50 protein-coding genes, 1 pseudogene and 1 riboswitch (1 of these 52 only partly in view) are annotated in these 56,190 nt (G+C 60.2%); of the genes and pseudogenes, 23 read left to right on the top strand and 28 right to left on the bottom strand.

The features are described 5' to 3' along the window. Positions 1-386, top strand: partial view of a hemolysin III family protein gene (locus tag E1K68_RS25850; RefSeq protein ID WP_003195019.1) — the 3' portion only. It extends 232 nt beyond the left edge of the window; 386 of the gene's 618 nt are visible here — the last part of the coding sequence; its start codon lies beyond the left edge, outside the window; the stop codon is at positions 384-386. Here the strand turns inward: E1K68_RS25850 and E1K68_RS25845 are convergent. Continuing rightward, positions 367-1,290, bottom strand: a complete 924-nt coding sequence (locus E1K68_RS25845; protein ID WP_034133974.1) for a LysR substrate-binding domain-containing protein — start codon at positions 1,288-1,290, stop codon at positions 367-369. The genes E1K68_RS25850 and E1K68_RS25845 overlap by 20 nt on opposite strands. A 106-nt stretch (positions 1,291-1,396) precedes the next feature. Between E1K68_RS25845 and E1K68_RS25840 the strand changes: the two genes are divergently transcribed. Then, on the top strand, positions 1,397-2,638 hold the full coding sequence (locus E1K68_RS25840; RefSeq protein WP_003195011.1) for a D-amino acid dehydrogenase: 1,242 nt from the start codon (positions 1,397-1,399) through the stop codon (positions 2,636-2,638). A gap of 99 nt (positions 2,639-2,737) precedes the next feature. Further along, on the top strand, positions 2,738-3,655 hold the full coding sequence (locus E1K68_RS25835; protein ID WP_003195009.1) for a transporter substrate-binding domain-containing protein: 918 nt from the start codon (positions 2,738-2,740) through the stop codon (positions 3,653-3,655). 73 nt (positions 3,656-3,728) lie between these two features. Here the strand turns inward: E1K68_RS25835 and E1K68_RS25830 are convergent, their stop codons facing one another. Continuing rightward, on the bottom strand, positions 3,729-4,448 hold the full coding sequence (locus E1K68_RS25830; protein ID WP_003195008.1) for a 16S rRNA (uracil(1498)-N(3))-methyltransferase: 720 nt from the start codon (positions 4,446-4,448) through the stop codon (positions 3,729-3,731). Positions 4,449-4,585: 137 nt separating this feature from the next. After that, complete coding sequence (locus tag E1K68_RS25825) at positions 4,586-5,992, bottom strand: adenosylmethionine--8-amino-7-oxononanoate transaminase (protein WP_003195006.1); 1,407 nt, start codon at positions 5,990-5,992, stop codon at positions 4,586-4,588. A gap of 272 nt (positions 5,993-6,264) precedes the next feature. On the opposite strand from E1K68_RS25825, the gene E1K68_RS25820 reads away from it, so the two are divergent. Together E1K68_RS25820 and E1K68_RS25815 are read left to right on the top strand one after the other, a co-directional pair. Then, positions 6,265-6,816 carry a cytochrome b gene (locus tag E1K68_RS25820; protein ID WP_034116206.1) on the top strand — a complete coding sequence of 184 codons (552 nt, stop codon included), beginning with the start codon at positions 6,265-6,267 and terminating at the stop codon, positions 6,814-6,816. A gap of 32 nt (positions 6,817-6,848) precedes the next feature. After that, positions 6,849-7,448, top strand: a complete 600-nt coding sequence (locus E1K68_RS25815) for a YceI family protein (protein ID WP_094773907.1) — start codon at positions 6,849-6,851, stop codon at positions 7,446-7,448. A 146-nt stretch (positions 7,449-7,594) separates the two neighbouring features. On the opposite strand, the gene E1K68_RS25810 is transcribed toward E1K68_RS25815, so the two are convergent. The 5 genes from E1K68_RS25810 to ahcY all read right to left on the bottom strand — a co-directional run bounded on the left by E1K68_RS25810 (position 7,595) and on the right by ahcY (position 14,163). Next, positions 7,595-9,478: a DEAD/DEAH box helicase gene (locus tag E1K68_RS25810; protein ID WP_003194998.1), complete on the bottom strand. Its 1,884-nt coding sequence runs from the start codon at positions 9,476-9,478 to the stop codon at positions 7,595-7,597. A gap of 222 nt (positions 9,479-9,700) precedes the next feature. Continuing rightward, on the bottom strand, positions 9,701-10,504 hold the full coding sequence (locus E1K68_RS25805; RefSeq protein ID WP_212614818.1) for a transporter substrate-binding domain-containing protein: 804 nt from the start codon (positions 10,502-10,504) through the stop codon (positions 9,701-9,703). Positions 10,505-10,567: 63 nt separating this feature from the next. Then, positions 10,568-11,650 carry a hypothetical protein gene (locus tag E1K68_RS25800; RefSeq protein ID WP_003194994.1) on the bottom strand — a complete coding sequence of 361 codons (1,083 nt, stop codon included), beginning with the start codon at positions 11,648-11,650 and terminating at the stop codon, positions 10,568-10,570. A gap of 79 nt (positions 11,651-11,729) precedes the next feature. Next, positions 11,730-12,575 carry a methylenetetrahydrofolate reductase [NAD(P)H] gene (metF, locus tag E1K68_RS25795; protein ID WP_003194992.1) on the bottom strand — a complete coding sequence of 282 codons (846 nt, stop codon included), beginning with the start codon at positions 12,573-12,575 and terminating at the stop codon, positions 11,730-11,732. A 178-nt stretch (positions 12,576-12,753) separates the two neighbouring features. Then, positions 12,754-14,163, bottom strand: a complete 1,410-nt coding sequence (ahcY, locus tag E1K68_RS25790) for an adenosylhomocysteinase (RefSeq protein ID WP_003194990.1) — start codon at positions 14,161-14,163, stop codon at positions 12,754-12,756. Between the two features lie 21 nt (positions 14,164-14,184). After that, positions 14,185-14,291: riboswitch (S-adenosyl-L-homocysteine riboswitch) on the bottom strand. Between the two features lie 199 nt (positions 14,292-14,490). Between ahcY and E1K68_RS25785 the strand changes: the two genes are divergently transcribed. The 3 genes from E1K68_RS25785 to E1K68_RS25775 all read left to right on the top strand — a co-directional run bounded on the left by E1K68_RS25785 (position 14,491) and on the right by E1K68_RS25775 (position 17,874). After that, positions 14,491-14,895 carry a hotdog domain-containing protein gene (locus E1K68_RS25785; RefSeq protein ID WP_003194988.1) on the top strand — a complete coding sequence of 135 codons (405 nt, stop codon included), beginning with the start codon at positions 14,491-14,493 and terminating at the stop codon, positions 14,893-14,895. Positions 14,896-14,995: 100 nt separating this feature from the next. Continuing rightward, entirely contained in the window at positions 14,996-16,915 is a 1,920-nt protein-coding gene (locus E1K68_RS25780; RefSeq protein WP_212614817.1) for a patatin-like phospholipase family protein, read from the top strand. Between the two features lie 71 nt (positions 16,916-16,986). Beyond that, entirely contained in the window at positions 16,987-17,874 is an 888-nt protein-coding gene (locus tag E1K68_RS25775; RefSeq protein ID WP_003194983.1) for a formate/nitrite transporter family protein, read from the top strand. On the opposite strand, the gene E1K68_RS25770 is transcribed toward E1K68_RS25775, so the two are convergent. Continuing rightward, the gene (locus E1K68_RS25770) at positions 17,868-19,127 is read right to left on the bottom strand and encodes a sodium:proton antiporter (RefSeq protein ID WP_003194982.1); all 1,260 of its coding nucleotides are present in this window, start codon (positions 19,125-19,127) and stop codon (positions 17,868-17,870) included. The genes E1K68_RS25775 and E1K68_RS25770 overlap by 7 nt on opposite strands. A gap of 104 nt (positions 19,128-19,231) precedes the next feature. Here E1K68_RS25770 and E1K68_RS25765 point away from each other — a divergent pair, with 104 nt between their 5' ends. Continuing rightward, on the top strand, positions 19,232-20,065 hold the full coding sequence (locus E1K68_RS25765) for an EamA family transporter (RefSeq protein ID WP_212614816.1): 834 nt from the start codon (positions 19,232-19,234) through the stop codon (positions 20,063-20,065). Positions 20,066-20,094: 29 nt separating this feature from the next. Continuing rightward, positions 20,095-20,481 carry an MAPEG family protein gene (locus tag E1K68_RS25760; protein ID WP_003194977.1) on the top strand — a complete coding sequence of 129 codons (387 nt, stop codon included), beginning with the start codon at positions 20,095-20,097 and terminating at the stop codon, positions 20,479-20,481. Between the two features lie 136 nt (positions 20,482-20,617). Here the strand turns inward: E1K68_RS25760 and E1K68_RS25755 are convergent, their stop codons facing one another. Beyond that, on the bottom strand, positions 20,618-21,811 hold the full coding sequence (locus E1K68_RS25755) for an MltA domain-containing protein (RefSeq protein WP_003194974.1): 1,194 nt from the start codon (positions 21,809-21,811) through the stop codon (positions 20,618-20,620). A 129-nt stretch (positions 21,812-21,940) separates the two neighbouring features. Here E1K68_RS25755 and E1K68_RS25750 point away from each other — a divergent pair, with 129 nt between their 5' ends. Beyond that, positions 21,941-22,390 carry a cytochrome c gene (locus tag E1K68_RS25750; RefSeq protein ID WP_003194972.1) on the top strand — a complete coding sequence of 150 codons (450 nt, stop codon included), beginning with the start codon at positions 21,941-21,943 and terminating at the stop codon, positions 22,388-22,390. 6 nt (positions 22,391-22,396) lie between these two features. Here E1K68_RS25750 and E1K68_RS25745 read toward each other — a convergent pair whose 3' ends face one another. The 5 genes from E1K68_RS25745 to E1K68_RS25725 form a co-directional block, all read right to left on the bottom strand. Next, on the bottom strand, positions 22,397-22,792 hold the full coding sequence (locus E1K68_RS25745) for a DUF1090 domain-containing protein (protein WP_003194970.1): 396 nt from the start codon (positions 22,790-22,792) through the stop codon (positions 22,397-22,399). Between the two features lie 39 nt (positions 22,793-22,831). Then, entirely contained in the window at positions 22,832-24,496 is a 1,665-nt protein-coding gene (ligB, locus tag E1K68_RS25740; protein ID WP_212614815.1) for an NAD-dependent DNA ligase LigB, read from the bottom strand. 95 nt (positions 24,497-24,591) lie between these two features. Continuing rightward, positions 24,592-24,942 carry a DUF1090 family protein gene (locus tag E1K68_RS25735; RefSeq protein WP_034133965.1) on the bottom strand — a complete coding sequence of 117 codons (351 nt, stop codon included), beginning with the start codon at positions 24,940-24,942 and terminating at the stop codon, positions 24,592-24,594. 212 nt (positions 24,943-25,154) lie between these two features. After that, positions 25,155-26,345, bottom strand: a complete 1,191-nt coding sequence (gene metK / locus E1K68_RS25730; protein ID WP_003194964.1) for a methionine adenosyltransferase — start codon at positions 26,343-26,345, stop codon at positions 25,155-25,157. 19 nt (positions 26,346-26,364) lie between these two features. Next, positions 26,365-27,360, bottom strand: coding sequence for a metalloregulator ArsR/SmtB family transcription factor (locus E1K68_RS25725; protein WP_003194962.1), 996 nt, complete (start codon positions 27,358-27,360; stop codon positions 26,365-26,367). Between the two features lie 260 nt (positions 27,361-27,620). Between E1K68_RS25725 and tkt the strand changes: the two genes are divergently transcribed. The 8 genes from tkt to E1K68_RS25685 all read left to right on the top strand — a co-directional run bounded on the left by tkt (position 27,621) and on the right by E1K68_RS25685 (position 35,647). Further along, positions 27,621-29,618 carry a transketolase gene (gene tkt / locus E1K68_RS25720; protein ID WP_034133964.1) on the top strand — a complete coding sequence of 666 codons (1,998 nt, stop codon included), beginning with the start codon at positions 27,621-27,623 and terminating at the stop codon, positions 29,616-29,618. Between the two features lie 138 nt (positions 29,619-29,756). Then, entirely contained in the window at positions 29,757-30,812 is a 1,056-nt protein-coding gene (gene epd / locus E1K68_RS25715) for an erythrose-4-phosphate dehydrogenase (RefSeq protein ID WP_003194958.1), read from the top strand. A gap of 17 nt (positions 30,813-30,829) precedes the next feature. Then, a complete protein-coding gene (locus E1K68_RS25710; RefSeq protein WP_003194956.1) occupies positions 30,830-31,993 on the top strand; it encodes a phosphoglycerate kinase in 1,164 nt (387 codons plus the stop codon). Between the two features lie 31 nt (positions 31,994-32,024). Next, a complete protein-coding gene (locus E1K68_RS25705; RefSeq protein WP_003194953.1) occupies positions 32,025-32,252 on the top strand; it encodes a hypothetical protein in 228 nt (75 codons plus the stop codon). 61 nt (positions 32,253-32,313) lie between these two features. Next, a complete protein-coding gene (locus tag E1K68_RS25700) occupies positions 32,314-32,646 on the top strand; it encodes an MliC family protein (protein ID WP_003194951.1) in 333 nt (110 codons plus the stop codon). 276 nt (positions 32,647-32,922) lie between these two features. Further along, positions 32,923-33,987, top strand: coding sequence for a class II fructose-bisphosphate aldolase (fba, locus tag E1K68_RS25695; protein WP_003177554.1), 1,065 nt, complete (start codon positions 32,923-32,925; stop codon positions 33,985-33,987). A gap of 144 nt (positions 33,988-34,131) precedes the next feature. Then, positions 34,132-34,383: a helix-turn-helix transcriptional regulator gene (locus E1K68_RS25690; RefSeq protein WP_032879008.1), complete on the top strand. Its 252-nt coding sequence runs from the start codon at positions 34,132-34,134 to the stop codon at positions 34,381-34,383. Beyond that, positions 34,376-35,647 carry a type II toxin-antitoxin system HipA family toxin gene (locus E1K68_RS25685; protein WP_094773899.1) on the top strand — a complete coding sequence of 424 codons (1,272 nt, stop codon included), beginning with the start codon at positions 34,376-34,378 and terminating at the stop codon, positions 35,645-35,647. Before E1K68_RS25690 ends, E1K68_RS25685 begins: the two co-directional genes overlap by 8 nt. 304 nt (positions 35,648-35,951) lie before the next feature. On the opposite strand, the gene E1K68_RS25680 is transcribed toward E1K68_RS25685, so the two are convergent. The 3 genes and pseudogenes from E1K68_RS25680 to E1K68_RS25670 form a co-directional block, all read right to left on the bottom strand. Next, complete coding sequence (locus E1K68_RS25680; RefSeq protein ID WP_137204181.1) at positions 35,952-36,530, bottom strand: hypothetical protein; 579 nt, start codon at positions 36,528-36,530, stop codon at positions 35,952-35,954. 238 nt (positions 36,531-36,768) lie between these two features. Beyond that, positions 36,769-37,048: pseudogene (locus E1K68_RS25675) on the bottom strand (fructose-bisphosphate aldolase). Positions 37,049-37,225: 177 nt separating this feature from the next. Beyond that, complete coding sequence (locus E1K68_RS25670; RefSeq protein WP_003194947.1) at positions 37,226-37,891, bottom strand: polysaccharide lyase family 7 protein; 666 nt, start codon at positions 37,889-37,891, stop codon at positions 37,226-37,228. A 312-nt stretch (positions 37,892-38,203) separates the two neighbouring features. On the opposite strand from E1K68_RS25670, the gene E1K68_RS25665 reads away from it, so the two are divergent. The 3 genes from E1K68_RS25665 to E1K68_RS25655 are packed head-to-tail and all read left to right on the top strand — an operon-like array spanning position 38,204 to position 41,166. Continuing rightward, the gene (locus E1K68_RS25665) at positions 38,204-40,309 is read left to right on the top strand and encodes an EAL domain-containing protein (RefSeq protein WP_212614814.1); all 2,106 of its coding nucleotides are present in this window, start codon (positions 38,204-38,206) and stop codon (positions 40,307-40,309) included. A 42-nt stretch (positions 40,310-40,351) separates the two neighbouring features. Beyond that, entirely contained in the window at positions 40,352-40,852 is a 501-nt protein-coding gene (locus E1K68_RS25660; RefSeq protein ID WP_212614813.1) for a M48 family metallopeptidase, read from the top strand. A gap of 17 nt (positions 40,853-40,869) precedes the next feature. Beyond that, entirely contained in the window at positions 40,870-41,166 is a 297-nt protein-coding gene (locus tag E1K68_RS25655; protein ID WP_056782952.1) for a winged helix-turn-helix domain-containing protein, read from the top strand. Positions 41,167-41,263: 97 nt separating this feature from the next. On the opposite strand, the gene E1K68_RS25650 is transcribed toward E1K68_RS25655, so the two are convergent. Then, positions 41,264-41,716: a GNAT family N-acetyltransferase gene (locus tag E1K68_RS25650; RefSeq protein WP_003194938.1), complete on the bottom strand. Its 453-nt coding sequence runs from the start codon at positions 41,714-41,716 to the stop codon at positions 41,264-41,266. 197 nt (positions 41,717-41,913) lie between these two features. On the opposite strand from E1K68_RS25650, the gene E1K68_RS25645 reads away from it, so the two are divergent. After that, positions 41,914-42,651: a transporter substrate-binding domain-containing protein gene (locus E1K68_RS25645; protein ID WP_098950155.1), complete on the top strand. Its 738-nt coding sequence runs from the start codon at positions 41,914-41,916 to the stop codon at positions 42,649-42,651. Positions 42,652-42,757: 106 nt separating this feature from the next. Here E1K68_RS25645 and yccS read toward each other — a convergent pair whose 3' ends face one another. From yccS to E1K68_RS27995, 9 genes are all read right to left on the bottom strand, one after another. Next, positions 42,758-44,941: a YccS family putative transporter gene (gene yccS, locus E1K68_RS25640; RefSeq protein ID WP_212614812.1), complete on the bottom strand. Its 2,184-nt coding sequence runs from the start codon at positions 44,939-44,941 to the stop codon at positions 42,758-42,760. Between the two features lie 201 nt (positions 44,942-45,142). Next, on the bottom strand, positions 45,143-46,321 hold the full coding sequence (locus E1K68_RS25635; protein ID WP_212614811.1) for an NAD(P)/FAD-dependent oxidoreductase: 1,179 nt from the start codon (positions 46,319-46,321) through the stop codon (positions 45,143-45,145). A 150-nt stretch (positions 46,322-46,471) separates the two neighbouring features. Further along, positions 46,472-47,809 (bottom strand): ATP-dependent RNA helicase DbpA, encoded by a 1,338-nt coding sequence (gene dbpA / locus E1K68_RS25630; RefSeq protein WP_232964675.1) that lies wholly within the window; start codon positions 47,807-47,809, stop codon positions 46,472-46,474. A 130-nt stretch (positions 47,810-47,939) separates the two neighbouring features. Further along, positions 47,940-49,367: a multidrug transporter subunit MdtD gene (mdtD, locus tag E1K68_RS25625; protein WP_003194929.1), complete on the bottom strand. Its 1,428-nt coding sequence runs from the start codon at positions 49,365-49,367 to the stop codon at positions 47,940-47,942. Positions 49,368-49,403: 36 nt separating this feature from the next. Next, the gene (locus E1K68_RS25620) at positions 49,404-50,294 is read right to left on the bottom strand and encodes an alpha/beta hydrolase (RefSeq protein WP_212614810.1); all 891 of its coding nucleotides are present in this window, start codon (positions 50,292-50,294) and stop codon (positions 49,404-49,406) included. A gap of 197 nt (positions 50,295-50,491) precedes the next feature. Next, positions 50,492-51,808 (bottom strand): TldD/PmbA family protein, encoded by a 1,317-nt coding sequence (locus E1K68_RS25615; protein ID WP_212614809.1) that lies wholly within the window; start codon positions 51,806-51,808, stop codon positions 50,492-50,494. Beyond that, positions 51,808-53,250, bottom strand: a complete 1,443-nt coding sequence (locus tag E1K68_RS25610) for a TldD/PmbA family protein (RefSeq protein ID WP_003194924.1) — start codon at positions 53,248-53,250, stop codon at positions 51,808-51,810. Before E1K68_RS25610 ends, E1K68_RS25615 begins: the two co-directional genes overlap by 1 nt. Positions 53,251-53,469: 219 nt before the next feature. Next, positions 53,470-55,173 carry a choline dehydrogenase gene (gene betA, locus E1K68_RS25605; RefSeq protein ID WP_034133951.1) on the bottom strand — a complete coding sequence of 568 codons (1,704 nt, stop codon included), beginning with the start codon at positions 55,171-55,173 and terminating at the stop codon, positions 53,470-53,472. Between the two features lie 171 nt (positions 55,174-55,344). Continuing rightward, a partial coding sequence (locus tag E1K68_RS27995; protein ID WP_244858837.1) for an aldehyde dehydrogenase family protein occupies positions 55,345-56,190 on the bottom strand: 846 nt, incomplete at its 5' end.

The following is a 56,190-nucleotide window of genomic DNA, read 5'->3' as shown; positions in this document are numbered from 1 at the left end:
TTTACCTGTTGATCGCCGGCAGCTACACGCCATTCTGCCTGGTGACCCTGCGCGGGCCGTGGGGCTGGACGCTGTTCGGGATTGTCTGGGGGCTGGCGGTGATCGGCATCCTGCAGGAGATCAAGCCGCGCTCGGAGGCGCGGATTCTGTCCATCGTGATCTACGCCGTGATGGGCTGGATCGTACTGGTGGCGGTCAAACCACTGATGGCGGCGCTGGGCACGGCCGGTTTTATCTGGTTGGCGTCAGGCGGAGTGCTGTACACCGTAGGCATTATCTTTTTTGCTCTGGAGGATCGCTTGCGCCATTCCCATGGCATCTGGCATTTGTTTGTGATCGGCGGCAGCCTGCTGCATTTCGTGGCGATCATGCATTACGTGCTCTGACCTGCGGGAGGTCCAGCAACTCCCGCGCCCGGGTGCCGAAAATCTGCAGCAGGTCGGCCAACATATGCGGCGGCGGTTCGTGGGCGCGGGTCAAGGCGTACAGGGTAATCGGCAGGGGTGGCGTGAGCGTACGGATACACACGGTCGCCGTGGAGGCACTGAGGGCGGTGAAGGGGTCGATGACCGTTATGCCCGCGCCCGATTCGACCATCGCCCTGGCCAGGGAATAGGTTTGTACGCAAATGCTTATTTGTGGCGGTGGGCTGACGTTTTCCAGATAGTTGTCGAGCTTTGCAGCCAACGGATCGGCGCTGGAAAGGCCGATCAGCGACGTACTTGCCAGGTCGGCCAACGGCAGTGCCTTGTGTGATTCAGATTCAGGCCAGTAGCCTTTTGAGGCCAACGCCACCAGCGCTCCGTTCGCCAGTATCTGGGTGGTGAGGCCCGGGTGGCCGGAGAAATTGAGGGTCAACGCCAGGTCGATTTCACGCATCAGTAACTGCTGCACGAGCTCGCGGCTATGGTCGCTGGACAGCTCGCAGGCGATGTCCGGGTAGCTGCGCTTCCACTCCAGAATGGAGGGAGGCAGCAGTGACTGCGCCAGCGCGGGGATCGCCCCAATGCGCACACTTTGCTCCGGCGTATGGCGCAAGCTCTTGGCCAGCCGCTGCACCCCCTGCAGGCTCGTCGTCACTTTCTCTACTTCACTTTCCAGGGCCAGAGCTTCCGAGGTGGGCTGCAATTTGCCGCGCACCCTTAGAAACAGAGGAAAGCCCAGTTGCAATTCGGCGTGTTGCAATACCTTGGTTACCGCGGGTTGCGAGACATGAAGCAACTGCGCGGCGGCGCTGATGGAGCCCGTCTGCCGGATGGCCTGGAAGATTTCTATATGTCGCAAGCGCATGAAAGTTCATAACCTCAACTTATGGGTCGCTTACCTTTATTCATTGTTCAACTTTTGTCACTGGAACCTACTCTGGAATTCGTTTCAATCCATGTGAGGTGTCAATATGGCAAGGCGAGTATGTATCATCGGCGGCGGCGTCATTGGCTTGGCGAGTGCCTATGCATGTGTGCGTGCAGGCATGGAAGTCACCCTGGTCGAAGCGCAAAAAAAGTTGGGCAGTGCCACCAGCTACGCGAACGGTGGCCAACTGTCCTATCGCTATGTCACTCCCCTTGCCGACGCAGGTGTTCCACTCAAGGCGCTGGGCTTTCTGTTGCGTTCTGAGTCGCCGCTGAAGCTGCGGCCTCGACTTGACTCGTCGCAATGGCGCTGGCTCGCCTCGTTCATCGGGGCATGCCGCACCTCTGTCAACCGCACCAACTCCGCGCATTTGCTTCGCCTGGCGTCGATGAGCCAGGACGTGTTGAACCGTTGGCGGGTAGAGGACCATCTGGAGGGCTTCAACTGGAAACGCAATGGAAAACTGCTGACCTTCCGCTCCGAAGACAGCTTCGCAGAGGCGCGGCGCAAACTGACAGACCCCCTCCAGCAACAGGTGCTATCGGCCGAAGACTGCCGCAAGCTTGAGCCTTCGCTGATGGAGGGCACCTTTATCGGAGGTATTTACAACCCTACCGAAGAAGTCGCCGATTGCCATGCCTTCTGCCAACTGCTAGGCGGGGAATTGGAGGCGTCGGGACGTTGCCGCATTGTGTACGGACGCAAGGTGCAACGTATTCATGAGGCATTTGGTACGGTCGTGGCGGTGGAGCTTGAAGATGAAGTTCTGCCTGTAGAGAACCTCATTCTGGCGGCAGGCCATAACAGTTCGAGCCTGGGGTTGCCGGGGATGCGTTTACCGCTTTACCCCCTCAAGGGCTACAGCCTCAGTGTGCCCATCGGCGAACATCACTGTGCGCCGAAGATCAGCGTGACGGATTACGATCGCAGGACTGTTTATGCCCGAATCGGCGAGCAGTTGCGTATCGCCGCGATGGTCGACATGGTCGGCTTCAACAGCTCACCAGAGCCTAAGCGTCTGGCGGTCGTAAAACGCTTGGCCCGCCAGACATTTCCGATGGCCGGAAATTACGACGCTGCGGTTGAATGGGCAGGTATGCGGCCAGCGACGCCCACGGGCCTGCCACTGATTGGCGCCAGTTCTTATCGCAATCTGTGGCTCAACCTCGGGCACGGCGCCCTCGGTTTCACGCTTGCGTGTGCCAGTGGCCAGTTGTTGGCTGAAATGATTGCCGAACGGCCCACCTCGATCGACGCCCATGTATTTCTTCCCAGGGCGGCCTGATCGCTAATTAGCGGAGCGTACAACGATGAATAATGATGTCTGGATAGGCGTGACACCGGCTCGAACGGCAGCCCGGCCCGTGGCCAGTGGTACCGCCTGATGCCAGGAAAAGTGGTTGCCTGTCGCGTTTTCAAGGCATGTGCTTTCGTTTCGCTGGTGCTGGGAGGGCATCTGGCGCTGGCGGACGACTTCAGCGCAACCTTGAAAAAAATCACCACCACCCAACAAATTTCTGTCGGCTATCGCGATGCGTCAGTGCCGTTCTCGTATATAGGCGATCAGAGCGGCAGGCCAATGGGCTATTCGGTGGACCTCACGCACAGGATCATCGAGCGCCTTCGGGAAAAAACCGGCCTGCCGAAGTTGCGGGTGAAGTATCGCCTGGTGACGTCCCAGACCCGCATTCCATTGGTGCAGAACGGCACCGTCGACCTGGAGTGTGGCTCCACTGGGGTGACAGCCGAGCGACAGAAGCAGGTGGCGTTTTCCTATGGGTTTATCTATGTGAAAGGGCAGTTATTGACGGCCAAGGACAGTGGCATCAATGGCTTTTCTGACCTCAAGGGCAAGCACGTAGTGACTACCGCCGGCACTACCAACGAGCGGTTTCTCAAACGCTATAACGCCGAGCATCAGAGCAATATGTTCGTGATCAGCGCCAGGGATCATGGCGAAGCGTTCAAGATGCTCGAAACCGGTCGGGCGGTAGCGTTCTATATGGATGACGCCCTGCTTTACGGCGAGCGCGCCAAGGCCAGGGACCCGCATCATTGGGTGGTGGTAGGCAAGGGACAGTCGCGGGAGATCTACAGCTGCATGGTGCGCAAGGATGACCCGCAGTTCCTCGCGGTGGTCAACGAAACCCTGGGCGACCTGTACCGCTCGGGGGAAATCAACGAGATTTACCAGCGCTGGTTCGAGCAGCCGATTCCGCCCAAGGGCTTGAACCTGGAGTTCCCGATGACCAGCGAGTTGAAGGCGATCATCGCCAAGCCGGTGAGTGACCCGGTGGAATGAGCAAGTGCTAACCCGATCAAACTGTGGGAGCTGGCTTGCCTGCTCCACAGTTGATTGGGTTTACAGGGTGAGGTTAGAAGTCGCCCCACAATTGCTGGGCGACTGCCAGCGCGACGACAGGCGCGGTTTCGGTACGCAATACCCGCGGGCCGAGGCGGGCGGCGTGGAAGCCTGCACTCTGGGCCGTTTCGACTTCGTTGTCCGTCAGCCCACCCTCGGGGCCGATCAAAAACGCCAGGCTCGATGGCTTGGCGTGGCTGATCATCGGCTCTGCCACCGGGTGCAGCACCAGCTTCAAATCCGCCTCGGTTTGCTTGAGCCAGTCGGCCAGCAAGAGCGGTGGGTGTATCACCGGCACCGTCGAACGCCCACATTGCTCGCACGCGCTGATTGCCACCTGGCGCCAGTGCAGCAAGCGTTTGTCGGCGCGTTCGTCCTTGAGGCGCACTTCGCAGCGGTCGCTGAAGATCGGTGTGATCGCGTTGACGCCCAGTTCAGTGGCCTTCTGGATCGCCCAATCCATGCGCTCGCCCCGGGACAGGCCCTGGCCGAGGTGAATGTGCAGGGGAGATTCGGCCTGGCCGGCAAAGCTTTCCGTGAGTTGCACGGTGACGCGTTTTTTACCGACTTCCAGCAAGGTGCCACGAAACTCCTGGCCGGAGCCGTCGAACAATTGCACGGCATCGCCTTCACCCATGCGCAGCACGCGGCTGATGTAATGCGCCTGGGCTTCGGGCAATTCGTGGTCACCGAGGCTCAGCGGGGCGTCGGTGAAAAAGCGGGACAGTCTCATTTCTGTTCTCTGAAGAGGTTGTTTACGTAGGAGCGAGGGGGACGCCTAGTTCTTGCTCGCGAAAAATGTACATCCGACGCAGCGGTGCGCCTGGAATACCTTCGCGAGCAAGCTCGCTCCTACAAGGATTTGGGCAATCAACCCGGGTCTCGGAAGCCTGGGTGGAAGTCTTTCGGCACCGCCACACTGACCTTGCTGTTAGTGGCGATATCGATGCCTTCGCTGGCCACTTCGGCCAGAAAGTCGATCTGTTCGGGTGTAATCACATACGGCGGCAGGAAATACACCACGCTGCCCAACGGCCGCAACAACGCACCACGTTCCAACGCGTGCTCGAAGACCTTCAGGCCACGGCGCTCCTGCCATGGGTAGGCGGCTTTGGTGGCTTTGTCCTGCACCATCTCGATGGCCAGCACCATGCCGGTCTGGCGCACTTCGGATACGTGAGGGTGGTCCACCAAGTGCGTGGTGGCGGTGGCCATGCGCTGGGCCAAGGCCTTGTTGTTCTCGATGACGTTGTCTTCTTCAAAGATATCCAGCGTTGCCAACGCCGCCGCACAGGCCAGCGGGTTGCCGGTGTAGCTGTGAGAGTGCAGGAACGCACGCAGTGTGGGGTAGTCATCGTAGAACGCGCTGTAGACCTCTTCGGTGGTGACCACCGCGGCCAGCGGCAGGTAACCGCCGGTGAGGGCCTTGGACAAGCACAGGAAGTCCGGGCGGATGCCGGCTTGTTCACAGGCAAACATACTGCCGGTGCGGCCAAAGCCCACAGCGATCTCGTCGTGGATCAAGTGCACGCCATAGCGGTCGCAGGCTTCGCGCAGCAGCTTGAGGTACACCGGGTGGTACATGCGCATGCCACCGGCGCCCTGGATCAGCGGTTCGACAATCACGGCGGCAACGGTGTCGTGATGCTCGGCCAGGGTCTGTTCCATGGCCAGGAACATAGTGCGCGAGTGTTCTTCCCAGCTCATGCCTTCAGGGCGCAGGTAGCAGTCCGGGCTCGGCACCTTGATCGTGTCGAGCAGCAGCGCCTTGTAGGTCTCGGTAAACAGCGGCACGTCGCCCACCGACATCGCGGCGATGGTTTCGCCGTGGTAGCTGTTGGTGAGGGTGACGAAGCGCTTTTTATTCGGCTGGCCGCGGTTGAGCCAGTAGTGAAAGCTCATCTTCAGCGCCACTTCGATGCAGGACGAACCGTTGTCGGCGTAGAAGCAGCGGGTCAGCCCTTCGGGCGTCATTGCGACCAGGCGTTCGGACAACTCGATCACCGGTTGATGGCTGAAACCAGCGAGGATCACGTGTTCCAGCTGATCGACCTGGTCCTTGATGCGCTGGTTGATACGCGGGTTGGCATGGCCGAATACGTTGACCCACCAGGAACTGACGGCATCGAGATAGCGCTTGCCTTCGAAGTCTTCCAGCCATACGCCTTCACCGCGCTTGATGGGCACCAGCGGCAATTGCTGGTGGTCTTTCATCTGGGTGCAGGGATGCCACAGCACCGCGAGGTCGCGTTGCATCCACTGGTTGTTCAAGCCCATCGGTGATCTCCTCGAAGCGGTCCTGCGGCGGGCGCAGGCGAAACAATCGCGCAAGCCTATGCAATGGTGGCTTGGGTCACAAGCCATTGTGCGGAAATTGGCAGTAAATGCAGGACGGTCTGTCACGTTTCCCAGGGATAGTCTTAATCCCTTGTTAATTTATGATGCCTAGCCTCTTTATCGTATTTCTCGATATTTCAAAGCAAAATTTTCCGCTTTAATTCGATAGGTAAAGCGCTAGTCTTGGGCACAGTTCTTACGGGATTAAGTACATGCAGCTACGTAATTCGCCGGCCCGCTATGGTTGGGTCAGCATGGTTCTGCACTGGGGCGTAGCCCTGGTGGTGTTCGGTTTGTTTGCCTTGGGCCTGTGGATGGTCGGTCTCGATTACTACAGCGCTTGGCGCAAAGATGCGCCCGACTTGCACAAGAGCATTGGCATCACGCTGTTCGCCATCATGCTGGTGCGGATCGTCTGGCGCCTGGTCAGCCCGCCGCCGCCACCGCTGGCCAGCTATAGCCGCATGACGCGGATCGGTGCCGCATTTGGGCACGCGTTCCTTTATGTTGGGCTGTTTGCCGTGATGATTGCCGGTTACCTGATTTCCACCGCAGACGGTGTCGGTATCCCGGTGTTTGGCCTGTTTGAAATTCCTGCCGTGGTTTCCGGTCTACCGGACCAGGCAGATACCGCGGGTTGGGTGCACCTGTACCTGGCCTGGGTGTTGGTGGTCTTCGCCGGCTTGCACGGCGTGGCGGCACTGAAACACCATTTTATCGATCGTGATGCGACCCTTACGCGAATGCTGGGACGCAAAGCCTGATGTTCAACCTCGACTCACAAGGAATAGAAAGCATGTTGAAAAAAACACTCGCTGCGCTGGCAATCGGTTCTGCACTGCTGTCCGCAGGTTCGGCGATGGCCGCTGACTATGTGATCGACAAGGAAGGCCAGCACGCCTTCGTCGATTTCAAAATCAGCCACCTGGGCTACAGCTACATCACCGGCACCTTCAAGGACCTGGACGGCAAGTTCAGCTTTGACGCTGCCAAGCCTGAAGACGCCAAGGTGGAAGTGAATGTTCGCACCGCCAGCGTGTTCTCCAACCACGCCGAGCGCGACAAGCACGTCACCAGCAAGGACTTCCTGGATGCGGGCAAATTCCCTGATGCCAAGTTCGTCTCCACCAGCGTCAAGCCAACCGGCAAGAACGCTGATGGCAAGCAGACTGCCGATGTAACTGGCGACCTGACCTTCCACGGCGTGACCAAGCCTGTTGTGGTCAAGGCCACGTTCCTTGGCGAAGGCAAGGATCCATGGGGCGGCTACCGTGCCGGCTTTGAAGGCACCACCTCGATCAGCCGCAAAGAGTTCTTCCCGGCTGGCATGGACGTAGGCCCACAGTCCGACGCTGTTGAGCTGTACATCACCTTTGAAGGTGTGAAAGCGAAGTAATGCTTCGTATGTAGGAGCGAGCTTGCTCGCGAAGGCCGCAAGTGCACCGCGTTAAACCGGGATGCCCGCGTTATCGTTGACGACCTTCGCGAGCTAGCTCGCTCCTACAGGCAAAAAAAACCCGTATCTCGCGATACGGGTTTTTTTTATGCCTCGCGGTTGCGAGTCAGCAGCGCTGGTTTCTCACCACGAGGACGGCCTGGCAGTTGGTCCAACTGCTCAGGTGTCGGGAAGCGATCTGCTTTCGACTCCTTGTGGATGATCTTCGGCGCCGGGCCACCGCGCGGGTTTTGTACCGCAGGCTCGGACGAGCGAGGCTGATCGTCACGGGCCGGGCGGCGGTTGTTGCTGCGCGAGTCTTCGCGACGGGCCTGGCCGTCACGCGGTGCGCCATTACGCGGGCCGCTGCGCTTGGCAGGCGGGGTACCGGTGGTGCCGCCGCTGCTGTTGCGCGGGGCGTTCTGGCGACCGCCCTGTGGCTGGCCGCTACGTGGAGCGCCTGCGCCCTGGGCCGGAGCCCCTGGACGACGGCCACGGCCCTGGGCTGGTTTGGCCTGGGGTACGTAGTCGACGCGGTTACCGAAGTTATCGATATCGTCGTCAAGGAACTCGTCCGGGGCACGGTCGGCCGCGGCGCGTGGTGGCTGGCTCGGCTGGCGCTGTTCGCGGGCCGGGGTACCTTCACGGGGCTTCTGCTCACGGGCCGGGCGTTCGCCACGGCTGCTGGTCGCGGATTTTTCCTTGCCCTTGTCCTTGCCTTTGTCGCGACGACCACCGCCACCACCGCCGCCGTTCGGGCCATCGCCTTTGGGGCCGCGTGGGTTGCGAGGGTTGCGCACATCCGGACGCTCGCGCGCTTCTGGCTTCTCGGCCTCCACGGCGCTGGCATCGAAGCCCATCAGGTCGCCATCGGCGATTTTCTGCTTGGTCATGCGTTCGATGCTTTTCAGCAGTTTTTCTTCGTCCGGCGCGACCAACGAAATGGCCTCGCCCGAACGACCGGCACGGCCCGTACGGCCGATACGGTGCACGTAGTCTTCATCGACGTTTGGCAGCTCGAAGTTGACCACGTGTGGCAATTGGTCGATATCCAGGCCACGTGCGGCGATATCGGTAGCGACCAGGATACGCACGGTACCGGCCTTGAAGTCGGCCAGGGCTTTGGTGCGCGCGTTCTGGCTCTTGTTGCCGTGGATGGCGACGGCGGTGAGACCGTGCTTGTCCAGGTACTCGGCCAGGCGGTTGGCGCCGTGCTTGGTGCGAGTGAACACCAGCACCTGTTCCCAGGCACCGTGGGTGATCAGGTGCGCCAGCAGCGAGCGCTTGTGGCTGGCGGCCAGGCGGAACACACGTTGCTCGATACGCTCGACCGTGGTGTTCGGTGGCGTGACTTCGATGCGCTCGGGGTTGTGCAGCAGCTTGCCAGCCAGGGCAGTGATGTCCTGGGAGAACGTTGCCGAAAACAGCAGGTTCTGACGTTTGGCCGGCAGGCGGGCGAGGACCTTTTTCACGTCATGGACAAAGCCCATGTCGAGCATGCGGTCGGCTTCGTCGAGCACGAGGATTTCCACGTGGGACAAATCGACGCTGCCTTGGCCGCACAGGTCGAGCAAACGACCTGGGCAGGCTACCAGTACATCGACGCCACGGGACATGGCCTGAACCTGTGGGTTCATGCCGACGCCGCCGAAGATGCAGGCGCTGACAAACTTCAAGTCGCGGGCATACAGCTTGAAGCTGTCGTGCACTTGGGCGGCGAGTTCGCGGGTTGGGGTCAGGACCAGTACACGCGGTTGGCGCGGGCCGTGACGTTGGGATTTGTCCGGGTGACCGTTGGGAAACAACCGCTCCAGGATCGGGAGGGCGAAACCGCCGGTTTTACCAGTACCTGTCTGAGCCGCGACCATCAGGTCGCGACCTTGCAACACGGCGGGAATGGCCCGCTGTTGCACCGGAGTAGGCTCGGTATAGCCCGCTGCCTCGATGGCGCGGACTAAAGCCTCGGAGAGACCGAGGGAAGCAAAGGACATGAGTAATCCTGTTTTAGTTAGGGCTTGGCCCAAAGGGATAATCTTGCCGGGCGTGAATGGCGCTTAGGGGAGCGCAACCCCGTCCGGTCCTGCTGCGTCTGGCGGGCACTCCACCGGCTCGCGCGGGCCGCAAAGCTGCGCAGTAGCTGGGTTGGGTGCCGTTTTCAAGACCCGAGCGGCCGGGCGTAAGCCTGGCGGAAAGGCCGCAGTATAACAGAGCAATCACTGCGCGCTGCTTTCCTGCTGCTCAACGGCGTGTTCGGGAGGTGGTATGGGTGCCGTTTGCTCCTGCATCCGGCCATATTTAGCACTCAAGGTGGCATAGGCCGGCTCTTGCTTGAAGCGCTTGAGCTCGGCGGCAAAGCGTTGCACCAGCAGGTCCATGCCTGCGCCACGGCGTACCGCAAGAAATTGCTGCTGGCGACTGACCACCACCGACGCCTGGCTGACCTTACCTTCCAGGCCCAGCGCCTTGATCACGTAGTGCCCCACGCGCCGGTCAGTCACCACCATATCGACGCGCCCCAGCATGAGTTTGCCAAAATTGGCTTCATGGCTGGGCGCAGGTTCACGCTGGAAGGTGTTGGACCCACTGAACGCGTCGCCATAGAGGTAGCCGGGGGAAACACCGACCGTCAGGCCACGCAGGTCGTCGAGGGTGGCGGCGGGGTGGGGGCGGTCGTTGGCATAGAACAAGACAAATTCGACTTCCGACAACGGCTCACTGGGATAGAGCAGCAAGGCGTCGCGCTCCTGGCTGTGGAAAATATCCAGCGCGCCGTCGGCGTGGCCCTGATCGAGCATCGCCAGGCAGCGCTTCCAGGGCAGGAACTGCCATTGCACCTCCACCCCCAGGCGCTGGAACACGATCACCGTGGTTTCATAATCCAGGCCGGCCATGACGCCGTTGTCTTCGTAGACATAGGGTGCCCAGGGTTCGGTGACAATGCGCAGTTTCTCGCCATGAGCGGCCAGGCTCAGGCAAGAAAACAACACAGCGGTGAACAGCTTGAAGAAGACGGGCATACCCTGAGGTTACGACGCTGTCCACAGAAAGAGAAGCTCTGGCACGCGCATTGGCGGGCGGTCTTACTTCGCGGGAGCGTTCAGCAGGTGTTCGTGGATCGCGGCGCGGCGCTCACCCAGAATCAAACGCACCACGGGGTTGGCGAACCAGTGTTCCAGCTGGTGGGCATCAAGCGGGCGCTTCTGGCGTTCTTCCTGGTTTTGTCGGGCCTTGTCCCACCACACCGGGCCGCAGGCCTGGTCGAACTCGTTTTCGTGTTCGTAGCAGCCGTAGAGGATTTCGCGGATGAACTGTTGCTGGTGCTTGGGCAGCAGCAGGGTGATCAGCTTGTACATCAAGCGCTGAAAACGCGGCGGGCGCGGTAGGTGCGAGGAGACCTGGCGCGTATCGGCCAGGGCTTGTGCGCTGGTGGGCGCGCTGGCGTGCTTGGCGATCCACGCCTTGACCTTGGCCCGGAACAGCTGTTTGCGGCTCCAGTAATGGTGGATCAGGTCCGGGCACTCGCGCACCTTGACGGTGCGGTAGGCGGCGATGGACAGGCAGAACTCTTCAAGGGTGTACGCGCCCTGGGCATGGGGAAACAGTTCATCCATCAACTCGATGGAGCGGTCGAGGATGTGCGCATCCTGTTGGGTCAGGCCCATGACGCCGGAGTTGAGGGTCATCATGTCATCGTCAGCCACGCCCATGTCCAGCAGGCGCTGGCGTAGGGCGGTGTACAGGATGCTTTCGTGGTTGTCGCCGTATTTGGTGTAGAAGGCGTTGCACAGCAGGGTGCCGGGCTGTACGCGTTCGAACAGGGCCATGGGCGAATGATGGAAGAAGGTGTCAGTGTCGATGAGCAGTGCCACCGGGGATTCTTGCAGCACCTGGCGCAGCACTACGTGTTTGGTGCGAAAGTGATAGCCGTGGGGCTCGCTCCAGCGTTTGCGGGTGGCCTCGTCCAACGGTCGGACGCGCACCGGCAGCAAGCGATAAGGCTCGGGGTTGTCGCTGAATACCTGAATGTCGATGTTCGCGTCCGGCGTGTCCTGCAGGAACGCCAGTGCGCTGGCGATGCTGAATACCGCTTCCTGATGGTAGGTGTCGGCGCCGAAGACCAGGTAGACCAGTTGCGGGCGGGACGTCGGGGGCACTGTATTCATGGACTGCGGGGTTCCGTGGGTAACGTAAAACGACAAAGGCCCTCGTCAGAACGAGGGCCTTGGCACAACTGGGCAAGCGTTAACGTGGCAGCTTGAGGTTGTTCCAGATGGCAAGGCTGGGTTCAGCCTGGTTCAGGGTATAGAAATGCAACCCTGGTGCACCACCTTGCAACAATTGCTCACACATCTCGGTGATGACCTGCTCGCCGAACGCCTGGATGCTTTTGACGTCATCGCCATAGGCTTCCAGCTGCTTGCGCACCCAGCGTGGGATCTCGGCGCCGCAGGCGTCGGAGAAGCGCGCCAACTTGCTGTAATTGGTGATCGGCATGATGCCCGGCACGATCGGGATATTCACGCCCATCGCCCGTACACGCTCGACGAAGTAGAAGTAGCTGTCGGCGTTGAAGAAATACTGGGTGATTGCGCTGTCGGCGCCGGCATTGGCCTTGCGCACGAAGTTCTGCAAATCGTCTTCGAAATTGCGCGCCTGGGGGTGCATCTCCGGGTAAGCGGCCACTTCGATATGAAAGTGATCACCACTTTCTTCGCGGATGAAACTCACCAGGTCGTTGGCGTAGCGCAGCTCACCGCTGGCCATGCCCATACCCGATGGCAGGTCGCCACGCAGGGCAACGATGCGCTTGATGCCGGCGGCTTTGTATTGGGTCAGCAGGCTACGCAGGTCGGCTTTGCTGTCGCCCACGCAGGACAAATGCGGAGCGGCGGGAACTTTGACTTCACTTTCCAGCTGCAACACGGTGTTGATCGTGCGATCACGGGTCGAACCGCCAGCGCCGTAGGTGCAGGAGAAGAAATCAGGGCTGAAGCTGGCCAACTGCTTGGCAGTAGTCATCAGTTTTTCATGCCCAGCATCGGTCTTGGTCGGGAAGAACTCGAAGCTGTAGCGACGGTCTTGGGACATGGTCATACCCTTGGAAACTCGAAAGCCTGGAAGGCATACGCAATCGATGCGGGTGCCTGGCTTTCTGTGGGAGCTGGCTTGCCTGCGATAGCATCAGCTCGGTGTTATTGGAACACCGAGGCGTCTGCATCGCGGGCAAGCCCGGCTCCCACAGAAGAGCCGGCGCCAGCAAGGCCGATCAGTAGCGGTAAGCGTGCGGCTTGAACGGACCTTCAACCGTCACGCCGATGTAGTCGGCCTGGGTCTTGGTCAGTTGAGTCACCACGCCGCCGAAGCCGCGGACCATTTCCAGGGCCACTTCTTCGTCGAGTTTCTTGGGCAGTACTTCCACGGTCAGGCGCTCGGCTTTCTGGGCGGGCGACAGGTCGGCGTACTTCTGTTCGAACAGGAAGATCTGCGCCAGCACCTGGTTGGCGAACGAGCCATCCATGATGCGGCTTGGGTGACCAGTGGCGTTGCCCAGATTCACCAGGCGGCCTTCGGCCAGCAGGATCAGGTAGTCATCGTTCTGTGGGTCGAAATCACCAGCGCCGGTACGGTGAACCTTGTGTACCTGCGGCTTCACTTCTTCCCATGCCCAGTTCTTGCGCATGAAAGCTGTGTCGATTTCATTGTCGAAGTGACCGATGTTGCAGACAACGGCGCGCTTCTTCAGGGCCTTGAGCATGTTCGCATCGCACACATTCACGTTACCGGTGGTGGTGACGATCAGGTCGATCTTGCCCAGCAGGGCTGCGTCGATGCAGGCGGAGGTGCCGTCGTTCTGGCCGTTGATGAACGGCGAAACCACTTCGAAACCGTCCATGCAGGCTTGCATGGCGCAGATCGGGTCAACTTCGGAGACCTTGACGATCATGCCTTCCTGACGCAGGGACTGGGACGAACCCTTGCCCACGTCACCGTAGCCGATCACCAGGGCTTGCTTGCCCGACAGCAGGTGGTCGGTGCCGCGCTTGATCGCATCGTTCAGGCTGTGACGGCAGCCGTACTTGTTGTCGTTCTTGCTCTTGGTCACCGAGTCGTTGACGTTGATGGCCGGGATTTTCAGCTCGCCCTTGGCCAGCATGTCCAGCAGGCGGTGTACGCCGGTGGTGGTCTCTTCGGTCACGCCGTGGACGCGATCGAGGATCTGCGGGTACTTCTTGTGCAGCAGCTCGGTGAGGTCGCCGCCGTCGTCCAGGATCATGTTGGCATCCCAAGGCGCGCCATCTTTGAGGATGGTTTGCTCCAGGCACCACTCGTACTCTTCTTCGGTCTCGCCTTTCCAGGCAAATACCGGGATACCGGCGGCTGCGATAGCGGCAGCGGCCTGGTCTTGAGTCGAGAAGATGTTGCACGACGACCAACGCACTTCGGCACCCAGGGCAACCAGGGTTTCGATCAGCACGGCAGTCTGGATGGTCATGTGGATGCAGCCGAGGATCTTCGCGCCCTTGAGCGGCTGCTCAGCGGCGTACTTGCGACGCAGGCCCATCAGGGCTGGCATTTCGGATTCGGCGATAAAGGTTTCGCGACGGCCCCAGGCAGCCAGGGACATATCGGCGACTTTGTAGTCATTGAAATCAGCAGGCGTCATTACAGCGCTCATAGAGAGCCTCCATTCGTAGGGTGCGAATGGGCGCCGTTGTGCGTTTAGTATCAGGCCAGGGCAACCAGGCCGGACAACGCCCCATCCGAGCCTGACAGGTTGAACCTGCTGCAGCGCCCCTCGGACAGGTGGCGGGAGAACGGTATCAATCGAAGATGACCGTTTTGAAGCGGAGGCGATTATAGCCGTGTCAGCGGCACTTCCCAAGCCTTTCTATCCGGCGGCATGAAGATCGCTCATGGGCCTGATAGCTAATGGCTCATAGAGCTTGGGCCCTGGCTCTGCCATGATGTTGCCCATCATTTGGCAAGACGCTTTGGAGTGATCATGAACTTCCACACCCGCAAATGGGTAAAACCCGAAGACCTCAACCCCAACGGCACCCTGTTCGGCGGCAGCCTGCTGCGCTGGATCGACGAAGAAGCGGCCATCTACGCCATTGTCCAACTCGGCAACCAGCGCGTGGTCACCAAGTACATCTCGGAAATCAACTTTGTCAGCGCCTCGCGCCAGGGCGACATCATCGAACTGGGCATCACCGCCACCGAGTTCGGCCGCACCTCCATCACCCTGACCTGTGAAGTGCGCAACAAGATCACGCGCAAAAGCATCCTGACCGTGGAAAAAATGGTCTTCGTCAACCTGGGCGAAGACGGTTTGCCGGCGCCCCATGGCCGTACCGAAATCAAGTATGTGAAGGACCAGTTCAAGGACGACAGTCTTCCCGAGTAACAACTGCACGGCGTGATTTGCGTTACCAAATCATTTCACATGGATCTATCCGAGGCTCTCTCATCACTCAGGCCTACACCCTGTAGAGAGAGCCTCGCGTATGAAAGTCTCCAGTTCTGTTGTAGAAAACCAGCCCCCTCTGCCTCGAACCACCGACCAGGATGTAAAGACGCCTCTGGTCAAAGGTGTGGGCGAGCGCAACCTGAGTATTTATCGTCACAGCGATGGACGTGTGGAGGTGGTGCTGTCACCGCCGCCGCCTGCTCACTTGGTGCTCAGTGGCGGTGGCGCCAAGGGCATCGCCTTTCCAGGCATGGTGCAGGCGCTTGAAGAGGCCGACAAACTCAAAGGCGTCAAAGTGGTTTCCGGCTCTTCTGCCGGCGCGATTTCCGCAGCGCTGCTCGCCAGCGGCATGGATGCCAAGGCCTTTACGCAACTGTCGAATAACCTTGACCTGCCCAGCTTGCTCAACAGCAAAGACCCGGTCATGTCTTGGTTGCAGGACGCCAGTTCCAAGCTCGGCAAGCTCGCCGGCAGTTTGCCTGGGCCGGCCGGTAACATCTCTCAACTGTTGCTGACGCTGTTGCCGCGTCTGCAAACCGAGGGGCAGCCTTTGGAGGACTTGATTCGTAACGAGTCACGTAAGTCTGTTCTCGCTCATATCGCGGGCATGCCAGCGGCAAACCGACCGCCCGAGGTCACGGAAATTGCCGACCGGCTAAGCGCTGGCGGAGGGCCGACGTTTCGCGACTTGGAAATTTTGAGCCGGCATATTCCGGCGATCAAGCAACTGAACATCACCGGCACGGGCATGTTCGATGGTCGCCCGCAGTTGGTGACATTCAATGCCAGCCTCACACCGGATATGGATATCGCCCGCGCCGCGCTTATTTCGGGGGCGCTGCCTGGGTTGTTCAAGAGCCCTTCCGAACAGGGCCACGGGTTTCAGGCTGCTTCAGAGGTCACGGCGTTTCAGGACGGTGGTTTGCTCCTCAATACCCCGGCGCCAGGCATTATTGAGCGTTCTTTCCCGGAAAGCCCCCTGGGCAAGGACGAAGCCCTGATCGTCAAGTTCGAGTCTGACAAACCATCAGCCCCCCCAAAAAGCGGAGGTTTTTTCAGCTCCCTGGTCGACACGATCACCGGCACGCCACACACCGCGGCTGAAAGCTATCAGGATGACCGGCTCAAAACGTATTCGGAGCAAACGGTAACGCTGCCACTGAACTCGGGCAAAGGCGACTTTCGCGGCCTGCTCAATGGCACCGTCAACTTCACCATGACCCCTGAGCAGAAACAGCATTTGCAGTCCCAGGCCCGCCAGGCGGTGTCAGGGCATCTGCAAAAACGTGAGCTGGAGCGTGAGCGTCATGAATTCCCCTCGATGAACGACGCCGTGATGGCTATGGATGATCAAATGCTCGCCAGCGTGCAGGTTGATCTGCAAAAGGACCCGGCCGGCGCCGAGGCGTTGCGTTTTCGCAAGGACGCACAGCAGGCGTTACAGGCGTTGGACACTGCGATTGCCGAGGCGAATCAATCCAGCACGTCGCTGGTGATTACGCCAAAAATAGCCTCGGCACTGCGCAATCTAGACGCCCTCGCTCGTAGGCCCGAGGATATCGAATGGCTGGGCAAGCGCCTGAATGCGCCAGGCCAGCGCAATTTTCAGCAACTGCTGCAGGTGGGCGCCAAACTGGCGTCGGGCAATGGCTCAGGCATGTCCAAGGTGTTAACGAGCGCCGTTGGCGAAATGCAAAGACGCGATATTGGGGTAAAGGCAGAGAATTTTATCCGCGAAGTCATTTATCCCTCGCTATACCGCCCTGGCCAGCCGGCTGCCAACGTAGAGTTATTGCAACGCGCGGTGCGTGATTTGGGCGAGGCGACGACGCCAGCGGAGTTTAACCGTGTGCTTGATGGCATCGTCAAACACTACCGGGCGCGTAATAAACCCTGGAGTACATCCTTGAGCTCTACCACTGTGGAGCAGGCCAAGGCCTGGCGTATTCCGGTTTAGTTGCGGTGCCACTGAACAGCCATCGTCGCGGCGTGTCGTAGCTACAGGCACCCCTTGGACTCTGGTACATCATGGCCACTCAAGCAGACGGCAAGACCCCCAACCTGTCGCAGGAAGAGCAGCAGGACGTTGATGACAACCAGCCGCCTCGCGCGGCTGTATTACACGAAATTATCCGTACCCAAGGCGATCAGGAGCTGGAGCGCAATGTGGCCGCGCTGTGGTGGTCGGCGCTGGCTGCCGGCCTGACCATGGGCCTGTCGCTGATGGGCATGGGCCTGCTCAATTCGCGGCTGCCGGACGGTGAGGAATTCAAGGTGATCGCCAGCTTTGGCTATTGCGCAGGCTTTCTCGCGGTGATTCTTGCCCGTCAGCAATTGTTTACCGAAAACACCCTGACTGCCGTGCTGCCGGTGATGAGCAAGCCGACCCTGGCCAATGCCGCGCGCTTGTTACGGCTGTGGACGGTGGTGCTGGTGGGCAACCTGTGCGGTACTTTGCTGGTGGCCTACGTGATGCTGCACCTACCGATCTTCGATACCAAGACCGACCTGGCCTTCCTCGAGATCGGGCGCAAGGTCATGGAGAACGACCCCGCGCAGATGTTCGCCAAGGGCATCGTCTCCGGTTGGATGATCGCCACCATGGTCTGGATGATCCCGTCGATGGAGAGCGCCAAGCTGTGGATTATCATCCTGATCACTTACTTCATGGCGCTGGGCGACTTCACCCATATCGTCGTCGGTTCAGCGGAAGTGTCCTACCTGGTGTTTGCCGGCGAGTTGCCGTGGAAGGATTTCTGGCTGGTCTTCGCCGGGCCGACCCTGGCCGGCAACATCATCGGTGGTAGTTTCATCTTTGCGCTGATCAGCCATGCGCAGGTTCGCAGCGAAAGCAGCCTGCCAGGTAAAAAGGCTGCGGACCCGAGGCATCCGCAGCAGATCAACAAGGGTCAGTGATGCTCAGGCGTGGCCTGGGGTTCGCCCCGGGTCACGTGCTTGACCAGCTTGCCGATGCTCAACCCCTGCAACAGGATCGAGGACAGCACCACGATATAGGTGATGCTCAGCAACAAGTCACGCTCCGGCCCCAGGGGCAGGGCCAAGGCCAGTGCCACCGAGACGCCGCCGCGCAGGCCGCCCCAAGTAAGGATGCGGATAGTGCCGCGCGGCACCGTGCGCCAACGGCGCAGCAACAGGATCGCCGGGGCCACGGTCAGCAGGCGCGAGAGCAGGATCGCTACCGCCAGCAGGCTGGCCGCGAACACGTGCAGCCAATTGAATGGCAATAGCAGCAGCTCCATGCCGATCAGTGCAAACAGCAAGGCGTTGAGCATGTCATCGAGCAGTTCCCAGAAACCATCCAGGTAGCGACGCGTCATGTCGTTCATCGCCAGCTTGCGCCCCAGATTGCCGATGATCAGCCCCGCGACCACCATCGCAATCGGCGCGGATACATGCAGTTCCGAAGCCATGGCCGAGCCGCCGATCACCAGGGCGAGGGTCAGCATGACTTCGATCTGGTGCTGTTCGATGCTCTTGATCATCAGGTACACGAGATAGCCGATCAGCCCGCCAAACAGCACACCGCCAATGGCTTCGTGGGCAAACAGCATGGCCGTGGCGCCCACGGTGGGCGTTTCACCCAACTGCGCGATGCCCAGCAGCACGGTAAACACCACCACGGCGGTGCCGTCATTGAACAGCGACTCGCCGACGATGGTGGTTTTCAGCGGTTTGGAAGCATTGGCGGTCCGTAGCACGCCGAGCACCGCAATGGGGTCGGTGGGGGAAATCAGCGCGCCGAACAGCAGGCAGTAAAGGAAGCTCACGTGCCAGCCAAACAGGGCGAAGATGTAGTACGCCAGGCTGCCGATCACCACGGTGGCGATCAACACGCCAAAGGTTGCCAGCAGGCCGATGGGCCAGCGGTAGCTGCGCAAGTCGTTCAAGTTGACGTGCAAGGCGCCGGCGAACAGCAGGAACGACAGCATCCAGTTCATCAGCAAATCGCCGAAGTCGATCTGGCCGATCAACTGCTGGATACGTTCTTCCAGGCCCGGGTAGCCGAGCACGCTCAGGCCTTGCAGGATCAGCGAGAACAGCAGTGCGGTGACCATCACGCCGATGGTGGGCGGCAGGCCGATAAAGCGGAAGTTCACATAAGTGAGCAGGGTGGTGAGGCAGATGAAGGCGGCGACAAGTTCAAGCATCCGGGGTCCTTGGAAGGGGGGGAATATAGGCGCACGAGGTGCGTTGAGTCGGGGTTTAGTATAAACAGGTGCTGTTACATGACGTATCAATTAAGGAGGTTCGGGTGGTAGCGACAGCCCTGGTGCTGGTAGCGGCGCTGTTGCATGCGACGTGGAACACCTTGATCAAGTTCAGTGGCGAGCGCCTTTTGGTTATCGCCTGCATGGACAGCGTGGCGCTGCTGTTCGTGGTAGTGGCGGTGGGGTTCGTGTCCTTGCCGCCGTTGGACATCTGGCCGTGGATCGCGGCCTCGGCGCTGTTTGAATTGCTCTATCGCTATTTATTGATCCAGGCCTATCGGGTGGGGGACCTGGGCCTGGTGTATCCGTTGATGCGCGGTTTGTCGCCGCTGGTGGTGCTGGTGCTGACCCTGGTGTTTGCTGGCGAAGTGCTGAGCACCCAGCAGATTCTGGGGATCCTGCTGATCCCGTTCGGCATGGTGTGCCTGTTGTGGCAGGGCGGCGGCGGTGACCGGTTGCCCTGGTCGATGCTGCCGGTGGTGTTGATGATCGGCCTGTGCATCGGCTGCTACACCTTTCTGGATGGGCAGGCGCTGCGGCGCTGGGCGCACCCGCTGGATTACCTGGTGTGGCTGACGCTGGTCAGCGCGTGGCCGTTTCCGTTGCTGGCCCTGGTGCGCAAGCGGGCAGCCTTCAACCTGTTCTGGCGCACCCAGTGGCGGTTGGGCTTGAGCGTGGGGCTGTGCGTATTGTTGAGCTACGCTTTGGTACTTTGGGCCATGCAGTTGGGCTCGATTGCCGAAGCTGCTGCGCTGCGGGAAGTCAGTGTGATCCTGGTGGTGCTGTTCGGCATGCGTTACTTGAAAGAACCTTTTGGCCGTCCACGGCTCATAGCCTGTGGGTTGGTGTTGATTGGCATGTTGGTGATGAAACTCTAACCGTCGGATAAAACTAAAAGGAATCGGTGATGACAGTCGCTTTATGGTGTGTGTTGATCGCAATTTTTCTGCCGTACATTTGCACCGGTGTGGCCAAGTTCAGTACAGGCAAGTTCGGGCCACGGGATAACCACGACCCGCGTGCCTTCCTCGATAGCCTGGAAGGCGTCGCCAAGCGTGCGCATAGCGCGCAACTCAACAGTTTCGAAGTGACCCCTGCGTTTGCCGCCGCAGTGATCGTTGCGCACCTGGCCGGCAACGCCGACCTGGTGACGATCAACGTGCTGGCAGTGCTGTTTATCACCAGCCGCCTGCTGTACATCATCTGCTACCTGGCGGACTGGGCGATCTTGCGTTCGCTGGTATGGGCCGTGGGTATGGCGTTGATTGCGAGTTTCTTCTTCGTCTCGATGTAAGAGGGGGCGGCAAACCCGACTGCAGGAGCGAGCTTGCTCGCGAAGAACGTCAACGATAACGCGTGCTTGCTGAGTAAGCGCGGCGCCTGTGAGTTTTTCGCGAGCAAGCTCGCTCCTACAAAAAAACCAACGGTCGTCAGGTGCCGGCAGGCGCATCCGGCACCTGGGGCAATGCCGCACCTTTGGGCCACAGCATCCAGATCTGCCCTTGCTGTTTCATATTCCCCGCCAACTCGCCTGCGGCATTGCCTGTGCCCCAGAACAAATCTGCGCGCACTTCGCCGGTGATTGCGCCGCCGGTATCCTGGGCTGCGACCGGGCGTGCCAGTGGCGTGCCGTCTGGTTTGGTGGTCGACAACCACAACAGGCTGCCCAGCGGAATCACCTTGCGATCCACCGCCACACTGTAGCCGGCGGTCAATGGCACGTTCAGCGAACCACGCGGGCCTTCGTTGCTGTCGGGGCGGGCGCTGAAGAATACGTAGCTGGGGTTGCTCGCCAGCAGTTCTGGAATGCGCTGCGGGTGGGCCTTGGCCCAGGCGCTGATGGCGCCCATGGTCACGTCTTCTTTTTTCAGCTCGCCTTGTTCCACCAGCCAGCGGCCGATAGGGCGGTACGGGTAGCCGTTCTGGTCGCCGTAACCCACACGCAGTTGGCGCCCGCCGGCCAGTTGAATACGCCCCGAGCCCTGGATCTGCAGGAATTGCAGGTCCATCGGGTCGGTCAGCCAGGCGATCGGCTTGGCGGTGGAACCTTGGCTGTTGAGAGTGCTGGCATCGTCATACGGTTTGAGCACGCGGCCTTCCAGGCGACCGCGCAGGCGCTTGCCCTTGAGTTCCGGGTAGATGCTCTCGAGGTTGACGATGATCAGATCATCCGGCACGCCGTATACCGGCACGTGGGCGGTGGCGGTCTTGGTCAGGCTGCCGGGGTAGACCGGCTCGTAATAACCCGTGATCAAGCCGTTTGGCGTGTTGTTGGCCGAGCGCAGGCCGAAGACATCCAGGTGTTCCTTTAGAAAGCCGCGAACCGCCACGGCATCGCCCGGTACGCTGGCCGCGGCCGCGCAGGTCGCGCCCCAGATCGGGTCGGCCTTGAGGCGCTGGCAGGCGCTGCGCCAGGATTCAAACCCGGCGAGCAAGTCACTGTCGGAAACGCTCGGCAGGGCTTCCCACGGTGCGCTCACATAGGTGGCAACGGCGTGAGGTTTGGTTGGCTCCTGGGCAACTTGTTTGCCGGGGTCTTTACCGCCATCGCAGCCGGCCAGTAGCGCGAACATCGGCAGAGCCCACGCCAGGCGCCGGCCCCAGGGTTTGAAGGTGACATTCATGTAGGTAGTTCCTGAAACGATTGCCCGTGCTTCACTGCATCCGGGCAACCCTTATTATTAATAGGGCTATTGGTCTTTGTAGGCGGTGCGAGGATACTGGCCGCCGTTTCCCGTGACCTTGAAGCCATGATGATGTTAAAAAAATTGACTGTTGTATTGCTGGCCTGCCTGGCGGTGTCTGCCTGTGGCGGTGTTGACCCCAATTCTCCCTTGGGCCAGCGCAAGGCGATCTTCAAGCAGATGCTCAAGACCGGTGAAGACTTGGGCGGCATGCTCCGCGGGCGTATCCCATTCGATGGCGCCAAGTTCGCCGAGGGTGCGGTCAAACTGGATGCGTTGTCCCACGAGCCGTGGAAACATTTCCCGAGCGTGCGCGAAGAAGACCACACCAGTGCCAAAGATGATGTGTGGCAAAAACAGGCGCAGTTCCAGCAACTGGCTCGCGACCTTGAGGCGGCCACCGGTGAATTGGTGATCGCCAGCCAGGTGCAGCCTTATAAAGCCAGCAACCTTCAACCTGCGGTGCAAAAAGTTGAAGATGCCTGCAGCGCCTGCCATAAACAGTTCCGTGATCATTGATCGGTTTTACTGGTCGAGTTCTTCCACCGCGTCTTGCAGCTCTTTGCGCGATTCGGCCAGCTTCTCCTTACGCTTGTTGATCTTGTCCGGATCACCCTTTTTCATGGCCTTGTCGAGGTCGGCCTGACGGCGGCTGACTTCATGCTTGGCGTCGAGCACCTTGTTTTCACGTTCTTTCTTCAAGCTGGCATCGGTGCAGTGGGCGGTGACTTCGGCCAGGGCTTTTTCCAGGCCGGCCTGTTGGTTGATGTTGCCGTGGGCCTTGGCCTGTTCGATCTGGATGCTGATGGCCTGGCGTTTGGCGGCGCAGCCTGTGAGCGGTTGCGCGTCTTCGGCGGCCAACAGTGGCGTGCTCATGAAGCCTGCGACGGTCAGCAAGGCAAAGGGGGCGAGAAATTTCATATAAAGCTCCAAGTTCGCAATCAGGTGGCCGGGTGGTGTTCAAAACCCATCTACCCCGGCTGCGCGTAATGTTTCAGCCATGGCTTGTACCTGCGGGTCACGAAAAAAAGCGCTGAGTTGCGCTGCGCGTCCCGGGCCGATGCCATCTGAGGCCAGCCAGGCTTGGGTGTCTTTGGCGACCAGCGTCTGCCAGTTGCCTTCCAGGTTGTTGCGCGCCGCTGGCGGTATGCCCAAGGCGCAGAGCCATTGTAAAAAAGGGCGTTGCCGGGCGCTTTGAATACTGTCGAGCACCCGCGCACGGGTACGCTCGCCTAACCCCTCAATGGTAGCAAGCTCGGCCGCATCCAGGGTTAACCAATCGAGAAAGCCTGCGATTAGACCCGCCTGGATCAATACGTTCCAGGTTTCACGGCCCATATGGGGCAAGGCCAGGCCGTGTTTGCCGCTCAACCAGGTGAGGCGGGCGAGCAGTTGATCTTCGCAGCCGGGGTCCAGTTGCCAGCAGCTCAAGGCGTGGAAGTCTTGAGGGTCGGGTACCTGCATGTCCACGCGTGTCTTGTTGCGCAGGATCACCTCGTCCAGTCGCGGTATCACCTGGCCCGCCAGGCTGATCGACACATGATCGCCTGGGCGGATATCCAGGGCTTGCCAGCGCTTGAGCGAGCTGGCGCTAACCCGGGTGATCTGCCGATCATCCAGCCGTACGGGCTCCAGTTCGAGGATTGGAGTAATGCGCCCAGTGCGCCCCACCCTGAACTGAACGTTGCGCACCAGCGCCAGTGCCTTGATGGCCGGGTACTTCCAGGCAACCGCCCAGTAAGGCGCACTGGCTTGCCAGCGCTCGGCGGGTGCCCGCGCAGCCTGGTGCAGCACCACGCCATCGCTGGCGAAGGGCAATGGCGCGTTGTACCAATGGGTACGCCAATGCGCAGCTTCGCTGATGGTGCCGACGGGCTGGCTGTACTGTTGACTGTCGGTGAACCCCCAGCGCGCCAGGGTGGCCAGGCGTTCGGTGAAGTCCGCCGGGCCGTCGGGCCACGCCCAGACGAACAGGCCGATCCCGGCAGCTTCGGCATCGTTCAACTGGCGACGGTTCATCAGGCCGGCCACTTTGCTGCGCGCATTGAGCCCGCCCTTGAGCGATTGCACATGGTGGTTGAGGCGCCAATAGAGTTCGCCTTGCAGCACCACATCAACGGCGTCGGGCAACTGTTGGACAATGCCGGGGATCTTGGCGGCGGAGGCTGACCAGTCGTGACCCAGCAGGCCGTCGCCTCGAGATATGAGCTGGTGCAAGCGGCCCTGGCGATACACCAATGTCACCGCGACGCCATCGACCTTGGGTTGGACCCAGACATCCTGTCGAGTGCTGAGCCAGTCACTGACGGCCGGCTCGCTCGGCAGCTTCTGCAAACCCGTGTGCGCGACCGGGTGACGTAAGGTGCCGCGCGCCCTGGCCAGTGGGTTATCAGCCTTGGGTGTCTGCTGGCGGGCGCATTCCTGCCAATGCGCCAGGCGTGTGCGGGCCTGGTCGTAGAGCTCGTCGCTGATCAGCGATTGGCCCTGTCGATGGTAGCTGTCGTCCCACTGCTGGATTTGCCTGGACAAGGTTTCCAACTGTGAGTGAACGTCATCGGGGCAGGCTTCGGCCCAGGCCCAGGCCGGCAGGGTGCTTAGGAGAACAGCCAGTAATACGCGCATCATGAGCATCCTTGCTCGAAAAGGGTGCCCAGCCTAAGTGATCCACGCGCCCACAAAAAAGCCCCGACCGAGCGGGGCTTTTTACCGGGTATTTCTGTTTACTTGAACAGGCCGCCCAAGGCCTTCACAGCGTCGTTGTTTTCAGCCTTGGCCTGCTGCTTTTGCTGCTTGGCGTCGACTTTTGCCTGGCTGTCGGCGAGTTTGTTGCAAGCTTTGTTGACCTGCTCCAGCGCAGCCTCGTAGGCCCGCACTTTCAACAGATCGTTCTTGGCATTGGCCGCGTCGATCTTGGCTTGCAGGTCTTTGGGTTGCTGCTGGCAGTCGCCGGCATTGCCGCCACCGAGCTGGGCACTCAGGGCGCCGCTCAGCGCGTTCAGGTCAGCGGCCTGGGCTGGCAGGGTGAACAGGCTGAGCAGAAGGGCGGCAGGGGCGAGTGTGCAAATGCGCATGAAAACCTCAATGTTCGATTGCCTGCGCGCTTATCCATCCCGGGCGGGCGCAGTGCAATATCCAAGTAAGGTGAAGGGCCCGAGAGGGCGCGGATTCTAGTGGGCCATCATTTGGCCTGCAAGCCTTGGATCCAAAAAAGCCCGAAGTGGCCGTGCAGACAACAAAAAGCCCCGCCAGGCAGGCCTGGCGGGGCTTTATTTACCGCGAACGATTACAGGCCGGCGGCGGTACGCAGGTCGTTGGCGCGGTCGGTTTTTTCCCAGGTGAAGGTGCTGAAGGTGTCATCGCCCACAGTCTTCTGCGCAGGGGTACGGCCGAAGTGGCCGTAGGCTGCGGTTTCCTGATACATCGGGTGCAGCAGGTCGAGCATGGTGGTGATCGCGTAAGGGCGCAGGTCGAAGATCTCACGTACCAGCTTGACGATCTTGTCATCGCTGATCTTGCCGGTGCCGAAGGTGTTCAGCGAGATCGACGTAGGCTGGGCCACGCCAATGGCGTAGGAAACCTGAATTTCGCAGCGCTCGGCCAGGCCGGCAGCGACGATGTTCTTGGCTACATAACGACCGGCGTAAGCGGCAGAGCGGTCCACCTTTGAAGGGTCCTTACCGGAGAACGCACCGCCGCCGTGACGAGCCATGCCGCCGTAGCTGTCGACGATGATCTTGCGGCCAGTCAGGCCGCAGTCGCCCACCGGGCCACCGATGATGAACTGGCCGGTCGGGTTGATGTGGAACTGGGTGTCCTTGGTCAGCAGTTCGGCAGGCAGCACGTGCTTGACGATCAGCTCCATTACGCCTTCACGCAGGTCGGCGTAGGACACGTCCGGGTTGTGCTGGGTCGACAGTACCACGGCGTCGATGCCCACCACTTTGCCGCCTTCGTAGCGGCAGGTCACCTGGGACTTGGCGTCCGGGCGCAGCCAAGGCAGCACGCCGGATTTGCGCGCCTCGGCTTGCCGTTGCACAAGCTGGTGCGAGAAGGTGATCGGCGCGGGCATCAGCACGTCGGTTTCGTTGCTGGCGTAGCCGAACATCAGGCCCTGATCGCCCGCGCCCTGGTCTTCTGGCTTGGCGCGGTCAACACCCTGGTTGATGTCCGGGGATTGCTTGCCGATGATGTTCATCACGCCACAGGTCGCGCCGTCAAAGCCAACGTCGGAGCTGTTGTAGCCAATGTCGGTGATCACGTCACGCACGATCTGCTCCAGGTCAACCCAGGCAGTGGTGGTGACTTCGCCGGCGATGATCGCCACGCCCGTTTTCACCAGCGTCTCGCACGCCACACGGGCGAACTTGTCTTCAGCGATGATAGCGTCCAGCACCGCGTCAGAAATCTGGTCGGCGATTTTGTCCGGATGCCCTTCAGACACGGACTCGGAGGTGAAAAGGGAGTATTCGCTCATCTCGATGTTTTCCTGATATTTACCGATGGTGAGTGTCGCCAGCCGGTCGCTGAAAATGGCGGACCTGAATCTGGAAACCATTACGTAAACCTACATAGAGGCTTTCCCCGGGAACGAGTCCCGCAGCGGTGGCCCAACGGGCCAGATCGTCCTGTTCAAAACCCAGCCAGAGATCACCGCAGGCCTCCTTGGCCCAATTCTGGTTGTGGCTGCATAAATCCGTAACCAGCAGGCTACCGCCGGGGTGCAGCAACCCGGCCATTTGCTTGAGGGCTTCTGCCGGTGCGGCGAAATGGTGCAAGACCATGTTCAGCACCACGCAATCGGCCCGCAGGCCGGTGTCACTCAGGGCGTCGGCCAACTGCAGGCGCACATTGCCCAGGGCTTCGCGCTCACAGAGTTGGCGCGCCAGTTCAAGCATCGCCGGGCTGTTATCCAGCGCGGTGACCTGCTCGAAGCGGCGCGCCAGTTCGGGCAGGAAACCGCCGTCGCCAGGGCCGACTTCCAAGGCCGTGGCTTCTTCACTGAAGCTCAGCTTGTCCAACAGCGCCAGTACGCTTTCGCGGTACTGGGCCAAGCCGGCGATCAGGTCCTGTTGGGCGCGAAACTTGTCGGCCACCCGTGAGAAAAAATCCTGGCTGGCGGCGGCGCGTTGCCCGTGCACCTGGCCGATGCGCGACTGCACATCACCGGGCAGGCACAAGTTGTCCACTTCGTCGAGCAGGGCGGCGTGCAACTTGCCGCCAAGCAGTTCGGTATGGGGCAGGGCACGTCGGTAGAAAATCGCATTGCCTTCGCGACGGGTGGCCACCAGGTCGGCCTGGGCCAGCACCTTCAAATGGTGGCTCATGCCGGACTGGCCGATGGCGAAGATCTGCGCCAGCTCCAGTACCCCGAAAGAATCGTTGGCCAGTGCGCGCAATACGTTCAAGCGCAACGGATCGCCAGCGGCCTTGCACAAGGCAGCCAGTTCATCGCCGTCGTCAGGACGCAGGGAGGGCACGGGTAGGTTCATAAGGCCAGCAGTCTAGTGACGGGTGTAGATCCCCGCAAGGCCAATATCAAAAAGTTTTGATATTGATCGATAAGTGGCGGTTATAAGCCATCGCTATAACCTTTAGACGAACCGGTTAAAGGTTTCTGCAAGGGATTGGTGCCCAAAGCACAGGAAAAACGCTCACAAGTGACTATCTGTCATTGCCCGCAGGCGGTGGCTGAGGGAAAATGCCGGTCCTTTTTTCCGTTTCTTTATAAGCAAACTCCAGGAGATCAGCGATGCCCAGCCGTCGTGAGCGTGCCAACGCCATTCGTGCCCTCAGCATGGATGCCGTGCAAAAAGCCAACAGCGGCCATCCCGGTGCCCCGATGGGCATGGCGGATATCGCCGAGGTACTTTGGCGTGACTACCTGAAACACAACCCGAGCAACCCTTCGTTCGCCGACCGTGACCGCTTCGTGCTGTCCAACGGTCATGGCTCGATGCTGATTTATTCGCTGCTGCACCTGACTGGCTACGACGTCACCATCGACGACCTCAAGAGCTTCCGTCAGCTGCACAGCCGCACCCCGGGCCACCCGGAATTCGGCTACACCCCAGGCGTTGAGACCACCACCGGTCCCCTGGGCCAAGGCCTGGCCAATGCGGTTGGTTTCGCCCTGGCGGAAAAAGTCTTGGGCGCGCAGTTCAACCGCCCTGGCCACGACATCGTTGACCACCACACCTACGTATTCCTGGGTGATGGCTGCATGATGGAAGGCATTTCCCATGAAGTCGCTTCCCTGGCCGGCACCCTGGGCCTGGGCAAGCTGATTGCCTTCTACGATGACAACGGCATCTCCATCGACGGCGAAGTCGAAGGCTGGTTCACCGACGACACGCCAAAGCGTTTCGAAGCTTACAACTGGCAGGTGATCCGCAACGTCGACGGCCACGATCCGGAAGAGATCAAGACCGCCATCGACACCGCTCGCAAGAGCGCGCAGCCAACCCTGATCTGCTGCAAGACAACCATCGGTTTCGGCTCGCCGAACAAGCAAGGTAAAGAAGACTGCCACGGCGCCCCACTGGGTGACGCGGAAATCGCCCTGACCCGCGAAGCGCTGAAGTGGAACCACGGCCCGTTTGAAATCCCGGCCGACATCTACGCCGAATGGGATGCCAAGGAAAAAGGCCTGGCAGCCGAAGCCGAGTGGGACCAGCGTTTCTCGGCCTACTCCGCCGAATTCCCGGAATTGGCCAACGAACTGGTGCGCCGCCTGGCCGGTGACCTGCCTGCCGACTTCTCGGAAAAAGCCTCGGCCTACATCGCTGAAGTCGCGGCCAAGGGCGAGACCATCGCCAGCCGTAAAGCCAGCCAGAACACCCTGAACGCCTTTGGCCCGTTGCTGCCTGAGTTCCTCGGCGGTTCGGCTGACCTGGCCGGTTCCAACCTGACCCTGTGGAAAGGTTGCAAAGGTGTCTCGGCCGAAGACGCCAGCGGTAACTACATGTACTACGGCGTGCGCGAGTTCGGCATGAGCGCCATCATGAACGGCGTGTCCCTGCACGGCGGTTTGGTGCCTTACGGCGCGACCTTCCTGATGTTCATGGAGTACGCACGTAACGCTGTACGTATGGCCGCGCTCATGAAGAAGCGCGTGATCCACGTCTACACCCACGACTCCATCGGCCTGGGCGAAGACGGCCCGACGCACCAGCCGGTCGAGCAACTGACCAGCCTGCGCACCACGCCGAACCTCGATTGCTGGCGCCCAGCCGACGCGGTGGAATCCGCCGTGGCCTGGAAGCACGCCATTGAGCGCAAGGACGGCCCTTCGGCGCTGATCTTCTCGCGTCAGAACCTGCAACACCAGGTGCGTACCGACGCGCAGATCGCCGACATCAGCCGTGGCGGTTATGTGCTCAAGGACTGCATCGGCGAGCCGGAGCTGATCCTGATCTCCACCGGCTCCGAAGTGGGCCTGACCGTTCAGGCGTACGACAAGCTGACCGCGCAAGGCCGCAACGTGCGCGTTGTGTCCATGCCCTGCACCAGCGTGTTCGAAGCCCAGGACGCCGGCTACAAGCAATCGGTATTGCCGTTGCAGGTCAGTGCGCGTATTGCCATCGAAGCGGCTCACGCCGACTACTGGTACAAGTATGTGGGCCTGGAAGGCCGCGTGATCGGCATGACCACCTACGGTGAGTCGGCGCCGGCGCCAGCCTTGTTCGAAGAGTTCGGTTTCACCCTGGAAAACATCCTGGGTCAGGCTGAAGAGTTGCTGGAAGACTAAGTCAGTCTGCGTTGTTTGTACTGGCGCCATCGCGGGCAAGCCCGCTCCCACATTTGGATCACGGTCCACTGTGGGAGCGGGCTTGCCCGCGAGGGCGCCAGTACATTCATCACTGAACTAACCTTGATCGAGAACCCCATGCCCCAACCGCGTCCCTACAAAGTTGCACTCAACGGCTACGGCCGCATTGGTCGTTGCGTCTTGCGTGCTCTGTTCGAGCGAGGGGCGGCGGCCGGGTTTGAAATTGTCGCGATCAATGATTTGGCCGACATGGCCAGCATCGAATACCTGACACGCTTTGACTCCACCCACGGCCGCTTCCCGGGCGAAGTGCGGGTTGAAGGCGATTGTCTGCATATCAATGGCAACTGCGTGCAAGTGTTGCGCAGTGCCACCCCCGAAGGCATCGACTGGAAAGCACTGGGCGTCGACCTGGTGCTGGAATGCTCCGGTGTCTATCACACCCGTGCCGATGGCCAGCGTTTCCTCGACGCCGGCGCACCGCGTGTGCTGTTTTCCCAGCCGATGGCCAGCGAGGCGGATGTCGACGCCACCATCGTCTACGGCATCAACCAAGATTGCCTGACCGGCGATGAGCTGCTGGTGTCCAACGCGTCGTGTACCACCAACTGCAGCGTGCCGTTGTTGCGCCTGCTGGACCAGGCGATCGGCCTGGATTACGTGTCGATCACCACGATTCACTCGGCGATGAACGACCAGCCGGTCATCGACGCCTATCACCACGAAGACCTGCGCCGCACGCGTTCGGCGTTCCAGTCAGTGATTCCGGTGTCCACCGGCCTGGCGCGCGGCATCGAGCGACTGCTGCCGGAACTTGCCGGGCGAATCCAGGCCAAAGCCGTACGGGTGCCGACGGTGAACGTGTCTTGCCTGGATATCACCATGCAAACCGTGAGCGACACTGACGCGGCCGAGGTCAACCGGATCCTGCGCGACGCCGCCACCAGCGGCCCGCTCAAAGGTCTGTTGGCCTACACCGAGTTGCCCCACGCCAGTTGCGATTTTAACCATGACCCGCATTCGGCGATTGTCGATGCCAGCCAGACCCGCGTTTCCGGCCCCAGGCTTGTGAACATCCTGGCCTGGTTCGACAACGAATGGGGCTTTGCCAACCGCATGCTGGATGTTGCCGAACACTATCTGCACATCGCTTCTAAACAACCTCAACAGTAATTCAGGAACTGCGACCCATGACCGTGTTGAAGATGACCGACCTCGATCTGCAAGGTAAGCGCGTACTGATCCGCGAAGACCTCAACGTCCCCGTCAAGGACGGTGTTGTCACCAGCGATGCGCGAATCCTGGCCTCGCTGCCGACCATCAAGCTGGCCCTGGAAAAAGGCGCGGCCGTGATGGTCTGCTCCCACCTGGGTCGCCCGACCGAAGGTGAGTTCTCTGCTGAAAACAGCCTCAAGCCTGTCGCTGAGTACCTGAGCAAGGCCCTGGGTCGTGACGTGCCATTGGTCGCAGACTACCTGGGCGGCGTGGACGTGAAAGCGGGCGATATCGTGCTGTTCGAAAACGTGCGCTTCAACAAGGGCGAGAAAAAGAACAGCGACGAACTGGCCCAGCAATACGCCGCCCTGTGCGACGTGTTTGTGATGGACGCGTTCGGCACCGCCCACCGCGCCGAAGGTTCGACCCACGGCGTGGCCAAGTTCGCCAAGGTCGCCGCGGCGGGCCCGTTGTTGGCTGCCGAGCTGGATGCACTGGGCAAGGCCCTGGGCGCTCCGGCCCAGCCAATGGCCGCTATCGTTGCCGGCTCCAAGGTGTCCACCAAGCTGGACGTGCTTAACAGCCTGAGCCAGATCTGCAACCAACTGATCGTCGGCGGCGGCATTGCCAATACCTTCCTGGCCGCTGCCGGCCACCCGGTGGGCAAATCCCTGTACGAGCCAGACCTGCTCGACACCGCCCGCGCCATCGCCGCCAAGGTCAGCGTGCCGCTGCCGGTAGACGTGGTGGTTGCCAAGGAATTCGCTGAAAGCGCCGCCGCTACCGTCAAGCTCATCGCTGACGTGGCCGACGACGACATGATCCTGGACATCGGCCCGCAAACCGCGGCCAACTTCGCCGAGCTGCTCAAGGCATCCCAGACTATCCTGTGGAATGGCCCGGTGGGCGTGTTCGAGTTCGACCAATTCGGCAACGGCACCAAGGTGCTGGCTAAAGCGATCGCTGAAAGCTCGGCGTTCTCCATCGCGGGTGGCGGCGATACTTTGGCGGCTATCGATAAATATGGTGTGGCTGATCAGATCTCCTACATTTCTACCGGTGGTGGCGCTTTCCTCGAGTTCGTCGAGGGCAAGGTGTTGCCAGCCGTGGAAGTGCTGGAAACCCGAGCCAAAGGTTAAGGCTCGCGTGATCAGGAAAAGGAGCGTTCCCATGATCAAGTCGTTGGCACTGGTGATTGCAGCGGGCCTGTTGGCCGGCTGCGGCAGCACACCCAGCGCGGCGCCCGAGGCGGATAACGCCAAGGCGCCGTTGAGAAAAAGCTGTTACCAGGCTGACTGGCAAGCCGAGACCATGCCGGTGATCAACAAGCGCATCGGCAACGAACGGCTGGAGAAATATGACTCCGCGCCCAACGGTCAGGAACAGGGTTGCCCATGACGGGTCTGATCCACTAACCGACAGCAACGGCGGCCCATAGGCCGCCCTGCGAGGATTGGCAATGAAAGGCGTTTTCGCCCTGGCAGCCCTGGCCCTATTGGCCGGCTGCAGCAGCATGAACCTGTTCGACAAGGCAGAGCCAGCCGATAAATGGACCACCTGGACCTGCGACAGCAAGGCCGAGGTCAACTGGCGTTTTGCCAACCCGGCCCGTTCCGAAGTGGATGTACGCCTCGGCGGTTCGGACCAGGTTTACCGGCTCAAGCAAGAGGTAGCCGCCTCCGGCGTGTTGTACAGCGACGGCCAGTTGGCGTTTCACACCAAAGGTGAGGAAGGCCTGGTGTACTGGGTAGCGACGGATGATTTGATTGGGCGCGGCTGCAAAGCCAACTGAGAATACGATCTGAAGTCCAATGAGATCAAAATGTGGGAGCTGGCTTGCCTGCGATTGCGGTGGGTCAGCAAAGCCAATATCGACTGGCTCGCCGCCATCGCAGGCAAGCCAGCTCCCACATTGACCTGCTTCACAGTGGCATTAGCGCTAGGCCACATCAGCAATAACGATTCAGCAGCACAAGGCTCAACCCCTTGATCTGCAATAACTTGAATAGCAGCCGCCGCTACGGCAGGCTTGCACGATTAACGACCCTCGACCGGGAGAGACAACACAATGGCACTTATCAGCATGCGTCAAATGCTGGACCACGCAGCCGAGTTCGGCTACGGCGTCCCAGCCTTTAACGTCAACAACCTTGAGCAGATGCGCGCCATCATGGAAGCCGCTGACAAGACCGACTCCCCAGTGATCGTCCAGGCTTCGGCCGGCGCGCGCAAATACGCCGGCGCCCCGTTCCTGCGTCACCTGATCCTCGCCGCGATCGAAGAATTCCCGCACATCCCGGTGTGCATGCACCAGGACCACGGCACCAGCCCTGACGTGTGCCAGCGCTCGATCCAACTGGGCTTCAGCTCGGTAATGATGGACGGCTCCCTCGGCGAAGACGGCAAGACCCCAACCGACTACGAGTACAACGTACGCGTGACCCAACAAACCGTGGCTATGGCCCACGCCTGCGGCGTATCGGTTGAAGGCGAACTGGGCTGCCTGGGTTCGCTTGAAACCGGCATGGCCGGCGAAGAAGACGGCATCGGCGCCGAAGGCGTGCTGGATCACAGCCAGATGCTGACCGACCCGGAAGAAGCCGCCGACTTCGTCAAGAAGACCCAGGTCGACGCCCTGGCCATCGCCATCGGCACCAGCCATGGCGCCTACAAGTTCACCAAGCCACCTACCGGCGACGTGCTGGCCATCGACCGCATCAAGGAAATCCACAAGCGCATCCCCAACACCCACCTGGTGATGCACGGTTCTTCCTCGGTACCGCAAGAGTGGCTGGCGATCATCAACCAGTACGGCGGTGACATCAAAGAAACCTACGGCGTACCGGTTGAAGAAATCGTCGAAGGCATCAAGTACGGCGTGCGCAAGGTCAACATCGACACCGATTTGCGCCTGGCGTCCACCGGTGCAATGCGTCGCCTGATGGCCACCAACCCGAGCGAGTTCGACCCGCGTAAATTCTTCGGTGCTACCGTGACGGCGATGCGTGATGTGTGTATCGCACGGTATGAAGCGTTTGGTACGGCCGGTAATGCCTCGAAGATCAAGCCGATCTCGTTGGAAGCGATGTACCAGCGGTATTTGAAAGGTGAGTTGAACGCTAAGGTGAACTGAGCCTCAAGCGTTTAACTAAAGAAGCCCGCATCGCTGCGGGCTTTTTTGTGGGTGCCGATTTCTCCAGACGTAAGGTGATTGAAATGTCCGTCATAAGGGACATAATCAGATTAATTTAGTTAAAAGTTCGATATAGGTGACATTTTGCTCATCACGACCCCTCCAGCTTTTGGCGAGCGGCTCAGGCAACTACGCCGGGCGAAGCAATACAGCCAGCAGCAACTCGCGGAAAAAGCGCGGTGCAGTCGCAAGACCATCATCGACCTTGAGGCAGGGGAAAATGTCGCGATGTACACCGCCTTCAGGGTGATTACTGCGCTAGGCATGGCGCTGGAAGTGGTTGATCGGCGTATTGATCTCAAATCGCTTGCCGAACTGGTAGAGCACGATGAGTAAGATCAAACGGCTCAACGTCGCTGCTCCCCAAGGCATTAGCGGCGAACTGTCCAAAGGATCGCAATTTTCCTTCGCCTACGCGTCGGCTGAGTCGCCTCGTGAAGTATCGTTGGTAATGCCTTATGACCCGACACCGGCGGTCAGTAATGTTCTGCATCCGATTTTTGATATGAATGTGCCAGAAGGCTTCCTGGCTGATCAAATCAAGCGACGGATGGCCAAGCATATGCAGGTGGACGAAATGCGCTTGCTGTCGGTCATTGGAGGCAACCAGATTGGTCGGCTGAGTTATGAAAACCCGATAGAGGCGTCCATGCCTGTAAAGGCTCAGGTCGGGTTACAGGAGATTCTGTCTGCCGATACCTCCCAAGGCGTATTCGATTTTCTGGTCGACACCTACTTCGAGTCCGGAATTTCGGGGGTGCAGCCGAAAGTATTGGTACCTGATCTGGACAAGTTGACGGGCAACCGCAAAACCATGCTCAGCTCTGACCTGATTGTAAAATCCGGCGCAGATGAATATGCCCACTTGGCGCAAAACGAATTCCTCTGTTTGGAAGCCGCTCGCCTTGCCGGGTTGGAAACGCCGCGTTTCTGGCTGTCCGACAGTGGTGATTTATTTGTTATGGAGCGCTTCGATCTGACCCCCTCGGGCAGGTTGGGGTTCGAAGACATGGCGGTGCTGCTGGGGCTGAACAAGGACCCCCACGACAACTACAAGTATTCCCAAAGCTACGAAACGCTCGCTGCAGTGATTCGCCAGGTGTGCCAGCAGGGCGATGTACTGCGTGAACTTGAACGCTTTTTTTCCTCTGTTTGCTTGTCAGTCATGGTGCGCAATGGCGATGCCCACTTGAAAAATTTCGGCGTGCTCTATACCCATCCGGGAGCCCTCGAAACGGTGCAATTGGCGCCTGTGTTCGATGTGACAACGACCACCGCCTATGAGCATTACAATCCAAAATCCGGCCAGGCATTGGTTGACCGTAGCCTGGCCATCAAAATGAACAAAGTGAAGGCGTACCCCGATCGTCAACAGCTGATTGAGTTCGGACGCAAGCACTGTGGTATCGCAGCCCCAGGTGTCATTATTGAACGCATCGCCGAGGCCATGTCCCAGGCGCTGAGTGCGCATCAGGCGCGAATGGATAGTGAGCTTTTTTCAACGATGCAAAAAGAGTGGGACGCGGGCCGTGCCATGGCGCTTCACGATTCGGTGGCGCTGGGTATGCGACGCAGACCGGTGGTAAAACCATTGCACTGAGGTCTGTGAAAAAACCGTAGCTTTAACAGGTAATGGTCGACGTATTGAAAGAAGGGGTTACGATATCCTCGGGTTAAATATATCTGTTCCTTGCACTAAATAAATTCGTCCCCTTTATTCTCATATGTAATGTCAGCTAGAGCCAGTATTTCGTAGCAGTTTTCGCAAAATTTATATATGTATGACATCGCTTAGATTGAACGGTCGGTGGTGGAGGCGAGATATTGAAATCAAAAAAACCCGCACTGGTGCGGGTTTTTTAAAGTGCTCGGTATAGTTGCTTGAGTGTAAAGTAAATATTTTTTCAAACTTCTTCTGGGTTGCCTACGTAAGGTACATTTGTTTCTACAATCTCAAAATTAAACGGAATTGATTTTTTTCCTCCATGTGTAACAAGATAGGAGTGCGAGAATGAGTGGTCACATGCTACGTAGTCGTAGTCCTGAATCAGCCCCCGATTACTTTGGATACAAAGCTCCTTGCTGGTGGCGCCTGGGAAATCATCAAGCGTCAGTACCTGGTTATGATTATTTGGATCTACCAAGTTGAATGATATTCCGTTTTCTGCAGCTAATAGCCAACCATTTGATTGATCTAGCACTTTTCCATAGTGCGGCCCTTGCTCACGAACATAGATGACGTATTTGCCATCTCTGTAGCGAAAATACAAGAGCTCACCCTCGTTTGCGTATAGTTTATTGTTCAAGCATAAGTATTGGCTTGGCTTTAGGCCTGCAAAACCCTTAGTGCCATCAACCGTAACTAAGTGACCTCTGAAATATCCAGTAACCGGCTCTGCATATAATGAGAGCTCATAGAAGCAAACAGCATAGTTGTTATATGATAGGCGTGCAGTAAACGATTTTTGGCGATCGGTGCTCATGGCTTTGTCTCTCTAAAAGTGGTGATCATTGTAATCGTGTGCAGACTGTTTGTGATGTCTGCAAAATAATAGTAAGTTGTTTTATCTGATGGGGTACCTGTGAATATTGACAGTTATTTATAGTTTTTTGTTATTAGCGATATTCCATTGCGTATTTTGATTTTGTGATTTTGATAGCAGGTGAACGCTGCCGGTCGATTTTTGCTCGCCGAAAACCCACAAGAGTGCGGTTTGTTGTTCAGCTTGCCGAGAAAGTATCGAGACCACGGTATTTCAATGACTCGAAACACATCACTCACGTCCTGCACCAGAATACGTGCGGTATTGGCCACGTTGTTCAGGTCTCGCTCGGCGAAATCCGGCAGGCTGTAACAGGCCATTAGGTTTAGGTGTTCCAGAGCCGCGTTGAGACGTTCGCGCAGGCAGGCGTGGAGGTCGAGCAGTGGGGCTTCGCTGTCGATCAACAGCACAGGGTAGTCGGTGGCGGTTTCGGTGCAAGGGCAGGAGCCACACCGCACTTGAGCTGACGCACAATCAATGTGGGAGCCGGGCTTGCCCGCGATGGCGGTGTGTCAGGCACCGAGGAGAGTGGCTGATGCGCCGTCATCGCGGGCAAGCCCGGCTCCCACAGGGGGCTGCGGGGTGTTTAAGGTGTGAGATTTATCCGGGAAAAATCCTGCGCATCGCGGGACGATTCACTCATGATCAATATCCAACTTCGCAAACGTCACCCGCGCACCCTCATTGGTGTCGCCCGTATTGTCCTGCACATACACCCCCGCCTTGAAGTACAACGGCTTGTCGCCCCAGGCCGCGCCAATCCGTTCATTCCACTCGCTGTCGGCGGCATACACGCTGAGCAGCCCGGCTTTGTTGAGGTTGATCACATAGGTGAAGCTCTTCTGCAGTGGCACATTGGAGGCGACAATGATCACCTGACTTTCGGCCTCGTCCGGGCGCATGCGCACTTTGGCGACGATGTTGCCGGTCTGGGTTTTCTCCTTGAATTGGTACTCGAGCTTGATCAGCGGTTTCTGGCTGTCGTAGGCGTGGATCTGGCCGATCACGATCTTGCCGGAGGAGGGCACCTGGTTGACGGTGAGGGTGGCGCGCAGGAAGTTGTCGGCCTCGGGGTAGGTCCAATTGCGCAGGCGGCCGTCGGCGTAGGTTTCGCGCAGTTCGCTGCGGGGGTAGATGGCGTTTTCGGTGCGCGAGCCCGTCACGGGTGTCCAGAACTGCACGTCGCTGCCTTCGGCCTGGAAGTATTGATCGTTGAAGCCGCTCAGCAGCCTTGGCGTTTCAATGGTTGTGGGTGGGGAGCCGACCGGAATGCTCAGGTTCCAGGTGGAAAGGTCGATCATGGCGTTGGCCTTTTTACAGAGGGTGAAGGCATTGGCCCAAAGGGCCTTCCAGGTTCTTTATAGGCGGTGCTGGTGAGATTGTTAAACAATTGCTGGCAATTTATTGGCGTCAGCGAAATGTCAAAAAGCCATGTTGCCCGTGAACCGCGGGCTACAGGGCCTTACCGTTAGTCGGCTTCCTGGCCTTTGGCACAATGATGGCCCCCACGTCACTTCTGCTTTTTTAGAACCACGGCTAGAGTGAGCCCTCAGTGTTTATCCGGCCTTTGTAACAAAAGTGACCGGTGTAGCTCCCTAAGGAAGAGACGTAGCATGGATGGCGCTCCACAACACGACGATGCAATTTCGGTTCTGTTGGTGGTCGATGACTACCCGGAAAACCTCGTCAGCATGCGTGCGCTGTTGCAGCGTGACGATTGGCGGGTGATCACCGCCGCGTCTGGCCTGGAGGCCCTGGAGTTACTGCTGGCCCATGACGTCGACCTGGTGCTGCTGGACGTGCGCATGCCGGGCATGGACGGTTTCGAGGTCGCACGCCTGATGCGCGGCAACCAGCGCACGCGCATGACGCCGATTATCTTTCTGACCGCCACCGCCCATTCCCCCGACGCAGTACTTGAAGGCTACGCCAGCGGGGCGATCGACTACCTGTTCAAGCCCTTTGACCCGCATATCCTTAAGCCCAAGGTGCAGGCGTTGCTGGAGCACCAGCGCAATCGCCGTGCCTTGCAGCGCCTGAGCCATGACCTGGAGTTGGCCCGCGCGTTTAATGCCTCGGTGCTGGATAACGCCGCCGAGGGCATTTTGGTGGTGAGCGAAGCCAGTGTGATCGAGTACGCCAACCCGGCCATTTCCCGGCTGTTGAATGCAACGATGGCTGAGTTGCAGGGCGAGAGTTTCCTCAGTTTCCTGCAAAAGCCCCATGTGCCAGCCTGGTTGGGCTTTCCCATGTACGAGGCGTATCGCCGGGGCGAGACGTGGCGCCAACACGACGCCATTTTGCGCACCGGTCGGGGCCAGCAGGTGCCGGTGGCGTTGTCCTGCGCGCCGTTGCCTGCGGAGCAGAAGGCGATGGTGGTGACGGTGCTGGACATGTCTGAAGTGCGTCACCTGCATCAGCAACTGGAATTCCAGGCCGTGACCGACCCGCTGACCGGGCTGCTGAACCGGCGCGGTTTCCATCAGGCGATGGAGAACACCTTGCTGCGTAGCGAACGTAGCGAGCAGGCGCTGGTATTGCTGTATCTGGACCTGGATGGTTTCAAGCGGGTCAACGATACGCTGGGCCACGACGCTGGGGATCGTGTGTTGCGTTGGGTTTCGGAGCAAATGCAGGCGTGCCTGCGTTCCTACGACATTCTGGGGCGCATGGGTGGGGATGAATTCACCGCGTTGCTGGAGCTGGAGTTTCCCGAGCAGGCCGCGAAGATCGCGGAAAAGCTCATCGAACGGGTGTCTGTGTGCCAGCAGGTCGATGGGTTGGAGGTGATGCTTGGGGTCAGTATCGGCATCGCGACGTTCCCGGATTGCGGCTCGGACTTGAGCGGCCTGCTGCGGGCGGCGGATATAGCCATGTACGAAGCCAAGCGCGCCGGCCGCCAGCAGTATCGTTACTACGACCAGGAAATGAACGGCCGCGCCCGCTCGCGGCTGATGCTGGAAGACAGTGTGCGTACCGCCATTGCCAACAAGGATTTCACTTTGGTGTACCAGCCTCAGGTCTGCCTGGAAGACGGGCGTTTGCGCGGCGTCGAGGCGCTGTTGCGCTGGCAACATCCCAGCGTCGGCGATGTGCCGCCGGGCCTGTTCTTGCCGCTGCTGGAAGAGGCGCGGTTGATCAACCAGTTGAGTGCCTGGATCTACCAGCAAGTCGCCGCCCAGCGCCAGGCTTGGCAAGCTACCTTCGACCCCGAACTGGTGTTGAGCGTGAGCCTGAGCAGCAGCCAGTTCAACATGCCCAACCTGGCTAACCAACTGCAGCAGGTGCTGGAGCGGCATGGGTTAGAGGGGCGGCAACTGGAGGTGGAAATCGGCGAGGACTGCTTGATGAGTAATCTTGCAGAGTCTACCAAGCAACTCCAGTTACTGCGCCGGATCGGGGTGCGGATTGCCCTGGACGACTTTGGCTGCGGCCAGTGCTCCCTGGCTCATTTGCGCGACCTCAAGTTCGATACCCTCAAACTTGACCCTCAACTGGTGGCGCGCCTGCCTGGCTCGGCGCGGGATGCGGCGATGGCGCGCAGCATCATCCAACTGTGTGAGCATTTTGGTGTGCTGGTGATCGCCGAAGGCGTGGAGACCCTTGAGCAAACACAGTGGCTAAAGGCCAATGGCTGCGCGTATATCCAGGGGCCGTGGGCGGCGCTGCCGTTGATGGCCGAAGACGTTGCCGGCTGGTCGTACCCTCGCACGCTTTGAATTCGCTACACTGGCGCCCGTCCCAATTGCGTTGCCGAGCCCATGACCGCGTTGAAATACCTCCAGGCCTACCCCGCCGCGCTCCAGGAGCAAGTGCGCCAACTGATCGCCAAGGACCAGTTGGGTGCGTACCTGGAACAGCGTTACCCCGAACGCCATGCGGTGCAGAGAGACAAGGCCCTGTACGCCTATGCCCTGGCCTTGAAGCAGGAGCACCTGCGTAACGCGCCGTCTATCGACAAAGTGCTGTTCGACAACCGCCTGGACCTGACCCATCGTGCCTTGGGTTTGCACACCACGATTTCCCGGGTGCAGGGCGGTAATCTCAAGTCCAAGAAAGAGATCCGCATCGCTTCGCTGTTCAAGGAAGCGGCCCCGGAGTTTCTGCGCATGATCGTGGTACACGAGCTGGCGCACTTCAAGGAGTCGGACCACAACAAGGCGTTCTACAAACTCTGCCAATACATGATGCCGGGCTACCATCAGGTGGAATTCGACCTGCGTGTGTATCTCACCTGGCGTGATTTGCAGGGCAAGCCCTAACCCCAAGGCGACTGACCATGGATGTGAGCAAGACCAAAAGCAGCTTCTACCGCCGCCTGTACGTGGCGTACCTGATCGACAGCCAACTGGCCAGCAGCGTTCCGGCGTTGACCGAGGCCACGGGCATGCCCCGGCGCACTGCCCAGGATACGATTGCGGCGTTGGCCGACCTGGATATTGTGTGTGAATTCGAGCAGGAGGACGGTGCGCGTAACCATGCCGGGCGCTATCGGATTCGGAATTGGGGGGCGATTGATCGGGGGTGGATCGAGGCTAATCTGGCGTCGATCAAGCAGGTGTTGGGCTATCCCTGAGTTTAGCGGTGGCAGGGCTGACGCTATCGCGGGCAAGCCCGGCTCCCACAGTTGAATGCGTTCCAATGTGGGAGCTGGCTTGCCTGCGATGGCGCCCTCAGAGGCGGCGCATACCGATATGGGGAATATCGTCCTCCAGGTATTCCTCACCCGCCACCACAAACCCATACCGCCCGTAATACTTCTGCAAGTGCGCCTGGGCCGAGAGAAAAATCGGCGTTTGCGGCCAGATATCCTCAATACGCTCAAGCGCCTCTTCCATCATTTGATGCCCCAGCCCGGTGCCCCGCGCTGCCGGCGAAACGATGACGCGGCCAATCACCACATCGCCGCCCTGGGACTCCGGGTCCAGCAGGCGCAGGTAAGCCACCAGTTCATTATCGTTCCAGGCCATCAGGTGATGGGTGTCCCCGGCCAGGTCCTGCCCGTCGATGTCCTGATACGCGCATTTCTGCTCGACGACGAATACCTCGCTGCGCAAGCGCAGGAGGGCGTAAAGCTGGTCCTTGCCCAAGTCGTTGTGATGTTTACAAACCCAATCAACCGTCATGATGTGTGCTCTGATAAAGACGTACCTGGATAGTAAGCGTGACGGGCACCGCTGTCTAAAATTGACAAATGTGTGAATGGCGTCAATTTGCCATCATTCAGTGCGTGCGCCGTTGGCTGCTTTGTGTAATCTGCAATGCAAGCTTATTGATGAGCTACTGTTATCAGGCCACCGCCTGCCCGCCAAGGACTTTGAGCATGCCGCGATTGACTCGTGCCGTTGCTTTGATCGCAGTGCTGTTGCTGGCCCAGCCGGTGCTGGCACAGCGTCTGCGTCTAGTGGCGGATGGCTGGCCGCCGTTCACCGATGCCACCTTGATCAATGGCGGCCTGGCCACGGATATCGTCAGCACGGCCCTGGCCCGTGCGGGGTACGCCAGTGATTTTGAACAGGTGCCTTGGGCTCGCGCGCTCAAGGGCGTGGGGGATGGGCGCTACGATGTGCTGATCAACGCCTGGTACGACGAGGCCCGCACGCAGTTTGGCCAGTTTTCTGCTGAGTACCTGCTTAACCGCGTGCGCTTTCTCAAGCGCAGCGACGATGACATCGCTTATCAAAGCCTGGCCCAACTGCGCGACGAGACCATCGCCGTGGTACGCGGTTATGCCTATTCGGCGGCGTTCGATCAAGACACCCAGCTACAGAAAGTACCCGTGCACAACTTCGCCATGGCCGTGCGCATGCTCGCGGCGCGGCGGGTGCGGTTGACGCTGGAAGACGAATACGTGGCGCGTTATTACCTGGCTCGGGAGTCGCCGCGGGTGCGCAATACCGTGGCGTTTGTGGGCAAGCCGCTGAGCGAGAACAGCCTGCATATTCTGGTCAGTTTGAAGAACCCCGAGCATGCGCAGATTGTCGCCAGCTTTGATCGGGAGATTGCCAGGATGAAGGCTGATGGCAGTTATGCGCGGTTGATGAAGGCGCATGGGATGTAGCGTGCTTGCGGGCCTCATCGCGGGCAAGCCCGGCTCCCACATTTTGCCCGCATTCTTATGTTGGAACTCGGTCAAATGTGGGAGCTGGCTTGCCTGCGATAGCGGCCTAAGCCGCGCCGGTATCTTTGATCAGATGCGCCGCCAACGTACGCAACGGCCCCAACTGCCGGCAAATCAACGCCAACTGCGTCTGTACCAGCCGCTGCCCTTCGTCGATTTCATCGGGCATTTGCTCAAGCTCGGCTGCCAGCGCTTCCTCGGCATCGCTCTGTATCGCAATCGAGTGTTTGTTGGCCAGGCCGGTGGCGATCTCATCAATGCTCGCCGCCAGGCTGTTGCCCGCGCCTTCGATCAAGTGCTCGCGTACGTCGGTCGGTAGCTGAGTATCGCGGTGTGCACCCAATCCGGATAAGTAGCTGAGCAAGGTGTGAGACAGCACCAGGAAGCGGAAGCCCACGTCGGCTTCCTTACGGAAATGCCCCGGCTCCATCAGCATATTCGCCAGGGTGGTGGACAACGCGGCATCGGCGTTGTGGGCATTGCGGCGGGCCAGGCGGTAAGCCAGGTCGTCGCTCTTGCCGGCGGCGTATTGCTGCATGATCTGGCGCAGGTAGATGCTGTTGCAAGTCAGGGTGTTGGCCAGCACTTTGTTCAAGCGTCGGCCTTGCCAGTCTGGCAGGAACAGGAACACCGCCAGGCCCGCGATCAGGCTACCGAGCAACGTATCGAACAGGCGCGGCAGGAACAGCCCGTAGCCATCGCCCACCTGGTTGAAGCAGAACAGCACCATCAAGGTGATCGCCGCCGTCGCCAGGGTGTAGCGGGTGGTGCGGTTGATAAAGAACACCAGGCCTGCGGCGATAGCGAACATCGACTGCACCACCGGGTTGGGGAACAGATCGAACAGCGCCCAGGCCACGGTGAGGCCGATGGCGGTGCCGATGATCCGCTGGCCGAGTTTGCGCCGGGTGGCGCCGTAACTCGGCTGGCACACGAACAGGGTGGTGAGGATGATCCAGTAGCCCTGGGACGCGTGAATGGCGTGCAGGGTGGCGTAGCCGACGGTCAATGCCAGGGACAGGCGCAGGGCATGGCGAAACAGCAGCGAGGTGGGCGTCAGTTGGGTGCGCAGGCGCGTCCACATTTCCTTGAGGTTGCGCGGGGCGCGGTCCAGCAGATTGCTGTCGGTGGCGTCGGCCAGGGCATCGGGATTGCTGGCGTCGCCCAGCAGGCGGTCGAGGGTGGACAGGTTGGCCGCCAAGGCGCGCAGTGAACGCAGCAGGCCACGCCAGGCCGGGTTGCTCTGGATGCGCAGGTGCTCCAGGGACGCGTTGAGGTCGCCCAGGGCTTGGGCAAAGCTATCGTCATAGATGAACGGTTGGCGCAGTTGGATCGACTCTGCCAGGGTCTGGCAGGCCTTGCCTTGCTGGCGCAGCAAGCGCTGGCAACGAAATAGCACATCGCTGTGGAAGAAGGCTTCAGTGAGGGCGTTGTAGGGGTAGTGAGAGGAACTGGCGCGCTCGTGAATGTCCTGGGCCAGGAAGTAGAGCTTCAGGTAGCGACTGACCTTCGAGCCCGGACGCCCATTGCCGACGCGGTGCAGGATGATTTCCTTCGCGGCATTCAGCGCAGCGACGACTCGGCCATTTTGCTGAGCCAGTTCCAGGCGTCGCGCTTCTACGTCCAACTGACGGATGGGTTCAAACAAGGACGACTTGAGCTTGAGGTAACGCCCCAGCTCGCGGAACAACCGCGCCAGGCTCTGCTGCACCGGCTGGTTGGAAAACAGCGCCTGCCACAGCACCGACAACGCGCCGTACCAGGCGGCACCGGCGACCAGCAGCAGGGGCTCATGCCAGAAATCCGTGACGGCGCCGCCGCGCTGGTCCACGCCGATCATGGTGTAGACCGACAGAATCAAGGTGGCCGAGGCAATCGCGCCATAGCGTTCGCCCAGTGCGCCGAGCATGGTCAGGCCGAAACTGGCCAGGGCCAGGGCGATGGCAAATATCCAGGGGTAAGGGAACAGCAGCTCCACCGACAGCGCGGCAATGCTGAAACACACCAGTGTCACCGCCAGCGCGTTGAGGCGGCCTTGCCAGCTGTCATCGGTCTCGGCCAGGGCGCTGGCGATAATCCCCAGGAAGAGCGGGATCAGCAGCGTCATTTCATCCTGGTACCAACACAACGCCATGCTGCCGGTGAGGGCGATGAACACCCGTACGCTGTAGCTGAATTTATCCAGCGCCCACAGGCGCCGCATGGACTGCTTGAACGAGGTCGATGACATGAAGTCTGGAGTCTTCCGGGACGTTGTCGCTAAATTGAGCCAGTAATGACGCCACGGCAAGCGTGGCGATCACATCGGACAGCAAAATGTTCAGTAACACTGCAAAACCAATGTGGGCTTGCCTGCGATAACAATGTGGGATTCAACGCCGCTATCGCAGGCAAGCCAGCTCCCACAGGGGATTGCATTTCAAGGTGCAAGTCAGGCGTATTGCGCGGCCGCGTAGCCCGAGGCCCAGGCCCACTGGAAATTGAACCCGCCCAGGTGGCCGGTCACATCCAGCACTTCGCCGATAAAGTACAGGCCGGGGCTTTTCAGCGATTCCATGGTCTTGGACGACACTTCCCGCGTATCCACCCCGCCCAATGTCACCTCGGCGGTGCGATAACCCTCGGTGCCGGCCGGTACCAGTTGCCAGCTCCCCAGCTTTTGCGCGATATCGGCCATTTCAGCGTGGGTGTACTGCTTCATCGGTTTGGATTCGAACCAGCTTTGAGCCAGCAGATTGGCCATTTTCTTGGTGAAGATCTCGCCCAGCAGGGTTTTTAACTCGCTGTTGGGGTGTTCGGCCTGTTGCTGTTGCAGCCAGGCATGGGCGTCGTGGTCGGGCAGCAGGTTGATTTCCACCGTGTCGCCGGAGTGCCAATACGAGGAAATCTGCAAAATTGCCGGCCCGCTCAGGCCGCGGTGAGTGAACAGGATGTTCTCGCGAAAGCTCTGGCCGTTGCAGCTCACCAGGCAGTCGACCGAGGTGCCGGACAACTCGCCGCACAACTCCTTGAGCTGGTCGGTGATGGTGAACGGCACCAGCCCGGCGCGGGTCGGCAGCAGTTCGTGGCCGAATTGCTTGGCCACTTGGTAACCGAAGCCGGTGGCGCCCAGCGTCGGGATCGACAAACCGCCCGTGGCGATCACCAGGGATTCACAGCGCAGTTCACCCAGGGTGGTTTGCAGTTGATAGCCGCTTTCGAGCTTGGCGATTGCCTCGATGGAGGTGTCCAGGTGCAGGCTCACGCCGGCCTGGATGCACTCGTCGAGCAGCATGCCGAGGATGTCGCTGGACTTGTTGTCGCAGAACAGCTGGCCGAGTTTCTTCTCGTGGTACGGCACGCCGTGTTTGGCCACCAGCCCGATAAAATCCCACTGCGTATAACGGGCCAGGGCGGATTTGCAGAAGTGCGCGTTGTGCGAGAGGAAATTGGCCGGCTCGGTGTACATGTTGGTGAAGTTGCAGCGGCCGCCACCGGACATCAGGATCTTCTTGCCGGCCTTGTTGGCATGGTCGATCAACATCACCTTACGCCCACGCCCGGCGGCGGTCAGCGCGCACATCAAGCCTGCGGCGCCGGCGCCAATGATCACAACTTCGGTCGAGCGCACAGCCATGTCCTCACAAAACTATTGATTTGAAATGCCATCAACCCTGTGGGAGCTGGCTTGCCTGCGATAGCGGTAGTGGATTCACCGTCGCTATCGCAGGCAAGCCAGCTCCCACATTGATTCGGTTCCTGCAATGGGAACTCGGTGTTATTACAAAATACGCACGCGCAGCGAACGGCCCTTGATCTTGCCGTCGTTCAAACGCTGCAACGCCTGCTTGGCGATGCCGCGCTCCACGGCCACGAAGGCCTGGAAATCAAAGATCGCGATCTTGCCGACCTGGGCACCCGGAATGCCAGCTTCACCGGTCAACGCACCGAGGATGTCGCCTGGGCGCACCTTGTCTTTACGCCCGGCGGCGATGCACAGGGTGCTCATCTGCGGCAACAACGGGCCACCGCTTTGCGGCTTGAGGTTGTCCAGTTGGTCCCAGTTCAGCGGCGACTTCTGCAGTTGCTCGATGGCCTGGGCGCGGTGGGCTTCGGACGGCGCCACCAGGCTGATGGCGATGCCGGTTTCGCCGGCGCGGCCGGTACGGCCTACACGGTGGATGTGAATTTCCGAGTCGCGGGCCAGTTCGACGTTGATCACCATGTCCAGGGCGTCGATGTCCAGGCCACGGGCGGCAACGTCGGTGGCCACCAGCACCGAGGTGCTGCGGTTGGCAAACATCGCCAGTACCTGGTCACGGTCGCGCTGTTCCAGGTCACCATGCAGGCCAACGGCGGAGATGCCCTTGGCGGTCAGGTGGTCGACGGTTTCCTGCACTTGCTGCTTGGTAAAGCAGAACGCCACGCAAGAGGCCGGGCGGAAGTGCGCCAGCACCTTGGTCACGGCGTCCATGCGCTCTTCCGGGGAGATCTCGTAGAAGCGCTGTTCGATCTGGTCGTCGGAGTGGAACGCTTCGGCTTTCACTTGCTGAGGCGCACGCATGAACTTGGAAGCGAGCTGCTTGATGCTCACTGGGTACGTGGCCGAGAACAGCAGGGTTTGGCGGCGCGGCGGGGTCTTGCTGATGATGTCTTCGATGGCGTCGTAGAAGCCCATGTCGAGCATGCGGTCGGCTTCGTCGAGGATCAGAGTGTTCAAACCGTCCAGCACCAGCGAGCCTTTACGCAGGTGCTGCTGGATACGGCCCGGCGTGCCGACGATAACGTGGGCGCCGTGCTCCAGGGAGGCGATCTGCGGGCCGAGGGACACGCCGCCGCACAGGGTCAGTACCTTGATGTTGTCTTCGGCGCGGGCCAGGCGACGGATTTCCTTGGCGACCTGGTCGGCCAGCTCGCGAGTCGGGCACATCACCAGCGCCTGGCAACCGAAGTAGCGCGGGTTGATCGGGTTCAACAAGCCGATGCCGAATGCAGCGGTCTTGCCGCTGCCGGTCTTGGCCTGGGCAATCAGGTCCAGCCCTTTGAGGATCACCGGCAAGCTTTGCGCCTGGATCTGCGTCATCTCGACATAACCCAGCGAGTCGAGGTTAGCCAGCATGGCGGCGGAGAGGGGCAAAGTATTAAAAGCGGTGGCGATGGTAGTCACGGGACTGGCTCTGCAAAACAAAATGTCGCGCAGTGTACCAGTCTCGTGGGATTTTCCTCGCAAGTTCTCGACGAGACGCCCGTTAGTGCTCGATATCGTGCTCGCGGCTGACCACGCGTTTGCCGTCCTTGGGCGACAGTTGCAGGAAGATCGCCGCCGCCAGCATCGCCATGATGCCCACGGTGAGGAAGGTCAGTTGAAAGGCGCCCAGCACCGTATTGACCCCGTCATTGCCGGCTTCGGCGGTAAAGCCGCCGAGCAATGCACCGGCACAGGCCACGCCCAGGCTCAGGGACAACTGCGCCACCACCGACAGCAAGCTGTTGCCGCTGCTGGCCTGGGCGTCGTCGAGGTCGATCAGGGTGACGGTGTTCATGGCGGTAAATTGCAGGGAGTTGATGGCCCCCAGTACCGCCAGCATGGCCAACAGCAGCGGGTAGGGCGTTTGTTCGCTGACCAGGCCCATGCTCGCCAGCATCAGGCCCAGGGCCAGGGTGTTGCCGGTCAGGACGATGCGGTAGCCGAGGCGTTCGATAAGAGGGCGCGCGATGGATTTGGCGAACATTGCCGCTGCCGCCAGCGGCAGCATGCTCATGCCCGCTTCTGACGGCGAATAGCCCAGCGCCACTTGTAACAACAGCGGCACCAGGAACGGCAGTGCGCCGCTGCCCAGGCGCGCAAACAGGTTGCCGAGGATCCCCACGGCAAAGGTGCGCGTCTTGAACAGCACCGGCGAGAACAGCGGGTTATCGATGTGCCCGGCGCGCAGCCAGTACGCCGCCAGGCAGGCAAGCCCGCCGAACAACAGCAACATCACCCGCAGGTGCGGCAGGTGCAGTTCGCCCAGGCCCTCCATGGCGATGGTGATCAGCACCATCGCCGCGCCGAACAGCAGGAAGCCCAGGCCGTCAAAGCGCGTGCGCTCGCTGCCGCGCAGATCGGGGATGAATTTCCACACGGCATAGCAGCCGATCATGCCCACCGGCAGGTTGATCAGGAAGATCCAGTGCCAGGTCAGGTATTGCACCATCCAGCCGCCCATCGTCGGGCCAAGCAAGGGGCCGAGCAGGCCGGGAATGGTGATGAAGCCCATGATCCGCACCAGCTCGGAGCGCGGATAAGCCCGCAGCACCACCAGCCGCCCGACCGGCAGCATCAGCGCACCGCCCAGGCCCTGGACCACCCGAGCGCCCACCAGCATGCTCAGGCTACTGGACAGCGCACACAGCAACGACCCGATGCTGAACAGCATGATCGCGCCAAAGAAGATCTTCTTGGTGCCAAAGCGGTCGGCGATCCAGCCCGAGGCGGGAATCAGCAAGGCCACGGTGAGCATGTAGGCGATCACCACCCCTTGCATGCGCAGCGGGTTTTCCGCGAGGTCCTGGGCCATCGCCGGCAGCGCGGTGTTGAGAATCGTCCCGTCCAGCGACTGCATGAAGAAGGCAATCGCTACCACCCAGGGGAGCCAGCGGGCGGTCTTGGCATCGAGAGGGGCACGATTCGGCATGGGATCCCTTTTTATTAGCAGGCTATGTGTTGGCGATTATGCGCTAACCCTTGGGATTTTTCCCACTGCTGGTTCGGTTAAAGCCGATAACGCGGCATGCGCTCCTACTAGAAAATCCACCAAGACGCGGTGCACTGCAAACGCCGCTTCCGGTGATTCAAGGTCCAGCAGATGGCCGGTGTGTTCGGCCACGGCAAAGCTGCTGCGGCCTACATAGTGTTTGAACAGCTGGGCCTCGTCGGCCGGGGTGTATTCGTCCAGCGCGCCGTTGAGAAAGTGTACTGGTGTTTCAATCTGCTTGAGCGCCGGCAAGTAGTTGCCATCGCCCAAGCTCAGCACCTGATGAATATGAAAGCGCGCCTGGCGGTACTCGGTGGTGGCCATGGTCGACAGGTGCCGATGGTTATTGCGTTTGAGGCGCGCCGACAGGTATTTGCCCACCGTTTCGTTGAGCAGATGGCCGACCGCCGACTTGTCATCAGCCTCGATCAGCACACGCACGCGCTCGACATATTCCAGCATCGCCTGGTTGAGGTTGGGCGCCAGGGCCATCACCACCGAGCTTTCGATGGAGGGCGGGTTGTGCGCCAGGGTCAACAGCGTGGAGATGCCGCCCCATGAGGCCGAGACCAGATGATTGACTTTGAAACGCGCCACCAAGGCCCGCAGGATTTGCACTTCGTCGTCCTTGGTGACCAGGTCGAGTTCGGTGTTGTGCTCGCGCGACAAACCAGAGAATGGCAAGTCGAACAGCAGGACATTGAAGTGCTCGGCCAGGCATTTGCTGGTACGGGCAAAGGAGCGCGTGGTGGATAGCGCGCCGTTAACCATCAGTACGGTTTTTCTGTGCGGGTCGTTACCCAGTTGCTCTACGTGAACGTTGTAGTGCTTGTACAACTTCTCAATGACAAAACTTCCATGGTTCATCTCAAGACTCCAGCTTGCCTTTCCCAGGCAAGGTTATGCTCTCGTGGGCAGGGGTGGCGGGATAGACGTTTCTTTGCAGTGCAGGTTATTGCTCTGTAGGAGCGAGCTTGCTCGCGAAAAACGTCAACGATAACGCAGTGCTGATAGCCAACCGGCGGTATCTGTAAGTTCTTCGCGAGCAAGCTCGCTCCTACGGTTTATAAGGTCAGCGTCAGGCGTTTTACCAAAGCGCCTGGCAACAGGTTGGAAGCGGTGTTGCGCTGGTCATAGGTACTGGCCGACAACAGCAGCTCCCGATCAGCAGTCAGCGCTTCCAATTGCGAACCGAGCAACTGATAGACACTGTCATCAAAGCGCATGGTGCTGACCGGCGCCTGGATCTCGCCGTTTTCCACCCAGAAGGTCGCAAAGCGCGTCATGCCGGTCAGGCGCGCTGCCGGCAGGTCGGAGTAGTTCAGGTACCAGAGGTTGCTGATATACAGCCCGGTGCCCAACTGCTTGAGAATATCGGCCTGGGCCAGGCTGCCGGCCGCCATTTGCAGGGCGCTGGGCGACTCGTCGCTGCTGGCGCCGTTGGTGCTCAAGCCGTATTCGGCGGCGCTGCGCGAGTTGACCAACTGGCCCTCGGCCTTGCCTGCGTTGATCAGAGTGACATCCTCACGCGGGTAGCCTTCAGTGGAAAACGCCTGGCTCAGGGAGCCGCTGATCTGCTCATCCACCGTCACCAGCGGGCTCAGTAACTGATCACCCGCGTACAGGCGTTGCAACGAACTGCCTTTGCTGGCGATGGCCTGGGCCGAAAAACCACCCCAGGTGATGATGCTGATGATTTCTTCCAGCGCTGCCGGCGCAAGGTAGGCGCGGTATTGGCCGGGCGCCAGGGTGTGCAGCGGGCGACCGAGAAACGCCAGTTGCTCCCGGGCCTGTTGGAAGCGCGCGGCGAATTCGGCGCTGTTCCAGGTGTGCCCGGCGTAGCTGGCTTTTACCGCTTCGCCATTGGCGTGGAACAGGCTGAAGTCGAAATTGAAGCTGTTAGCCCGGTACCAGCCGAACGCCCCCGTTGAGCTGGCGAAACCACGGCTGATCGGGCCGGCGGCGTAGAAGCCAACCAGGTCCACGCCGTCGGCGGCCTGGCTGATATCGTCCAGCACCTGGGCCAGTTCCGGCAGGGGGCGCAGCTGTTCGTTATGGTTGTGCCAGGCGTCGGGGTTCAACAGCAGGTACGGGTCAGGCGGCAATAGCGGCAAGGTTTCGCGCAGTTGTTGCAGGCCATTCGCCAGGCGCTGGCGATCCAGCTCCGCTTCGCCCGACAGGGTGATACCCAGGTCGGCGTGGCGCCCAGCGTTGATCAATTTGAGGTTCAGGCTGGCCTGCTGTACCTGGCCGGCCTGGCGCACCTGCGCGTGGTTGAAGCGCACGAACTCGGACGCTTCATCCGCGTAGCCGAGGTGAAATTGTTCTTGATCGGTGACCGCCTGCTTGAGCCAGTCCACCAGTGCCTTGAAGTGGTTCATCAGGCATCTCCCCCAAATACATCGACATTGCTGAATACACAGGCCGGCGACGCATGGCCGACGCGGATCACCTGGTTGGGTTCGCCTTTGCCGCAGTTTGGCGTGCCCAACACCTTGAAGGTGCTGGCGTCGCCCACCGCGCTGAGCTTGCGCCAGAACTGCGCGGAAATCGCCCGGTAGTTGGGGTTCTTCACCACGCCCTTGAGTTCGCCGTTTTCGATCAACTGGCCCCACTCGCAGCCGAACTGGAACTTGTTGCGCGCATCGTCGATGGACCACGAACGGTTGGTCGACATCAGGATGCCGTTCTCGATGCCGCCCACCAGTTGCGCGAGGCTTTTATCGCCAGGCTCGATATTCAGGTTGGCCATGCGGTCGATGGGCGCACGGTTCCAGCCGCAGGCGCGGCTGTTGGCAACGCCTGGCAGGTTGGCGCGAAATTGCGACAAGGCCCCGCCCAAGGGTTTGAGCAGCAGGCCCTCGCGAATCAGAAATTGCTTGCTGGCAGGCGTGCCGTCGTCGTCATGGCCGTAACTGGCAAGCTGTTCGGGGATGTCCGGGTCGAAGGTGACATTAAGCAGCGGTGAGCCATATTGCAGGTGGCCGAAGTCGCTGGCTTTCACAAAACTGGTGCCGGCGTAATTGCGCTCGTCACCGAGGATGCGATCCAGCTCCAGCGGATGGCCGATGGACTCATGGATCTGCAGGATCATCTGGTCGGGCATCAGCAGCAGGTCACGCGGGCCGTGGGGCGTATTCGGTGCGAGCAGCAATTGCAGGGCTTCGTCGGCCACCTTGCGGGCGGCGCCCACCAGGCCAAAGCGCTGGATCACGCCGGCACTGCCTTGCTGGCCGAAGTTGGTACCGCCCAGGGTGCGGGTCTGGCTGTCGTTGCCGTCGAAGGCGGTCACGCTCAGGCCGGGGAACACGAAACGCTGGGCCTGACGCAATTGCGCGCCGGCGCTGTTGAGGTAGATCTGTTCGACCCGCGTGGTTCCCAGGCTGACTTCCCAGCTCACCAGGCGCTCATCCTTGGGCACGGCGGCGGACTCATCGCCGAGCAATTGGTAGCAGTCGCTCAGGGATGGGAAGGGCTGGTCGAGGTCGGGCGACAGGTAGTCGGCGACGTCGCTGGACACCGGCTGCTGGTGCAGGTCGAGCAGGGCGTGGGGCTTGATCAACCGGGCTTGCTGTTCAGCACGCTCAAGGGCGGCTTGCAGGCCGGCAAGGGAAATATCGTTGGTCGCGGCGTAGGCTTCTACCCCGTTGAGACGCACGGTGAGCATCGCGCCTTCGTCATGGCCCAGGTGAGGCGGCTCGGCGACGTTCTTGCGCACCGACAGGTACTGGCCGGATTCGCGTACGTAGCGCAGGGAGAAAAATTCGGCGGTGGTGCGCAGGGCGCTGAAGTGTTTCTTGAGCGTGGCGTGGTGTTCGAACATGGGGCCTTCCTTGTGGGCGGCTCGGCGCGGGCAGGCCAACAGAGTAGGCCTGGGCGGGGAGCTGATCAAGGGAGGTTTTGTTGTGTGATCGTTCCCACGCTCTGCGTGGGAATGCCACCCTGGACGCTCTGCGTCCGCTCTTGAAGGGCGTGACGCAGAGCATCACAGGATGCGTTCCCACGCGGAGCGTGGGAACGATCAATCACTGGGGTGTTTCGGTTACTGCGCCAATGGCCCTACTTCACGCATAGGCTTGCCACGCACCGGCGCATCGCCTGCTACGTAGTAGTCAGCGGTGCTGCGCGGCAGCGGCTGGCGGCCACGGATCTTGTCGGCGATTTTCTCGGCGATCATGATCGTTGGCGCGTTCAGGTTGCCGGTAGTGATGATCGGCATGATCGAGGCATCGACCACACGCAAGCCCTGCATGCCATGCACGCGGCCTTCGCCATCGACTACGGCCATCTCGTCGGTGCCCATCTTGCACGAGCAGGACGGGTGGAACGCGGTCTCGGCGTGCTCGCGGATGAACTTGTCCAACTGCTCATCGGTTTGCACGTCGATGCCCGGGCTGATTTCGCGGCCACGGTACGGGTCCAGTGCCGGCTGCTGCATGATTTCGCGGGTCAGGCGGATGCCATCGCGGAACTCCTGCCAGTCCTGCTCGGTGGCCATGTAGTTGAAGAGGATGCTCGGGTAGTCCCGTGGGTTCTTCGACTTCAGCTGGATACGGCCACGGCTTGGCGAACGCATGGAGCCCATGTGCGCCTGGAAACCGTGCTCTTTCACACCGTTGCTACCGTTGTAGTTAATCGCCACCGGCAGGAAGTGGTACTGGATGTTCGGCCACTCGAATTCTTCGCGGGTACGGATAAACCCGCCCGCTTCGAACTGGTTGCTGGCGCCGATGCCGGTGCCGTTGAACAGCCATTCGGCACCAATTGCCGGCTGGTTGTACCAGAGCAGCGAGGGGTACAGCGACACTGGCTGGGTGCACGCGTATTGCAGGTACAGCTCAAGGTGGTCCTGCAGGTTTTCACCCACGCCCGGCAGGTCGTGGACCACCGGGATGTCGAGGCTTTCCAGCAATTTGGCCGGGCCGACGCCGGAGCGTTGCAGCAGTTGCGGCGAAGCGATTGCGCCGCTGCACACCAGCACTTCTTTACGCGCACGGGCTTCAACGCGCTCTTCGGCGGCGCCGATCAGGTAACGCACGCCCACGGCACGCTTGCCTTCGAACAGTACTTTGTCGGTGAGGGCATGGGTGACGATGGTCAGGGTCGAACGCTTTTTAGCCGTGTCCAGGTAACCGCGTGCGGTGCTGGCGCGACGGCCGTTCGGCGTGACGGTGCGGTCCATCGGGCCGAAGCCTTCTTGCTGGTAGCCGTTCAAGTCTTCGGTACGTGGGTAACCGGCCTGTACGCCTGCTTCAACCATGGCGTGGAACAGCGGGTTGTTGCCCGCTTTCGGCGTGGTCACGCTGACCGGGCCGTCGCCACCGTGCCAATCGTTGGGGCCGATGTCGCGGGTTTCGGCTTTGCGGAAATACGGCAGGCAGTCCAGGTAGGTCCAGTCTTCCAGGCCTGGCAGCTTCGACCAATTGTCATAGTCCATGGCGTTGCCACGGATGTAGCACATGCCGTTGATCAGGGAAGAGCCACCCAGGCCCTTGCCGCGTCCGCACTCCATCCGGCGGCCGTCCATGTGTGGCTCTGGATCGGTTTCGTAGGCCCAGTTGTAGCGGCGGCCTTGCAGCGGGAAAGCCAGGGCGGCTGGCATCTGGGTACGGAAGTCGAGGCGGTAGTCCGGGCCACCGGCTTCCAGCAGCAAAACGGTGACGCCTTCGTCTTCGGTCAGACGGGTCGCCAGGGTGTTACCGGCGGAGCCGGCACCCACAATGATGTAATCGTATTCTTGGGACATGAATGTACCCTCTTTGAAGTGTGGTCAGGTCTGGCGAGTGCTTCGCACTCGATCGCAGGCAAGCCAGCTCCCACATTTGATCGGGTTCACACAGAGCAAATGTGGGAGCCGGGCTTGTCGAGTCGTCGCACCGCCGCGATGGCCTCACGGGCAATACAAGACTCGCTGGTGTTAGAACACCGAGGCGTAATCGCCCAATTCAACCTGTACCGATTTGATGCGGGTGAAGTTGTTCAGCGAGCTGATGCCGTTCTCACGGCCCACACCCGACTGCTTGTAGCCACCGACCGGCATTTTCGCGTCGGACTCGCCCCAAGCGTTGATCCAGCAGATACCGGCTTCCAACTGGTGAATCACGCGGTGGGCGCGGTTCAGGTCCTTGGTGACCAGGCCAGCGGCCAGGCCGAAGTCGGTGTCGTTGGCGCGGCGGATCACTTCTTCTTCGGTTTCGTAGGTGAGGATGCTCATCACCGGGCCAAAGATTTCTTCACGCACGATCACCATGTCATCAGTGCAGTCGGTGAACACAGTCGGGGCCACGAAGGCGCCTTTGGCGAAGTCGCCGTCGGTCAGGCGGTCGCCGCCGCACAGCAGGCGTGCGCCTTGCTCTTTGCCTTTGGCGATGTAACCCAGCACGCTTTCCATGTGGGCGAAGCTGACCAGCGGGCCGAAGTTGGTGTTTTCGTCTTCCGGGTTGCCGATGCGGATGCGCGCCACACGCTCAACGATCTTGGCTTCGAACGCGGCTTGCAGGTGCTTGGGCACGAACACGCGGGTGCCGTTGGTGCAGACCTGGCCGGAGCTGTAGAAGTTGGCCATCATGGCGGTGTCGGCGGCGCGGTCGAGGTCGGCGTCGTCGAAAATGATCAGCGGGGACTTGCCGCCCAGCTCCATGGTCACGTCTTTGAGCGAGGAGCTCGACGCGCTGGCCATGACTTTCTTGCCAGTGTCGGTGCCGCCGGTGAAGGAGACTTTTTCGATGCGCGGATGCTCGGTCAGCCAGGTGCCGACTTCACG

The sequence above is a fragment of the Pseudomonas sp. B2021 genome, assembly GCF_018135665.1.
GTDB lineage: Bacteria > Pseudomonadota > Gammaproteobacteria > Pseudomonadales > Pseudomonadaceae > Aquipseudomonas > Aquipseudomonas lactis.
This window is presented reverse-complemented; position numbering and strand designations above follow the sequence as displayed.

What these genes read in the sequence shown, in the direction of transcription:
- E1K68_RS25845 (WP_034133974.1), bottom strand. Translation starts at nt 1,290, where the DNA reads ATGCGCTTGCGACATATAGAAATCTTCCAGGCCATCCGGCAGACGGGC.
- E1K68_RS25840 (WP_003195011.1), top strand. Translation starts at nt 1,397, where the DNA reads ATGGCAAGGCGAGTATGTATCATCGGCGGCGGCGTCATTGGCTTGGCG.
- E1K68_RS25835 (WP_003195009.1), top strand. Translation starts at nt 2,738, where the DNA reads ATGCCAGGAAAAGTGGTTGCCTGTCGCGTTTTCAAGGCATGTGCTTTC.
- E1K68_RS25830 (WP_003195008.1), bottom strand. Translation starts at nt 4,448, where the DNA reads ATGAGACTGTCCCGCTTTTTCACCGACGCCCCGCTGAGCCTCGGTGAC.
- E1K68_RS25825 (WP_003195006.1), bottom strand. Translation starts at nt 5,992, where the DNA reads ATGGGCTTGAACAACCAGTGGATGCAACGCGACCTCGCGGTGCTGTGG.
- E1K68_RS25820 (WP_034116206.1), top strand. Translation starts at nt 6,265, where the DNA reads ATGCAGCTACGTAATTCGCCGGCCCGCTATGGTTGGGTCAGCATGGTT.
- E1K68_RS25815 (WP_094773907.1), top strand. Translation starts at nt 6,849, where the DNA reads ATGTTGAAAAAAACACTCGCTGCGCTGGCAATCGGTTCTGCACTGCTG.
- E1K68_RS25810 (WP_003194998.1), bottom strand. Translation starts at nt 9,478, where the DNA reads ATGTCCTTTGCTTCCCTCGGTCTCTCCGAGGCTTTAGTCCGCGCCATC.
- E1K68_RS25805 (WP_212614818.1), bottom strand. Translation starts at nt 10,504, where the DNA reads ATGCCCGTCTTCTTCAAGCTGTTCACCGCTGTGTTGTTTTCTTGCCTG.
- E1K68_RS25800 (WP_003194994.1), bottom strand. Translation starts at nt 11,650, where the DNA reads ATGAATACAGTGCCCCCGACGTCCCGCCCGCAACTGGTCTACCTGGTC.
- metF (WP_003194992.1), bottom strand. Translation starts at nt 12,575, where the DNA reads ATGTCCCAAGACCGTCGCTACAGCTTCGAGTTCTTCCCGACCAAGACC.
- ahcY (WP_003194990.1), bottom strand. Translation starts at nt 14,163, where the DNA reads ATGAGCGCTGTAATGACGCCTGCTGATTTCAATGACTACAAAGTCGCC.
- E1K68_RS25785 (WP_003194988.1), top strand. Translation starts at nt 14,491, where the DNA reads ATGAACTTCCACACCCGCAAATGGGTAAAACCCGAAGACCTCAACCCC.
- E1K68_RS25780 (WP_212614817.1), top strand. Translation starts at nt 14,996, where the DNA reads ATGAAAGTCTCCAGTTCTGTTGTAGAAAACCAGCCCCCTCTGCCTCGA.
- E1K68_RS25775 (WP_003194983.1), top strand. Translation starts at nt 16,987, where the DNA reads ATGGCCACTCAAGCAGACGGCAAGACCCCCAACCTGTCGCAGGAAGAG.
- E1K68_RS25770 (WP_003194982.1), bottom strand. Translation starts at nt 19,127, where the DNA reads ATGCTTGAACTTGTCGCCGCCTTCATCTGCCTCACCACCCTGCTCACT.
- E1K68_RS25760 (WP_003194977.1), top strand. Translation starts at nt 20,095, where the DNA reads ATGACAGTCGCTTTATGGTGTGTGTTGATCGCAATTTTTCTGCCGTAC.
- E1K68_RS25755 (WP_003194974.1), bottom strand. Translation starts at nt 21,811, where the DNA reads ATGAATGTCACCTTCAAACCCTGGGGCCGGCGCCTGGCGTGGGCTCTG.
- E1K68_RS25750 (WP_003194972.1), top strand. Translation starts at nt 21,941, where the DNA reads ATGATGTTAAAAAAATTGACTGTTGTATTGCTGGCCTGCCTGGCGGTG.
- E1K68_RS25745 (WP_003194970.1), bottom strand. Translation starts at nt 22,792, where the DNA reads ATGAAATTTCTCGCCCCCTTTGCCTTGCTGACCGTCGCAGGCTTCATG.
- ligB (WP_212614815.1), bottom strand. Translation starts at nt 24,496, where the DNA reads ATGATGCGCGTATTACTGGCTGTTCTCCTAAGCACCCTGCCGGCCTGG.
- E1K68_RS25735 (WP_034133965.1), bottom strand. Translation starts at nt 24,942, where the DNA reads ATGCGCATTTGCACACTCGCCCCTGCCGCCCTTCTGCTCAGCCTGTTC.
- metK (WP_003194964.1), bottom strand. Translation starts at nt 26,345, where the DNA reads ATGAGCGAATACTCCCTTTTCACCTCCGAGTCCGTGTCTGAAGGGCAT.
- E1K68_RS25725 (WP_003194962.1), bottom strand. Translation starts at nt 27,360, where the DNA reads ATGAACCTACCCGTGCCCTCCCTGCGTCCTGACGACGGCGATGAACTG.
- tkt (WP_034133964.1), top strand. Translation starts at nt 27,621, where the DNA reads ATGCCCAGCCGTCGTGAGCGTGCCAACGCCATTCGTGCCCTCAGCATG.
- epd (WP_003194958.1), top strand. Translation starts at nt 29,757, where the DNA reads ATGCCCCAACCGCGTCCCTACAAAGTTGCACTCAACGGCTACGGCCGC.
- E1K68_RS25710 (WP_003194956.1), top strand. Translation starts at nt 30,830, where the DNA reads ATGACCGTGTTGAAGATGACCGACCTCGATCTGCAAGGTAAGCGCGTA.
- E1K68_RS25705 (WP_003194953.1), top strand. Translation starts at nt 32,025, where the DNA reads ATGATCAAGTCGTTGGCACTGGTGATTGCAGCGGGCCTGTTGGCCGGC.
- E1K68_RS25700 (WP_003194951.1), top strand. Translation starts at nt 32,314, where the DNA reads ATGAAAGGCGTTTTCGCCCTGGCAGCCCTGGCCCTATTGGCCGGCTGC.
- fba (WP_003177554.1), top strand. Translation starts at nt 32,923, where the DNA reads ATGGCACTTATCAGCATGCGTCAAATGCTGGACCACGCAGCCGAGTTC.
- E1K68_RS25685 (WP_094773899.1), top strand. Translation starts at nt 34,376, where the DNA reads ATGAGTAAGATCAAACGGCTCAACGTCGCTGCTCCCCAAGGCATTAGC.
- E1K68_RS25680 (WP_137204181.1), bottom strand. Translation starts at nt 36,530, where the DNA reads ATGAGCACCGATCGCCAAAAATCGTTTACTGCACGCCTATCATATAAC.
- E1K68_RS25670 (WP_003194947.1), bottom strand. Translation starts at nt 37,891, where the DNA reads ATGATCGACCTTTCCACCTGGAACCTGAGCATTCCGGTCGGCTCCCCA.
- E1K68_RS25665 (WP_212614814.1), top strand. Translation starts at nt 38,204, where the DNA reads ATGGATGGCGCTCCACAACACGACGATGCAATTTCGGTTCTGTTGGTG.
- E1K68_RS25660 (WP_212614813.1), top strand. Translation starts at nt 40,352, where the DNA reads ATGACCGCGTTGAAATACCTCCAGGCCTACCCCGCCGCGCTCCAGGAG.
- E1K68_RS25655 (WP_056782952.1), top strand. Translation starts at nt 40,870, where the DNA reads ATGGATGTGAGCAAGACCAAAAGCAGCTTCTACCGCCGCCTGTACGTG.
- E1K68_RS25650 (WP_003194938.1), bottom strand. Translation starts at nt 41,716, where the DNA reads ATGACGGTTGATTGGGTTTGTAAACATCACAACGACTTGGGCAAGGAC.
- E1K68_RS25645 (WP_098950155.1), top strand. Translation starts at nt 41,914, where the DNA reads ATGCCGCGATTGACTCGTGCCGTTGCTTTGATCGCAGTGCTGTTGCTG.
- yccS (WP_212614812.1), bottom strand. Translation starts at nt 44,941, where the DNA reads ATGTCATCGACCTCGTTCAAGCAGTCCATGCGGCGCCTGTGGGCGCTG.
- dbpA (WP_232964675.1), bottom strand. Translation starts at nt 47,809, where the DNA reads ATGCTGGCTAACCTCGACTCGCTGGGTTATGTCGAGATGACGCAGATC.
- mdtD (WP_003194929.1), bottom strand. Translation starts at nt 49,367, where the DNA reads ATGCCGAATCGTGCCCCTCTCGATGCCAAGACCGCCCGCTGGCTCCCC.
- E1K68_RS25620 (WP_212614810.1), bottom strand. Translation starts at nt 50,294, where the DNA reads ATGAACCATGGAAGTTTTGTCATTGAGAAGTTGTACAAGCACTACAAC.
- E1K68_RS25615 (WP_212614809.1), bottom strand. Translation starts at nt 51,808, where the DNA reads ATGAACCACTTCAAGGCACTGGTGGACTGGCTCAAGCAGGCGGTCACC.
- E1K68_RS25610 (WP_003194924.1), bottom strand. Translation starts at nt 53,250, where the DNA reads ATGTTCGAACACCACGCCACGCTCAAGAAACACTTCAGCGCCCTGCGC.
- betA (WP_034133951.1), bottom strand. Translation starts at nt 55,173, where the DNA reads ATGTCCCAAGAATACGATTACATCATTGTGGGTGCCGGCTCCGCCGGT.